The 56,109-nt window shown below is 59.9% G+C and carries 55 protein-coding genes (2 of these 55 cut by a window edge); 29 read left to right on the top strand and 26 right to left on the bottom strand.

The window, feature by feature from the left end:
• From pcaH to pcaR, 6 genes are all read right to left on the bottom strand, one after another.
• A protein-coding gene (gene pcaH / locus A7J50_RS07535; protein WP_064451230.1) for a protocatechuate 3,4-dioxygenase subunit beta crosses the window boundary here: on the bottom strand, window positions 1–650 show its 5' portion. The gene continues 55 nt to the left of window position 1, outside the view; only the first 650 of its 705 coding nucleotides appear in the window; it begins with the start codon at window positions 648–650; the stop codon falls past the left edge of the window.
• A 17-nt stretch (window positions 651–667) separates the two neighbouring features.
• Window positions 668–1,873 carry a 3-oxoadipyl-CoA thiolase gene (gene pcaF / locus A7J50_RS07530; RefSeq protein WP_208604464.1) on the bottom strand — a complete coding sequence of 402 codons (1,206 nt, stop codon included), beginning with the start codon at window positions 1,871–1,873 and terminating at the stop codon, window positions 668–670.
• Window positions 1,870–2,649, bottom strand: coding sequence for a CoA-transferase subunit beta (locus A7J50_RS07525; protein WP_064451228.1), 780 nt, complete (start codon window positions 2,647–2,649; stop codon window positions 1,870–1,872). The genes pcaF and A7J50_RS07525 overlap by 4 nt, the downstream gene beginning before the upstream one ends.
• Window positions 2,649–3,506, bottom strand: a complete 858-nt coding sequence (locus A7J50_RS07520) for a CoA transferase subunit A (RefSeq protein WP_064451227.1) — start codon at window positions 3,504–3,506, stop codon at window positions 2,649–2,651. Before A7J50_RS07520 ends, A7J50_RS07525 begins: the two co-directional genes overlap by 1 nt.
• 282 nt (window positions 3,507–3,788) lie before the next feature.
• Window positions 3,789–5,129 (bottom strand): MFS transporter, encoded by a 1,341-nt coding sequence (locus A7J50_RS07515; RefSeq protein ID WP_064451226.1) that lies wholly within the window; start codon window positions 5,127–5,129, stop codon window positions 3,789–3,791.
• Window positions 5,130–5,275: 146 nt separating this feature from the next.
• Window positions 5,276–6,118, bottom strand: a complete 843-nt coding sequence (gene pcaR / locus A7J50_RS07510) for a pca regulon transcriptional regulator PcaR (protein ID WP_064451225.1) — start codon at window positions 6,116–6,118, stop codon at window positions 5,276–5,278.
• Window positions 6,119–6,688: 570 nt separating this feature from the next.
• Here pcaR and A7J50_RS07505 point away from each other — a divergent pair.
• Window positions 6,689–6,889 carry a hypothetical protein gene (locus A7J50_RS07505; RefSeq protein WP_003172389.1) on the top strand — a complete coding sequence of 67 codons (201 nt, stop codon included), beginning with the start codon at window positions 6,689–6,691 and terminating at the stop codon, window positions 6,887–6,889.
• A gap of 334 nt (window positions 6,890–7,223) precedes the next feature.
• Window positions 7,224–8,699, top strand: coding sequence for an inorganic phosphate transporter (locus A7J50_RS07500; protein WP_064451224.1), 1,476 nt, complete (start codon window positions 7,224–7,226; stop codon window positions 8,697–8,699).
• Between the two features lie 151 nt (window positions 8,700–8,850).
• Here the strand turns inward: A7J50_RS07500 and ccoM are convergent, their stop codons facing one another.
• The 3 genes from ccoM to A7J50_RS07495 all read right to left on the bottom strand — a co-directional run bounded on the left by ccoM (window position 8,851) and on the right by A7J50_RS07495 (window position 9,860).
• Window positions 8,851–8,967: a cytochrome c oxidase subunit CcoM gene (ccoM, locus tag A7J50_RS32150; RefSeq protein ID WP_301280094.1), complete on the bottom strand. Its 117-nt coding sequence runs from the start codon at window positions 8,965–8,967 to the stop codon at window positions 8,851–8,853.
• Window positions 8,968–9,110: 143 nt separating this feature from the next.
• On the bottom strand, window positions 9,111–9,272 hold the full coding sequence (locus tag A7J50_RS31565; RefSeq protein ID WP_017137225.1) for a hypothetical protein: 162 nt from the start codon (window positions 9,270–9,272) through the stop codon (window positions 9,111–9,113).
• A 102-nt stretch (window positions 9,273–9,374) separates the two neighbouring features.
• Window positions 9,375–9,860 (bottom strand): lipocalin-like domain-containing protein, encoded by a 486-nt coding sequence (locus A7J50_RS07495; RefSeq protein WP_064451223.1) that lies wholly within the window; start codon window positions 9,858–9,860, stop codon window positions 9,375–9,377.
• Between the two features lie 159 nt (window positions 9,861–10,019).
• On the opposite strand from A7J50_RS07495, the gene A7J50_RS07490 reads away from it, so the two are divergent.
• From A7J50_RS07490 to A7J50_RS07480, 3 genes are all read left to right on the top strand, one after another.
• Entirely contained in the window at window positions 10,020–10,892 is an 873-nt protein-coding gene (locus A7J50_RS07490) for a LysR substrate-binding domain-containing protein (RefSeq protein ID WP_064451222.1), read from the top strand.
• Window positions 10,893–10,982: 90 nt separating this feature from the next.
• Entirely contained in the window at window positions 10,983–11,453 is a 471-nt protein-coding gene (locus tag A7J50_RS07485; RefSeq protein ID WP_064451221.1) for a RidA family protein, read from the top strand.
• A complete protein-coding gene (locus tag A7J50_RS07480) occupies window positions 11,450–12,631 on the top strand; it encodes an aminotransferase class V-fold PLP-dependent enzyme (RefSeq protein WP_064451220.1) in 1,182 nt (393 codons plus the stop codon). The genes A7J50_RS07485 and A7J50_RS07480 overlap by 4 nt, the downstream gene beginning before the upstream one ends.
• Here the strand turns inward: A7J50_RS07480 and A7J50_RS07475 are convergent.
• Window positions 12,628–12,969: a hypothetical protein gene (locus A7J50_RS07475; RefSeq protein WP_064451219.1), complete on the bottom strand. Its 342-nt coding sequence runs from the start codon at window positions 12,967–12,969 to the stop codon at window positions 12,628–12,630. The two genes, A7J50_RS07480 and A7J50_RS07475, sit on opposite strands and share 4 nt — an antisense overlap.
• A 217-nt stretch (window positions 12,970–13,186) precedes the next feature.
• Here A7J50_RS07475 and rapA point away from each other — a divergent pair, with 217 nt between their 5' ends.
• Window positions 13,187–16,033: an RNA polymerase-associated protein RapA gene (gene rapA / locus A7J50_RS07470; protein WP_064451218.1), complete on the top strand. Its 2,847-nt coding sequence runs from the start codon at window positions 13,187–13,189 to the stop codon at window positions 16,031–16,033.
• Between the two features lie 149 nt (window positions 16,034–16,182).
• Here rapA and A7J50_RS07465 read toward each other — a convergent pair whose 3' ends face one another.
• The gene (locus tag A7J50_RS07465) at window positions 16,183–17,529 is read right to left on the bottom strand and encodes a spinster family MFS transporter (protein ID WP_064451217.1); all 1,347 of its coding nucleotides are present in this window, start codon (window positions 17,527–17,529) and stop codon (window positions 16,183–16,185) included.
• A 264-nt stretch (window positions 17,530–17,793) separates the two neighbouring features.
• On the opposite strand from A7J50_RS07465, the gene A7J50_RS07460 reads away from it, so the two are divergent.
• The 3 genes from A7J50_RS07460 (at window position 17,794) to A7J50_RS07450 (ending at window position 22,944) form a co-directional block, all read left to right on the top strand.
• Window positions 17,794–18,159 carry a YkgJ family cysteine cluster protein gene (locus A7J50_RS07460; protein ID WP_064451216.1) on the top strand — a complete coding sequence of 122 codons (366 nt, stop codon included), beginning with the start codon at window positions 17,794–17,796 and terminating at the stop codon, window positions 18,157–18,159.
• A 139-nt stretch (window positions 18,160–18,298) separates the two neighbouring features.
• Window positions 18,299–20,563, top strand: coding sequence for a putative bifunctional diguanylate cyclase/phosphodiesterase (locus A7J50_RS07455; protein WP_064451215.1), 2,265 nt, complete (start codon window positions 18,299–18,301; stop codon window positions 20,561–20,563).
• Between the two features lie 203 nt (window positions 20,564–20,766).
• The gene (locus A7J50_RS07450; RefSeq protein WP_064451214.1) at window positions 20,767–22,944 is read left to right on the top strand and encodes a hypothetical protein; all 2,178 of its coding nucleotides are present in this window, start codon (window positions 20,767–20,769) and stop codon (window positions 22,942–22,944) included.
• Between the two features lie 311 nt (window positions 22,945–23,255).
• Here the strand turns inward: A7J50_RS07450 and A7J50_RS07445 are convergent, their stop codons facing one another.
• On the bottom strand, window positions 23,256–23,558 hold the full coding sequence (locus A7J50_RS07445) for a DUF2288 domain-containing protein (RefSeq protein ID WP_064451213.1): 303 nt from the start codon (window positions 23,556–23,558) through the stop codon (window positions 23,256–23,258).
• A 341-nt stretch (window positions 23,559–23,899) separates the two neighbouring features.
• Between A7J50_RS07445 and A7J50_RS07440 the strand changes: the two genes are divergently transcribed.
• The 5 genes from A7J50_RS07440 (at window position 23,900) to A7J50_RS07420 (ending at window position 28,894) form a co-directional block, all read left to right on the top strand.
• Complete coding sequence (locus tag A7J50_RS07440) at window positions 23,900–25,027, top strand: branched-chain amino acid ABC transporter substrate-binding protein (RefSeq protein WP_064451212.1); 1,128 nt, start codon at window positions 23,900–23,902, stop codon at window positions 25,025–25,027.
• Between the two features lie 226 nt (window positions 25,028–25,253).
• Window positions 25,254–26,177, top strand: a complete 924-nt coding sequence (gene livH / locus A7J50_RS07435) for a high-affinity branched-chain amino acid ABC transporter permease LivH (RefSeq protein WP_064451211.1) — start codon at window positions 25,254–25,256, stop codon at window positions 26,175–26,177.
• Entirely contained in the window at window positions 26,174–27,427 is a 1,254-nt protein-coding gene (locus A7J50_RS07430) for a high-affinity branched-chain amino acid ABC transporter permease LivM (RefSeq protein ID WP_064451210.1), read from the top strand. The genes livH and A7J50_RS07430 overlap by 4 nt, the downstream gene beginning before the upstream one ends.
• Entirely contained in the window at window positions 27,424–28,191 is a 768-nt protein-coding gene (gene livG, locus A7J50_RS07425) for a high-affinity branched-chain amino acid ABC transporter ATP-binding protein LivG (protein ID WP_064451209.1), read from the top strand. The genes A7J50_RS07430 and livG overlap by 4 nt, the downstream gene beginning before the upstream one ends.
• Before the next feature lies 1 nt (window position 28,192).
• Entirely contained in the window at window positions 28,193–28,894 is a 702-nt protein-coding gene (locus A7J50_RS07420; protein WP_017137209.1) for an ABC transporter ATP-binding protein, read from the top strand.
• A gap of 49 nt (window positions 28,895–28,943) precedes the next feature.
• On the opposite strand, the gene A7J50_RS07415 is transcribed toward A7J50_RS07420, so the two are convergent.
• The 3 genes from A7J50_RS07415 to A7J50_RS07405 are packed head-to-tail and all read right to left on the bottom strand — an operon-like array spanning window position 28,944 to window position 31,624.
• Window positions 28,944–30,236: an MFS transporter gene (locus A7J50_RS07415; protein WP_064451208.1), complete on the bottom strand. Its 1,293-nt coding sequence runs from the start codon at window positions 30,234–30,236 to the stop codon at window positions 28,944–28,946.
• Between the two features lie 12 nt (window positions 30,237–30,248).
• Window positions 30,249–31,226 (bottom strand): hypothetical protein, encoded by a 978-nt coding sequence (locus tag A7J50_RS07410; protein ID WP_064451207.1) that lies wholly within the window; start codon window positions 31,224–31,226, stop codon window positions 30,249–30,251.
• A gap of 23 nt (window positions 31,227–31,249) precedes the next feature.
• Window positions 31,250–31,624 carry a hypothetical protein gene (locus tag A7J50_RS07405; protein ID WP_064451206.1) on the bottom strand — a complete coding sequence of 125 codons (375 nt, stop codon included), beginning with the start codon at window positions 31,622–31,624 and terminating at the stop codon, window positions 31,250–31,252.
• 43 nt (window positions 31,625–31,667) lie between these two features.
• On the opposite strand from A7J50_RS07405, the gene A7J50_RS07400 reads away from it, so the two are divergent.
• The 4 genes from A7J50_RS07400 to A7J50_RS07385 are packed head-to-tail and all read left to right on the top strand — an operon-like array spanning window position 31,668 to window position 34,133.
• Window positions 31,668–31,973, top strand: coding sequence for a DUF2282 domain-containing protein (locus A7J50_RS07400; RefSeq protein ID WP_064451205.1), 306 nt, complete (start codon window positions 31,668–31,670; stop codon window positions 31,971–31,973).
• A gap of 23 nt (window positions 31,974–31,996) precedes the next feature.
• Window positions 31,997–32,878: a DUF692 domain-containing protein gene (locus A7J50_RS07395; RefSeq protein WP_064451204.1), complete on the top strand. Its 882-nt coding sequence runs from the start codon at window positions 31,997–31,999 to the stop codon at window positions 32,876–32,878.
• Entirely contained in the window at window positions 32,875–33,651 is a 777-nt protein-coding gene (locus A7J50_RS07390) for a DNA-binding domain-containing protein (RefSeq protein ID WP_064451203.1), read from the top strand. Before A7J50_RS07395 ends, A7J50_RS07390 begins: the two co-directional genes overlap by 4 nt.
• Entirely contained in the window at window positions 33,648–34,133 is a 486-nt protein-coding gene (locus tag A7J50_RS07385; protein ID WP_064451202.1) for a DoxX family protein, read from the top strand. The genes A7J50_RS07390 and A7J50_RS07385 overlap by 4 nt, the downstream gene beginning before the upstream one ends.
• Here the strand turns inward: A7J50_RS07385 and A7J50_RS07380 are convergent.
• Entirely contained in the window at window positions 34,130–35,038 is a 909-nt protein-coding gene (locus A7J50_RS07380; protein WP_064451201.1) for a LysR family transcriptional regulator, read from the bottom strand. The genes A7J50_RS07385 and A7J50_RS07380 overlap by 4 nt on opposite strands.
• Window positions 35,039–35,141: 103 nt before the next feature.
• Here A7J50_RS07380 and A7J50_RS07375 point away from each other — a divergent pair, with 103 nt between their 5' ends.
• The 3 genes from A7J50_RS07375 (at window position 35,142) to A7J50_RS07365 (ending at window position 38,230) form a co-directional block, all read left to right on the top strand.
• A complete protein-coding gene (locus A7J50_RS07375; RefSeq protein WP_064451200.1) occupies window positions 35,142–35,741 on the top strand; it encodes a short chain dehydrogenase in 600 nt (199 codons plus the stop codon).
• Between the two features lie 97 nt (window positions 35,742–35,838).
• Window positions 35,839–36,510: a COG3650 family protein gene (locus A7J50_RS07370; protein WP_064451199.1), complete on the top strand. Its 672-nt coding sequence runs from the start codon at window positions 35,839–35,841 to the stop codon at window positions 36,508–36,510.
• A 106-nt stretch (window positions 36,511–36,616) separates the two neighbouring features.
• A complete protein-coding gene (locus tag A7J50_RS07365) occupies window positions 36,617–38,230 on the top strand; it encodes an NAD(P)/FAD-dependent oxidoreductase (RefSeq protein ID WP_064451198.1) in 1,614 nt (537 codons plus the stop codon).
• 136 nt (window positions 38,231–38,366) lie between these two features.
• Here A7J50_RS07365 and A7J50_RS07360 read toward each other — a convergent pair whose 3' ends face one another.
• The gene (locus tag A7J50_RS07360; protein WP_064451197.1) at window positions 38,367–39,461 is read right to left on the bottom strand and encodes a PLP-dependent cysteine synthase family protein; all 1,095 of its coding nucleotides are present in this window, start codon (window positions 39,459–39,461) and stop codon (window positions 38,367–38,369) included.
• Window positions 39,462–39,677: 216 nt separating this feature from the next.
• Between A7J50_RS07360 and nhaA the strand changes: the two genes are divergently transcribed.
• The 3 genes from nhaA to A7J50_RS32215 all read left to right on the top strand — a co-directional run bounded on the left by nhaA (window position 39,678) and on the right by A7J50_RS32215 (window position 43,165).
• Window positions 39,678–40,853, top strand: a complete 1,176-nt coding sequence (gene nhaA / locus A7J50_RS07355) for a Na+/H+ antiporter NhaA (protein ID WP_064451196.1) — start codon at window positions 39,678–39,680, stop codon at window positions 40,851–40,853.
• 208 nt (window positions 40,854–41,061) lie between these two features.
• The gene (locus A7J50_RS07350; RefSeq protein WP_064451195.1) at window positions 41,062–42,684 is read left to right on the top strand and encodes a methyl-accepting chemotaxis protein; all 1,623 of its coding nucleotides are present in this window, start codon (window positions 41,062–41,064) and stop codon (window positions 42,682–42,684) included.
• A 61-nt stretch (window positions 42,685–42,745) separates the two neighbouring features.
• Window positions 42,746–43,165, top strand: coding sequence for a DUF6124 family protein (locus tag A7J50_RS32215; RefSeq protein WP_237140913.1), 420 nt, complete (start codon window positions 42,746–42,748; stop codon window positions 43,163–43,165).
• A 105-nt stretch (window positions 43,166–43,270) separates the two neighbouring features.
• Here the strand turns inward: A7J50_RS32215 and A7J50_RS07345 are convergent, their stop codons facing one another.
• From A7J50_RS07345 to dinG, 6 genes are all read right to left on the bottom strand, one after another.
• Complete coding sequence (locus A7J50_RS07345) at window positions 43,271–43,735, bottom strand: glycine zipper 2TM domain-containing protein (RefSeq protein WP_010176704.1); 465 nt, start codon at window positions 43,733–43,735, stop codon at window positions 43,271–43,273.
• Between the two features lie 264 nt (window positions 43,736–43,999).
• Window positions 44,000–44,647 carry a pyridoxamine 5'-phosphate oxidase gene (gene pdxH / locus A7J50_RS07340; protein WP_064451194.1) on the bottom strand — a complete coding sequence of 216 codons (648 nt, stop codon included), beginning with the start codon at window positions 44,645–44,647 and terminating at the stop codon, window positions 44,000–44,002.
• Window positions 44,648–44,674: 27 nt separating this feature from the next.
• Window positions 44,675–45,853: an OmpA family protein gene (locus tag A7J50_RS07335; RefSeq protein WP_064451193.1), complete on the bottom strand. Its 1,179-nt coding sequence runs from the start codon at window positions 45,851–45,853 to the stop codon at window positions 44,675–44,677.
• A gap of 143 nt (window positions 45,854–45,996) precedes the next feature.
• Complete coding sequence (locus tag A7J50_RS07330) at window positions 45,997–47,142, bottom strand: serine hydrolase domain-containing protein (RefSeq protein ID WP_064451192.1); 1,146 nt, start codon at window positions 47,140–47,142, stop codon at window positions 45,997–45,999.
• 82 nt (window positions 47,143–47,224) lie between these two features.
• Window positions 47,225–49,522, bottom strand: a complete 2,298-nt coding sequence (locus A7J50_RS07325) for a beta-galactosidase (protein WP_064451191.1) — start codon at window positions 49,520–49,522, stop codon at window positions 47,225–47,227.
• Window positions 49,523–49,620: 98 nt separating this feature from the next.
• Window positions 49,621–51,765, bottom strand: a complete 2,145-nt coding sequence (dinG, locus tag A7J50_RS07320) for an ATP-dependent DNA helicase DinG (protein WP_064451190.1) — start codon at window positions 51,763–51,765, stop codon at window positions 49,621–49,623.
• Between the two features lie 99 nt (window positions 51,766–51,864).
• On the opposite strand from dinG, the gene A7J50_RS07315 reads away from it, so the two are divergent.
• Window positions 51,865–52,329 carry a CopD family protein gene (locus tag A7J50_RS07315; RefSeq protein WP_064451189.1) on the top strand — a complete coding sequence of 155 codons (465 nt, stop codon included), beginning with the start codon at window positions 51,865–51,867 and terminating at the stop codon, window positions 52,327–52,329.
• Window positions 52,330–52,431: 102 nt separating this feature from the next.
• Here A7J50_RS07315 and A7J50_RS07310 read toward each other — a convergent pair whose 3' ends face one another.
• From A7J50_RS07310 to A7J50_RS07300, 3 genes are all read right to left on the bottom strand, one after another.
• Window positions 52,432–53,190 (bottom strand): hypothetical protein, encoded by a 759-nt coding sequence (locus A7J50_RS07310; protein WP_064451188.1) that lies wholly within the window; start codon window positions 53,188–53,190, stop codon window positions 52,432–52,434.
• Complete coding sequence (locus A7J50_RS07305; protein ID WP_064451187.1) at window positions 53,183–53,476, bottom strand: DUF1145 domain-containing protein; 294 nt, start codon at window positions 53,474–53,476, stop codon at window positions 53,183–53,185. Before A7J50_RS07305 ends, A7J50_RS07310 begins: the two co-directional genes overlap by 8 nt.
• A gap of 132 nt (window positions 53,477–53,608) precedes the next feature.
• A complete protein-coding gene (locus A7J50_RS07300; protein ID WP_064451186.1) occupies window positions 53,609–54,307 on the bottom strand; it encodes an OmpA family protein in 699 nt (232 codons plus the stop codon).
• 190 nt (window positions 54,308–54,497) lie between these two features.
• On the opposite strand from A7J50_RS07300, the gene A7J50_RS07295 reads away from it, so the two are divergent.
• The 4 genes in view from A7J50_RS07295 to A7J50_RS07280 are tightly spaced (at most 19 nt apart) and all read left to right on the top strand, a layout consistent with a single transcriptional unit that may run on beyond the window.
• A complete protein-coding gene (locus A7J50_RS07295) occupies window positions 54,498–54,995 on the top strand; it encodes a DUF6231 family protein (RefSeq protein ID WP_064451185.1) in 498 nt (165 codons plus the stop codon).
• 2 nt (window positions 54,996–54,997) lie between these two features.
• On the top strand, window positions 54,998–55,468 hold the full coding sequence (locus tag A7J50_RS07290) for a YchJ family protein (RefSeq protein WP_064451184.1): 471 nt from the start codon (window positions 54,998–55,000) through the stop codon (window positions 55,466–55,468).
• A 19-nt stretch (window positions 55,469–55,487) separates the two neighbouring features.
• The gene (locus A7J50_RS07285) at window positions 55,488–55,970 is read left to right on the top strand and encodes an LEA type 2 family protein (protein ID WP_064451183.1); all 483 of its coding nucleotides are present in this window, start codon (window positions 55,488–55,490) and stop codon (window positions 55,968–55,970) included.
• On the top strand, window positions 55,967–56,109 hold the 5' portion of the coding sequence (locus A7J50_RS07280) for an SEC-C metal-binding domain-containing protein (RefSeq protein ID WP_034137262.1). 64 nt of this gene lie beyond the right edge of the window; 143 of the gene's 207 nt are visible here — the first part of the coding sequence; the start codon lies at window positions 55,967–55,969; the stop codon falls past the right edge of the window. The genes A7J50_RS07285 and A7J50_RS07280 overlap by 4 nt, the downstream gene beginning before the upstream one ends.

Raw genomic sequence — 56,109 nt, 5'->3', positions numbered from 1 at the left:
CCGAGGGCATAGGAAGGAATGGTTTTTTCCAGGTCGAAGCGGGCGATCAAGCGCTGCTTGGCCGAGGTGTCCGGCACACAGTTATAGATCGGGTCATATTCAAGCAAAGGGTCGCCGGGGAAGTACATCTGCGTCACCAGACGCGTCAGCACACTCGGGCCGAACAGCGAAAAGTGGATATGCGCCGGGCGCCACGCGTTGTGGTGGTTGCCCCACGGGTAGGCGCCGGGCTTGATGGTCTGGAACTGATACCAACCTTCGGCATCGGTGACGGTGCGCCCGGTGCCGGTGAAGTTCGGGTCCAGCGGCGCGTCGTGCAGGTCACGCTGGTGGTTGTAGCGACCGGCGGCATTGGCCTGCCAGATCTCCACCAGAATGCCCGGTACCGGCAGGCCGTTTTCATCCAGCACGCGGCCATGGATGATGATGCGTTCGCCCTGGGGCTCGCCGTCGTGCTGGGCGGTGAGGTCGTTATCCTTCTCGTTAATCCGCTCGGCGCCGATGGTTGGGCCGGTGATTTCCGACAAGGAATGGGGCAGGAACACCAACGGTTTGGACGGCGAACGCAGGTTCGTCGACTGGTAGGCCGGGTGCAGGTAATCCGGTTGAGTGCCCGCTTGCGGGCGCCGATATCCAGGCTTGTCACTCATGGAGCATTCCTCTCTTGTTAGATGCGTTCAATCGCCAGGGCCAGGCCTTGGCCGACGCCCACACACATGGTCGCCAGGCCTTTGCGGCCGCCGGTTTTTTCCAGCTGGTGCAGCGCCGTCAAGACCAAACGCGCGCCGCTCATGCCCAAGGGATGGCCAAGGGCGATGGCGCCGCCGTTCGGGTTCACCTGCGGCGCGTCATCTGCAATACCCAACTCACGCAGTACCGCCAGGCCCTGGCTGGCAAAGGCTTCGTTGAGTTCGATCACGTCAAAGTCGGTGACCGCCAGCCCGAGGCGCTCCACCAGTTTGCGTACCGCCGGCACCGGGCCGATGCCCATCACGCGCGGCGCGACACCGGCACTGGCCATGCCCAATACCCGAGCGCGGGCGGTGAGGCCGTGTTTCTTCACCGCTTCGGCCGAGGCCAAAATCAGCGCCGCCGCGCCATCGTTCACGCCGGAAGCATTGCCGGCAGTGACGGTTTTGTCCGGACCATTCACCGGTTTGAGTTTGGCCAGGGCCTCAAGCGTGGTGTCCGCGCGCGGGTGTTCATCCTGCTCAACAACGGTTTCGCCTTTTTTATGGGCGACGCGCACCGGCACGATTTCTTCAGCGAAGAACCCGGCGGCTTGCGCGACGGCGGTACGTTGCTGGCTGCGCAGGGCAAAGGCGTCCTGGTCGGCGCGTGACACCTTATAGTCGTCCGCCACGTTATCACCGGTCTGCGGCATGGCATCCACGCCGTATTGGGCCTTCATCAGCGGGTTGATAAAACGCCAGCCGATGGTGGTGTCTTCCAGTTTCATGGCGCGTGAAAAGGCCGCGTCGGCTTTACCCATCACGAACGGTGCGCGCGACATCGACTCGACGCCACCGGCAATCGCCAGCTCCATTTCACCGCTGGCAATGGCGCGAAACGCTGTGCCTATGGCGTCCATGCCCGAAGCGCACAGGCGGTTGAGGGTCACACCCGGAATGCTCTCCGGCAGGCCTGCCAGCAACAGCGCCATGCGCGCGATGTTGCGGTTGTCTTCCCCGGCCTGGTTGGCGCAGCCGAGAAACACCTCATCAACGGCAGTCCAATCCACCGAGGGGTTGCGCTCGACGAGTGCCTTGATCGGCAACGCGGCCAAGTCATCGGCGCGTACCGTGGACAAACCACCGCCAAACCGGCCGATGGGCGTGCGGATGGCGTCACAGATAAATACGTCGCGCATCAGGCTTCTCCAGGCGCTTGGCCATGGGCGGCGGCGGTGCGTGCTTCGAGGTCACGCAAGGCGGTGAGTTCTACGTCGGTCGGTTCGGCGGTGGTGCTCACCTGGTCGGCAAACCGAATCGCCCAACCGGTGGCCGCGATCACTTGCTCACGGGTCACGCCCGGGTGCAACGCGGTCACCACAAACTCGTGGCTGCCCTCCTCCGGTTCCATGATGCACAGGTCGGTAATAATCCCGACAGGACCGGCACCCGGCAGGCCCAGGCGTTTGCGCGAATCGCCCCCTTCGCCGTGGCCGACCGACGTGATGAAGTCCAGCTTGTCGACAAACGAACGGGCCGACTGCTTGAGGATGATCAGCACGCTCTTGGCCGAGCCGGCAATCTCCGGCGCGCCACCGGCACCTGGCAGGCGCACTTTGGGATGGTGATAATCGCCGACCACGGTGGTGTTGATATTGCCGAAGCGGTCGACCTGGGCGGCGCCGAGGAAGCCGACGTCAATGCGCCCGCCTTGCAGCCAATAGCGAAAAATCTCACCGGTCGGTACCACGGTGTCAGCGGTTTCCGCCAGTTCGCCATCGCCAATAGACAGGGGCAATACAGACGGTTTGGCACCGATCGGGCCGGATTCATAGATCAACACCACATCCGGCGACGAGGTCAGGCGCGCCAGGTTGGCGGCCTTGGAGGGCAAGCCAATGCCGACGAAGCACACCGAGCCGTTTTTGAGGCGGCGCGCGGCGGCGACGGTCATCATTTCATTGGTCGAGTAAGCCATTACTTGGCCTCCTGCGCGGCGGCCAGCTTGGCCTGGAATTCACTGAAGTCGGCGGTGCCGTGGATGTATTCGTCGATCCAGGCGGTAAAGGTCCCACGGTCGCGGGCGATCGGGTCCCACGCCTGATAGAAACGGTTGTCACGCTCGTTGTAACCGTGGGCGTAGGACGGGTGCGCACCGCCGGGCACGTGGCACACCGCAGTCAGGGCCCAGGTCGGCAGCACACAGCTGTTCATCGGTGCGTTCAAGTCATCGACGATTTCTTCCACCGTGACGATGCAACGCTTGGCCGCCAACGCCGCTTCCTTTTGCACGCCGAGAATGCCCCAGAGCAACACGTTGCCCTTGCGGTCGGCCTTTTGGGCGTGGATCACGGTGATGTCCGGACGTACCGACGGCACCGCCGCCAGCACTTCGCCGGTGAACGGGCAGGTCACGGTTTTGATCAACGGGTTGACCTTGGGCAGATCAGAACCGGCGTAGGCGCGCAGCACCGCGAACGGCAGGCCCGAGGCACCGGCGACGTAGGCATTGGCCAGGTCGGCATGGCTGTGTTCTTCGATCTCCAACGGTTGCGGCCATTGCTTCTCGACGGCGTCGCGCAGGCGATGCAGGGAACCCACACCCGGGTTACCGCCCCAGGAGAAAATCAACTTGCGAGCGCAGCCGGCGCCGATCAACTGGTCGTAGATCAGGTCAGGCGTCATACGCACCAGCGTCAGGTCTTTCTTGCCCTGACGAATGATTTCATGACCCGCTGCGGTAGGGATCAGGTGAGTAAAGCCTTCGAGTGCGACGGTATCGCCGTCGTTCACGAATTGCTTCACGGCGTCACGCAGCGCGAGAATTTCAGCCATGGGGTTGGGCTCCCGGTGTGGATCGAAAAAGGCGCTGAGGTGGCGCCGAAGTGCCTGAAGGTTAAGCCGGGGCAATGGGCCGAACAATCCGATAATCGACTCAGTGTTCGATTATCGAACGGATTGTTGTCTAGCTAATCTTTTCTGAAAAACAGCCCTTCGCCCGTCGGTGCGGTCTATGTGGGAGCTGGCTTGCCCGCGATTGCATCGATTCGGCTCACCTGTTGGACCGTGTCGTTTGCATCGCCGGCAAGCCAGCTCCCACAAGAATGGCGACCATCCTTATGTGGCATCCGCGTGGCTGACCATGCCTTTGATCACCACTGCCGCAGTCGCCAACGCGGCCGGGATCACCAGTGCCGTCAGCACTTGCTCGAAGTTCCAGCCCAGGCCCAGCAACGTGGCGCCCATCCACGCGCCGAGGATCGCGCCGAAGCGACCGATGCCGAGCATCCACGATACGCCCGTGGCGCGGCCCTGGGTCGGGTAGAAGCGTGCGGCCAGGGATGGCATTGCCGATTGCGCACCGTTGACACACATCCCGGCAATCAGCACCAAGGTCGCCAGCAGTGTGATATTGCCCAGGCTCTGCCCTACCGCGTAGGCAAACACCCCGGCAAGCAGATAGAAAATACCGATGACTTTGTGCGGATTGAACCGGTCCATTGCCCAGCCCACACCCACCGCACTCAGTACCCCTCCGAACTGGAACAATGCACCGATAAACGCGGCCTGTTCCATGCTGGCGCCACTGTCGCGCATCAAGGTTGGCAGCCAACTGGTCAACAGGTAAACAATCACCAGGCCCATGAAGTAGGTAAGCCACAGCAACAAGGTGCCGGCGCTGTAGGTGCCGGAGAAGATCACCGCGAACACGTTGCGGGCCTTGACGGTTTTTTGCTCGGGCACGCTGAAACTACTGGCCTGGGCGACAAGGCTGGGCTCAATGGGTGACAAGGCCTTGCGCACTCGGTCGGTGCCGCGATTGCGCACCACCAGGTAGCGCGCCGATTCCGGCAGCCACACCAGCAGCACCACCGCCAGGATCAATGGCAGGATGCCGCCGATCAGCAGCAAACTATGCCAGCCGAACGCCGGGATCAGCTTGGCCGAGATAAACCCGCCACCGGCCATGCCCAGGTTGAATCCACAGAACATGCTGGTCACCAGCAGCGATTTATGGCGCTCGGGAGTGTATTCGGAGAGCAACGTAGTGGCGTTCGGCATACCCGCGCCCAGGCCCAGGCCGGTCAGGAAGCGCAACACCAGCAACTGATCGACATTAGCGCTGTAGGCCGAAGCCAAACTGAACGCGCCAAATACCAGGACCGCGCTTACCAACACGACTTTGCGGCCGAAACGGTCAGCCAGCGGGCCGGAACCCAGTGCGCCGAACACCATGCCGATCAACGCAGCACTCATCACCGGGCCGAGGCTGGCGCGGTCGATGCCCCAGTCCTGGGACAGCGCGGGCGCAATAAACCCCATGGCGGCGGTGTCGAGGCCATCAAGGAACACAATCAGGAAACACAGGATCACCACGCGCCATTGATAGCGCGACAGCGGCTGGGCATTGATAAAGGACTGCACGTCCAGGTTAATACCGACAGAAGGCTGATTCATTATTGTTATTTCCACACCGATGGCGGGCTGACGACCTGGGGCCGTCATTATTATTGGGGCGACGCTGATAGCGCTGCCGCACATTAATAAGCCTTGGGAAACACCGTCAATTGATCAAGCCTGGATCTGTGCGGTCACCGAACACCTTAGGCAAACAGTTGCGCACTTAACTCGCGGCTGGCACTGAGCATACTCGGCAGGAAACGCTGCTCCAGCTCACTGCGGCTGACCCGCCCGGCGTGAGTGCTGACATTGAGCGCGGCCAACACCTGGCCAGAGGCGTCATACACCGGCACGGCGATGGAGCGCAGGCCCTGCTCCAGTTCCTGGTCAACGATGCACCAGCCTTGCTGACGCACTTGTTGCAGGCACTCGAACAACGCTTCGGGGGTGGTCAGGGTACGGCTGGTCTTGGTGTGCAACTCGGCGTGGTCGAGGTAGTCCTGCAGCGAGGCGTCATCCAGCGCCGCGAGCAGGATTCGGCCCATGGAGGTGCAATAGGCCGGCAAGCGCCCGCCCACCGACAGGTCCACGGAAATCAGGCGCTGAGTGGTGGCGGAACGCGCGATATAAAGGATGTCGTCGCCTTCCAGTGTCGCCATGTTGCAGGCTTCATGCAGTTGCTCGCTCATGCGGTCCAGATACGGCTGGGCCGACACGGCCAGTGGCGTGGACGACAAATAGGCATGGCCCAGGGTCAAGACTTTGGGCAACAGCGAATAGGTGCGCCCATCGGTGGTGGCATAACCGAGCTTGATCAAGGTGTGCAGGCAACGACGCACTGCGGCACGGGGGATTTCGGTACGGTGGCTGATCTGGGCAATGGTCAGGTGGCGCTTGCGCTCCTGAAACGCCTGGACCACGGCCAGGCCACGGGCCAGGGAGGTCATGAAGTCCGGATCACCGGTAAACGCCTGGATGCGCTTGGCCGGTGAAGCCACGATCGGCGGCGCCGCTGACGCGAAGGAGTTGCGCAATTGATCGTTCATTTCAGGGTCCTTCTCTTATTTTCAACCGCTGGGAGGGTTGGCCGCTATTACAAGCCGCGCCAGCCGGGATGTACAAGGCGCCACCGGCAACATTGGGCGATTATCGGACGATCATGCGATTATCGCAATTTGATGGGCTCGCGCGGGTAAGCCCATACACCCCAAGTTTAGGGTTTGTCTGATAGCGCCATAAAGTTCGAGTATTCATGCTGACATTTAGACACGTGCACATTGATGACGGCGTTTTTTGCAAATACCGACGCTCGCATGTAACAAAACCCTCACACAACATTGACGCTTTTTAACTTCTTGATGATAGTGTTATTCAAATGCGCCGCTATAATGCAACCTGTGCAGAGGTCAGCCCGGTATCACAATCGGGATTGGAGCTCACCAGGCGATGCCCGTCGCATGCATCACAGGTCACACGTACTCGCTTAAAAGATCTGCCCTTTGGCCGCCTTTCAAACTTGAATGGTTCTACCGTTCAATTTGAAACACCCCGAGGACGCCTTTCAGGCATGACACTGCACAATCAATAAACTCAACTCATCTCAATTAGGTAGCACTGTGACGAAAGACGAACTGCGCGCGGAACTTGAGCGCCAGGAACAACGTTACAAGGACGTTTACGGCGGGGAAGTCACCACCTACGCCGCGCAGCCTGAGCCGGAGCGCAAACCATGGCGCAAGCGCGCCAGTTTGCTGGATCAGGCATTTGCCCAGGAAATCCAAAAGATTGAACAGGAACTCAAAGCCGAAGAGCCCTAAGCACTTCGATCAGAGTCTCCAGGGTCTTGCTGTCTCTGCCGGCCTACCACCGGCGGAGGGCACCTCGCATTGACACGAGACTGGTCAGCGTCCTGCTGCGATCAGCGAAATTTCATACAAATGTTTCAGACATGACGTTTGCATGACAAAACGCCGTCTTTTCGACCCGGCACTTTATAAATCAAAGACTTGCCAAACCCCCGAAAACCCTGGGATGCGCCGCTTTCGCCGATATTTTTTCAATGAAGATTGTTACCGATGAGCAGCTAATGCATCGATTACTGAGGTTTTCTGGCATAATCGCGCCCCCTTACGACCGGGTCAGAAAACCTTCATGATCGATTTATTCAGCGGACTGGATGCTTGGGTTCTAGTGAGCCTGTTGCTCGCCCTTGCCTTTGTCCTCGCCTTCGAGTTCATCAATGGCTTTCATGACACCGCTAACGCGGTGGCCACAGTCATCTATACCAAAGCCATGCCGCCGCACCTGGCCGTGTTCTTCTCCGGGGTGTTCAACTTCCTCGGCGTGTTGCTCGGTGGTGTCGGTGTCGCCTACGCCATCGTGCACTTGCTGCCGGTGGAGTTGCTGATCAATGTGAATACCGGCCATGGCCTGGCCATGGTCTTCTCGTTATTGGCAGCGGCGATCACCTGGAACCTGGGCACCTGGTACTTCGGTATCCCGGCCTCCAGCTCCCACACCCTGATCGGCTCGATCCTCGGTGTCGGCCTGGCCAATGCCCTGATCAACGATATCCCCCTGGCTGACGGTGTGAACTGGCAGAAAGCGGTCGATATCGGTGCCTCCCTGGTGTTCTCGCCGATGGCTGGCTTCCTCGTCGCGGCCCTGGTGCTGCTCGGCCTGAAGTGGTGGCGCCCGCTGTCGAAAATGCACAAGACCCCGGACCAGCGCCGCAAGCTTGACGACAAGAAGCACCCGCCGTTCTGGAACCGCCTGGTGCTGGTGATTTCCGCAATGGCCGTGAGCTTCGTGCACGGTTCCAACGATGGTCAGAAAGGGATCGGCCTGATCATGCTGGTGTTGATCGGTATCGTGCCGGCGCAGTTCGTACTCGACCTGGGCAGCACCACCTACCAGATCGAACGGACTCGCGACGCCACCGTGCATTTGAGCCAGTTCTACCAGCGTAACAACGCCACGCTCGGCGAGTTCCTGGCACTGGGTAAAAGTGTGAAGGACGACCTGCCGGGCAAGTTTCAGTGCAACCCGCAACAGACTGAGCCAACCATCAGCGCGCTGATGGAGACGCTAAAAGGTGTGTCCGACTACCATTCGTTGACCTCCGACCACCGGATTGAAGTGCGCCGCTACCTGCTGTGCCTCGACGACACCGCGAAGAAAGTCGGCAAGCTGCCGGGCCTGGATGCGCGTGAGAAGTCCGACCTCGACAAGCTGCGCAAAGACCTGACCGCCACCACCGAGTACGCGCCGTTCTGGGTGATCCTTGCGGTGGCACTGGCCTTGGGCCTGGGCACCATGGTGGGCTGGAAACGTGTGGTGCTGACCATCGGTGAGAAGATCGGCAAGCAGGGCATGACCTATGCCCAGGGCATGTCGGCGCAGATCACCACGGCGAGCATGATTGGCCTGGCCAACATCTTCAGCCTGCCGGTTTCCACGACTCACGTACTGTCTTCCGGCGTTGCCGGCACCATGGTTGCCAATAAAAGCGGCCTGCAAGGCGGCACGGTGAAGACCATTCTGATGGCTTGGGTGTTGACCTTGCCGGCAACCGTAGGCCTGTCAGCCGGGTTGTTCTGGCTAGCGTCAAAGGCGCTGGGTAGTTGATAGCGAACCGTTGAAAAAGAAGGTGCGACCTCAATGAGGACCGCACCTTTTTTTATGCCGTCTATTAATGAGTACGACTAAATTCGACGCAAAAAAAAGGGCGACCGAAGTCGCCCAAAATGCCTTGCGTGCTCATGTAATCCGGAAAGACTTAGGGTTCTTTACGCTTATTCGCGTCTTTCCAGATAAAAATTCCAAACCCTACAAAAAACAGCACCATGAGGCCGACAGTCAGCACCCCGGCAAACACCACATTATCGAAAAACATGACCGGCCTCCTGCTCATGCCCTGTTGCGATAGGGCTAAGTTAATAGAGAAGGCGGATTGGAAAATTGACCGGGATCAATGTCGCCCGCGACGGGGCTTAAAGAAGGGTAATAACTGACCTGCATCAACAGATGCAGGTTGTTTCAACGCTTTTTCGGCTTGTTCTTGGGCTTTTTCTTAACTTTGCCAAGCGGCATCGCCTGCTCAAATGCCTGGCGAACTTCATTCAGGCGCTTGTCATTCAAGTCATGCACACGTTTGGCGCGTTCGGCATTCAGGTCGATCAGTTTGTCGTCTTCACTCATGGCGGGGCTTACGTCGTGGCGGGAAGGGCTCAATAATGCGGCCTCTCCCGCTCGACGGCAAATGCCAGGGTAAAAATCCTCGTACTTCCCCTCTGCTGGCGCTTATTTATCACGCTCAAACGTAATGATGGAACGTGTAGTCCCCGGCCAATTCGGCATTTGGCGCCACGGCGTCAGCACTTCCAACGTGTCGCCCCGGACCTGAAAATCGCGGCATTGCACCGTCCCCACCCATTCCGGATTCCAGGCAGAATCAACCTCTGTGCACCATTGATTGCCCTCGACCCGCTCAATACCGGTATAAGCCACCAGCGTGTTCAACAGCACTGATTTTTCTGCGTCCGTAGAGCCGGCTTTTCTTCCCTCACCGGTCAACACGAAAGCCACTCGATGATCTGCGGTAAAAATAACGCGCCCGGAAGGACGGCTGCCCATCGCCGGGATTTTCTCACGGGTATCCTGGGACTCGACCTGATAGCCGACCAGCTTCCAGGCCCCAACCAGCGGTGACTCATTCGCTGCTGCGGCCGCGCAAAGGCCCATTGAAATAGCCAACCCGATCACATTTGCCTTTATAGGGTTTTTCATCGCTCTACCGTCTCAAAAAAAGACACAGAGCTTTGCGCACAGCTGCCCGGGGGGATGTAAGACATATCCCCAAACTACGACAGATGAATCTGCGGGCGACAAAAGGAAGCACATCGCCCAAAATCGACACTTTCCCCACTTACCTGTAGGCGCACTCAGTTGGCACTGCACAATGACCTTCCGCCGCTGCTGGCCCTGCGCGCTTTTGAGGCGGTGGCGCGGCACTTGAGTTTTATCAAGGCCGCGAATGAGTTGTCGGTAACCCAGAGCGCACTCAGCCACCAAGTGCAAAAGCTCGAACAGCACCTGGGCAAACCGCTGTTTATCCGACGCACCCGTGCGATCGATCTGACCGCCGATGGCCAACGTTACTACGACGTAATCCGCCCCGCCCTCGACGCCATTGCCGCCGCCACCCGCACCCAACGAGTGGCGCCCCGCGCCACGGTGTTGCGTGTCGGCCTGCTGGCATCATTCGCCACCCTGTGGCTGGCACCGCGCCTGGCCGGGTTTTTCAACCGCTACCCGCATATCCAGGTGGAGTTGCTGCCGGCGATTCAATTAGCCAACGTCGCCGCCGCCGAGGTCGACCTGGCCATCCGTTATGGCAAGGGCGATTGGCCTGATGTGCAAACCACCCGGCTGATGCCTGAAGTGATCTCACCCGTGTGCAGCCCGGCCTTCAAGGCCAACCAGCTGGCCAACGGCGCGCTGTTGATGGCCACCTCGCACCGCCCCTTCGAGTGGACGGATTGGTCCGCGCATTTCCAAGTCGACCTCAAGCACCATCCGCGCGTGATGTTGCACGACTACAACATCGTGGTCGAAGCCGCCGTGGCCGGCCAGGGCATCGCCATGGGCCGTCACCGCCTGATCGAGCGCAAGCTGGCGGACGGCAGCCTGGTGGAAGCCTTTGAATGGCCGCCCTATCACAGCGAAATCGGCTACTGGCTGATAACCCCCCAAGGCCCCACCAGCGAAGCGGCCGAGTGCTTCAGCCAATGGCTGAAGGAAACCTGCGCCGACGCGTGAGTTATTTCGATACGTCGAGTGAGATCTATCCGTTTGTCGCCCATCGCCACAGCCAACATGCTGAAACCTCCCACCCCAAGAGGATTCAACATGACCGACTCCATCCGTCAACGCGTGCAAGCCCTTGGCCTGACGCTGCCAACGCCCAGCCAGCCGGCGGCCAATTACATCAATCATGTGGTCAGCCAGAATCAGCTGTTCATTTCCGGGCAAATCCCCATGATCGATGGCAAACCCGCCTACGTCGGTCGGCTGGGCGAATCCCTCAGCGATGAAGAAGGCGCCCAGGCGGCAGAACTGGCGGCGCTGGGCCTGTTGGGCCAACTGAGCGATGCGCTGGGTGATGACCTTTCGCGCACGGTGCGTATCTTGCGCCTGGGGGTGTTCATTGCGAGCAGCGGCGACTTCCTGCGCCAAAGCGTGGTGGCCAACGGCGCCTCGAACCTGCTGGTCAACGCCCTCGGCGACAAGGGCCGGCATGTGCGTACTGCCGTAGGTGTTTCCAGCCTGCCGGCGGGCGTGGCGGTGGAGGTTGATGCGATCTTCGAGCTGCAACCGTGAGCCCGCTCGAAGTCCAGCAACTGCGCGACGACACGCCCGGCTGCCAGTCGGGCATTGTGCATTTCAACCACGCCGGTGCCTCGCTGCCCAGCCAGGCCACCCTCGACGCGATCATCGACCAATTACAGCGCGAAGCCCGCGACGGCCCGATGGAGGCCGGCGAGCATGGCGCCGTCCTGATCGAAAAAGCCCGGCGTGCGGCCGGGCAACTGCTCAATGCGCCCACGGCCTCGATTGCCTTTGCCAGCAGTGGCTCGACCGCCTGGAGCATGGCGTTCCAGGCCTTGGGCCCCTGGAAACCAGGCGAACGCATTCTGGTCGGCCGCCATGAATGGGGCGGCAACCTGGCGAGTATGCAACGGGCAGTGCAGTCCGGCGCCCAGGTGGACGTCATTCCTTGCGATGCAACCGGCGCGGTCTGCCCGGTGGCGCTGGAGTCGATGATCGATGCCAGCGTCAAGCTGATCGATTTGACCTGGCTACCGGCTAACGGCGGCCTGATCAACCCCGCCCAGGCGATCGGGGAAGTGGCCAAGCGCCACGGCATCGCCTATTTCATCGACGCCGGCCAAGCCGTGGGGCAACTGCCGGTAGACGTGCAGGCGCTGCATTGCGATGTGCTCAAGTCAGCCGGGCGCAAACACCTGCGCGGGCCACGCGGTACGGCGCTGATGTATGTACGGCCGGACTTCCTACAGCGCCTGAATCCGGCCCAGCGCGATGTGTTTTCAGCCCCCTGGACCGTCGACGGTTTCCACCTGCGCAACGACGCCCGGCGCTTTGAAACCAGCGAAGTGTCCTACGCCTTACTGGCGGGTTTAGGCAATGCATTACAGGAGGTCAATCGACTGGGCGTAGAGAGGACGTGGGAAACGGTCTTGCAGATCAGCGGGCAAATCCGGGAAGCCTTGCGTCAGATTCCGGGAATTTCCCTGCACGACTTGGGCGTCAACCACTCAGGACTGATCGCCTTTAACCTGGCTGGCTGGGATGCCTTCGAACTCAAACGACGCTTGGGGCTGAAGCGCATCAATATCGGCGCCAATGGCGTGGCCTACACCCCACTGGACATGCAGGCACGTGGCCTGACCAGTATCGCGAGGGTGTCCGTCAGCCCGCTCAACACCGAGCACGACATCGAACGACTGCTCGCGGCGCTGTATGAGTTGCGCGATTAAACCTCGACGTCCACCCACAAACCCTGGCGCGGCGCATCTTCGATCAGCGGCACCACCGGCACGGTATTGTCGGCATTCAATACATCGCCGGGGATCGCCAGGTGCTCCTCAGGGTCTTCGTCGGCTTCACGCCGACGCTTCTGCTGTTCCTGCTGGCGGCGTTGTTCTTCACGCAACAACAGCGTCGACTGCTCGGCGTCGCCCTTCTTCAGGTCGATCGTGCTTTCATTGGAGCCCGGCTGTACTGGCACCACAGGCGGGATATCCGGCTTCTGGCGCACCGGGTCAAGTTGCGATGTGACCGGCACAACACTCAAAGGCAGCATGGGTGGCAGCATGGGTTTTAGTCTCCTGTTCAGCAGACTGTCGGCTGCGAGGGTGGCGACTTGAGCCCCAAGCCGCCAACTTGTGAACCAATCGTCATCTATAGGGCCAACCTAACACCCTTTTTCTTGCCGCTTGTAGCTTAAAGCTCGAAGCTGCACCTAATCCTTTTGGTCTGGAAGCCGTGTTCCGTTAGAATAGTCGGCTTTTTCACGGCGGGAGTCAGGCAGCATGGCGCAGCAGTATCAACCGGGGCAACGCTGGATTAGTGACAGCGAAGCAGAGCTGGGGTTAGGCACCGTTCTGGCACAGGACGGCCGCTTGTTGACCGTGCTCTATCCGGCCACTGGCGACACTCGTCAGTATGCGCTACGGAATGCGCCCCTCACTCGTGTGAGGTTTTCGCCGGGTGACTCCATCACCCATTTCGAAGGCTGGAAAATGACCGTACAGGAAGTCGACGACGTCGACGGCCTGCTGGTCTACCACGGCCTCAATGGGCAGAACGAGCAGGTCACCCTGCCGGAAACCCAACTGTCCAACTTCATCCAGTTCCGCCTGGCCAGCGACCGTCTGTTCGCCGGGCAGATCGACCCGTTGGCCTGGTTCTCGCTGCGCTACCACACGCTGGAACACACCAGCCGCCAGTTGCAATCCTCGCTGTGGGGCCTGGGCGGCGTGCGTGCGCAACCTATTGCTCACCAACTGCACATCGCCCGTGAAGTCGCCGACCGTATCGCGCCACGGGTATTGCTGGCGGACGAAGTGGGCCTGGGTAAAACCATCGAAGCCGGCCTGGTGATTCATCGCCAGTTGCTGTCGGGCCGCGCCAACCGCGTGCTGATCCTGGTCCCGGAAAACCTGCAGCATCAGTGGCTGGTGGAAATGCGCCGCCGCTTCAACCTGCAGGTTGCACTGTTCGACGAAGAACGCTTTATCGAAAGCGATGCCGCCAACCCGTTCGAAGACACCCAGCTTGCGCTGGTGGCGCTGGAGTGGCTGGTTGACGACGAGAAGGCCCAGGACGCGCTGTTCGCGGCCGGCTGGGACTTGCTGGTGGTCGACGAAGCGCACCACCTGGTGTGGCACGAAGAGAAAGCCAGCCCTGAGTACTCGCTGGTCGAGCAACTGGCCGAAGTCATTCCCGGCGTTCTGCTGCTGACCGCCACCCCGGAGCAACTGGGCCAGGACAGCCACTTCGCGCGCCTGCGCCTGCTGGACCCGAACCGCTTCCACGACCTGCACGCCTTCCGCGCCGAAAGCGAGAACTATCGCCCGGTGGCCGAGGCCGTGCAGGAGCTGCTGGACAAGGGCCGCCTGTCGCCGACCGCACACAAGACTATCCAGGGTTTCCTCGGTGACGAAGGTGAAGCGCTGCTCACCGCCGTCAACGATGGCGACACCGAAGCCAGCGCACGCCTGGTGCGTGAGTTGCTCGACCGCCACGGCACCGGCCGCGTGCTGTTCCGTAATACCCGTGCCGCCGTGCAAGGGTTCCCGGAGCGCAAGCTGCACGCCTACCCGCTGCCGAACCCGGACGAATACCTCGAGTTGCCGCTGGGCGAACACGCCGAGTTGTACCCGGAAGTCAGCTTCCAGTCGCAGCCGGACGTTGAGGAAGAAAACCGCTGGTGGCGCTTCGACCCGCGCGTCGAGTGGCTGATCGACCAGCTGAAAATGCTCAAACGCACCAAAGTGCTGGTGATCTGCGCCCACGCCGAAACCGCCATGGACCTGGAAGACGCCCTGCGCGTGCGTTCCGGCATCCCGGCCACGGTGTTCCACGAGGGCATGAACATCCTCGAACGTGACCGCGCTGCCGCTTACTTTGCCGATGAAGAATTTGGCGCCCAGGTGCTGATCTGCTCCGAAATCGGCAGTGAAGGCCGCAACTTCCAGTTCTCCCACCACCTGGTGCTGTTCGACCTGCCGTCCCACCCTGACCTGCTGGAACAGCGGATCGGCCGTCTGGACCGAATCGGCCAGAAGCATGTGATCGAACTGCACGTGCCATACCTGGAAACCAGCCCGCAAGAGCGTCTGTTCCAGTGGTACCACGAGGCGCTGAACGCGTTCCTCAATACCTGCCCGACCGGTAACGCCTTGCAGCATCAGTTCGGCCCACGCCTGCTGCCGCTGCTGGAAAACGCCGACGACGGCGAGTGGCAAGCCCTGATCGACGAAGCCCGTGCCGAACGCGAGCGCCTGGAGCAAGAGCTGCACACCGGTCGCGACCGCTTGCTGGAGCTCAACTCCGGCGGTGCGGGTGAAGGCGATGCACTGGTGGAAGACATCCTTGAGCAAGACGATCAGTTCGCCCTGCCGATCTACATGGAAACCCTGTTCGACGCGTTCGGCATCGACAGCGAAGACCATTCGGAAAACGCACTGATCCTCAAGCCCAGCGAAAAAATGCTCGACGCCAGCTTCCCGCTGGGTGACGACGAAGGTGTGACCATCACCTACGACCGCAACCAGGCGCTGTCGCGCGAAGACATGCAGTTCATCACCTGGGAACACCCAATGGTGCAGGGCGGCATGGACCTGGTGCTGTCCGGTTCCATGGGCAACACCGCCGTGGCGCTGATCAAGAACAAGGCGCTCAAGCCGGGCACCGTGTTGCTGGAACTGCTCTACGTCAGTGAAGTGGTTGCGCCGCGCTCGCTGCAACTGGGCCGCTACCTGCCACCAGCCGCCTTGCGCAGCCTGCTGGATGCCAATGGCAATGACTTGTCCGGCCGCGTGTCGTTTGAAACCCTGAACGACCAACTGGAAAGCGTGCCACGCGCCAGCGCCAACAAGTTCGTGCAGGCCCAGCGCGATCAGCTGACGCCGCGCATCAACGCCGGCGAAGAAAAGATCACCCCGCGCCACGCCGAGCGTGTGGCCGAGGCGAAGCGCCGCCTGGCAGCGGATACCGACGAAGAGCTGGCGCGCCTGACCGCGCTGCAAGCGGTCAACCCGACCGTACGCGACAGCGAACTGGTTGCCCTGCGCCAGCAACGCGAGCAAGGCCTGGCCATGCTCGACAAAGCGGCGCTGCGACTGGAAGCGATTCGGGTGTTGGTGGCGGGTTGATGACCGCCCTGCCCTGCTAAAAAGAAGGCCCGCGCAATGCGGGCCTTTTTTGTTTGTTTTGAGGGCCTCATCGCAGGCAAGCCAGCTCCCACATTTGGAATGCATTCCCCTGTGGGAGCTGGCTTGCCTGCGATAGAGTCACCTCGGTCTCACGCCGTAGCCGCAGCAGCCGGCACCTCCACCGCCCCCAGCCCATCCTTCATCCGCTTGGCATCACGCACAAAACTGCGCGACGCCTGGAACAGAAACAGCATGGTCAAGAACAGCGCCACCGGAATCAGGTACATGGCGTCGTGCAAGCCCACAGCCTTATAAGCCTCAGTCATCTGCGCAGCCCCATCGGCATACATCGCCGAATGAGCAAAGTGATCAGAAAGCCCGCCCACCACCACCGGCCCCATGCCACCACCCAGCAAATACAACCCGGCAAAGAACAACGCCATCGCCGTGGCGCGCAGGCGCGGTTCGACCACGTCCTGAATCGCCGTGTACACGCAGGTGTAGAAGTTATAAGCGAACAACCAGCCCACACTGAACAGCGCCACAAACACACCAATCTCGATGCGCCCGGCATGCAAGGCCCAGGCGGTGGTGACGGTGGAGATGATCAGGCTGCACGCCGCGAACAGCAGTCGGCCATTGGCCACGCGCTGATGGATCTTGTCGGCAATCCAGCCGCCCAGCGTCAGGCCCACCAAGCCGGTCAAGCCGACGATCACCCCGGTGGCAACCGCGGCGTCCTGCAATGGCATCAGGAAGTAGCGCTGCAGCATTGGCACCAGGAACGAGTTGCACGCATAGGTGGCGAAGTTGAAACACAGCCCGGCCAACACCAGCCAGAGGAAGGTCGGCACTGCCAGCACGCGGCGGATCGGACGGTCGACGCGTTCCTGGGAGACCTGCACGGTTTCTGCGGCGCCGCGTTTGGGCTCTTTGATATAGAACATGAATACCGCCAGGATCATTCCCGGCACGGCGGCGATAAAGAACGGCGCGCGCCAGCTGTCGAACGCCTTGACCATCGCGCCAATGGTGAAGAATGCCAGCAGCAGCCCTAAAGGCAGGCCCAGCATGAAAATGCCCATGGCCCGGGCGCGCCGGTGGGCGGGAAACAGGTCGCCAATCAGCGAGTTGGCCGCCGGTGCATAGCTGGCTTCGCCAATGCCGATGCCCATGCGCACCAGCAGGAAGGTCCAGAAACTGCCGACCATGCCGTTGATCGCCGTCAACCCGCTCCAGGCGAACAGGCCCCAGCCCATCAGTTTGCTGCGTGAGCCCGTATCGGCCATGCGTCCCAGCGGCAGGCCGGCGATGGCGTAGACAATGGTGAAGGCAGTGCCGATGATTCCGAGCTGAAAGTCGCTCAGGTGCCACTCCATGCGGATCGGCTCGATGATGATGGCGGGAATAGTGCGATCGAAGAAATTGAACAGGTTGGCGAGGAACAGCAGGAACAGAATGCGCCAGGCATTCGCCGCTTGGGTCGAGTTCTGCATGGGTCCGTCTCTTTTATTGTTATGAGAGCTGCGATGCCCGATGCATCCTGCTCAGGTATCTGCAACATAGTCAGGCAGGCGGCCGTTGTCTGTAATGATTCGTAAAGCTGATAGGGCGTAATTTCGCTCGGACCTTCACCCGGAACTGCGGGGGTTTTCCTACGAAAATATAAGTGCTCACCCCCCTTCCCAACCGCCATGGCAAGATTAGAATGGCGAGCCTTCCTGTAACACCCCATCCTACTTTTCTTATCGATGACGCCCATGTCCGAAGCCAGTCCGTGTCTGAGTTGCGGTGCCTGCTGTTCATACTTTCGTGTGTCTTTCTTCTGGGGAGAGTGCGCCTCATCGGGGGGCACGGTGCCCGATGATTTGGTGGTTCAGATCAATCCCACACGCGTGGCGATGATCGGTACCGACCAGAAACCCGCGCGTTGCTGCAGCCTTGAAGGGGAAGTCGGCAAAGGCACCCGCTGCACAATCTATGAGCAACGGTCGAGCCCCTGCCGCGAGTTCGACGCGTCGTGGAGCCAGGGCGAGCAAAACGTCGACTGCGATTCAGCACGTGCCGCCTTTGGCTTGCCGCCATTGGAAGCGCCTTTCGAGCTGGAACTGCCCATCAGCGCTTAGCAGCAAACGCTATGACCGGCATGCCAAAATCATTGTAGTCAAAGTGCCATTATCCCTGGCAATTCCCGCGAGGCTTCTATACTGGAGTTCATAGGCCATTGCTCAAGGCAATGACGTACTGACTTTGACGGGACATGCTATGGAATGGCTAGGTATGTATTTTTTTACCGACCTTCCAGAGAACGGGCACTTATTACTCAATTGCAGTCATAACCCCTTTCTGGTGTTGCTGGCCTACCTGGTCGCTTGCGCGGCCGGGTTCGGTACGTTGGACATGGCCGAACGTGTCGGCCATGTAGAAGACCCTACTGCCCGCCGCCATTGGCGCTGGCTCGGTGCAGGGTGCCTCGCGGGCGGTATCTGGTCGACTCACTTCATCAGCATGCTGGCTTTCCAGGCACCTATTGCCATTCATTACGAATTGATCATGACGTTCGCCTCGCTGGTGATCGCCTTGATTGCCTCGTTGTTTGCCATGCAAACCCTCAGTCATGCCCACCTGCGGTTTCAGCAGTATTTACTGGCGTCGGTGTGGATGGGGCTCGGTATCGCCTTGATGCACTATGTGGGCATGTCGGCCATGCGCTCTCAGGCCCAAGTGTATTTCGAGCCGGGGCTGTTCTTGGCATCGGTCGCCATTGCCATTGGGGCCAGCCTGACCGCATTGCTGCTGTCGTGCTACCTGCGCAACGGCGCCGGCGTTTTCCACCAATTGCTCAAATACGCCGCGAGTCTGGTGCTGGGCGCCGGGATCCTGAGCATGCACTTCACCGGCATGGCCGCTATGCAAATGCTGGTGCCCAGCGGGGCCGACCTCGCCTTACCGCTGGACAACAACCCCATTCAACTTGGCCTGTCAGTCGCAGTTATCACCCTGCTGGTGATCGGCAGCAGCGTCAGTGCCGCCCTGGCGGACAAAAAGCTGCAGCACAAGGAACGCGACCTGCGCCGGGTCAACGCCCTGCTCAGCGAACTCGACCAGGCCCGCGCCTCACTGCAACAGGTTGCCCATTACGACGCGTTGACCAGCCTGCTTAACCGCCGGGGGTTCAACCAGATTTTCGCTGAGAAAGTCGCCGAAAAAACGGCAAACAACGGCATGATGGCGGTGATATTCCTGGATATTGACCACTTCAAGCGTATCAATGACAGCCTGGGTCATGACGCCGGCGATCAGCTGTTGACGGTATTGGCCGGGCATATCAAAGGCTCGGTACGCAGCCACGAAGACGTGGTCGCACGGTTTGGTGGGGACGAATTTTGCATTTTGATCAACATTCATCATCGCGACGAAGCGCGGCACATGGCGCAGCGGATCATGCAGAAGATGAAGGAGCCGGTCGAACTCGCCGGTCGGCGCATGGTAATGACCACCAGCATCGGCATCAGCCTGTTTCCCGAAGACGGCCTGACCTGCGAAGAGCTGCTGAAAACCGCCGACCTGGCGCTGTACCAGTCCAAGGACGCCGGGCGCAACAACCTCAACTTCTTCAGCTCCAACCTTAAGACCCGTGCTTTCCTTGAGCTGCAACTGGAAGAGGAATTGCGCGCAGCCCTGCGTAGCCGCAACGAGTTGGTGCTGTTTTATCAACCGATCTTCGACATGAAACTCGGCAAGGTCACCCGCCTGGAAGCCCTGGTGCGCTGGCAACATCCGCAACACGGGTTGCTGGCCCCGGACCGGTTTATCGACATCGCCGAAAGCAATGGGTTGATCGCCGAACTGGACCACTGGGTGTTGCGTCAGGCCTGCCATGATTTAAGCCTGCTGACCGACCGGGGCTACAGCGAACTGACCATGGCCGTGAACTGCTCGGCCCTCAACCTGACCCGTGACGAGTTGGCAGATGAAATCGAAGCAGCCCTGCGCTTCGCCGGAATTGCCGCCAACCGCCTGGAACTGGAAGTCACCGAAAACGCGCTGATGGGCAATATCAGCAGCACGCTCGCGCTGTTGCGGCAAATTCGTGCCTTGGGGGTTTCGCTCGCCATCGATGATTTTGGCACCGGCTACTCATCGCTGGCTTACCTCAAGCGCCTACCGATCAATACCTTGAAGATCGACCGTTCATTTATCCAGGACATTCCCAAGTCCACCGCCGATATCGAGATCGTCCAGGCGATTATCGGCATGGCCCACACCCTGCACCTGCAGGTGGTCACCGAAGGCGTGGAAACCCAGGCACAGTTCGAACTGCTGCTCAAACATGGCGGTGATTTCATTCAGGGCTACCTGCTGAGTCCGGCGGTCCCCTTCAGCGACATCGTCGGCGTGATCCAGGGCATCCAGATGAACAACCCGCTCTACCCTTTCAGCGTGGAAGGCAACAAAGAGGCCCCTGTGCCGAAAGCCCCCGCCCCAACCCGTATCAGCCCCACGTCGACGGTAAGGCCAATTCGCTGACGCCGATTCTTTGGCATTTCGCCATCATTTGACTAAAGAACGCCGACGAACGGCCGATTCATCAGAGTCCGGCCACGATTCCCCTTGAAAAACCAGGGTTAAACCCGACGGTCCCGGACTCAGACGCACTGTAAAGTCGCGAACTCTCATTCAATGATGGCTCCTTGATTTTTTAAGCCATCTGTCCAGGTACATGGCGCCCAATGACTTCCAAAAATAACTCTGCCACCGAGATCCTCGACGTGTTGCCGACAGCTCCTGCGGAAAAATCCTCAGGTTCCAAGTCATTGAGCAGCGCCCGCCCGCTGGCCACCCAGCAGTACTTGTACTTCACCGAAACCAATACCGACCGCATCCTCGATAACCTCGACGGCCTGCGCGACATGGTGTTCCCGCGCCCGCCCCAGCAAGAAGGTGATGGCGACCCGCGCGACGAGCAGGAATTTCCCTCGGTGTGCCTGATCGGCCTGGGCCGCTGCGGTTCGAACATCGCGCTGGACGTGGCGGAGTTGGTGTACAACGCGCGCAAGTTCTACCTGAACGAATTCAGCACGGAAGACAAATCGGCGGACAAGGGCTATAGCCCGGCCCAATGGATCCGAAACAACCTGCGCCTGGGCGGCGGCAAGGCCACCAAGCCGGTGTTCCTGGTGGAACCGCTGGTGATGCTGGGTGACCTGGACAAGGACATCGCCGGGCGCATCCGTTTTTCGCGCAAGGGCGAAAAAAGCGGTTTCCTGCGCGACTACAGCAAAATGAAAATAATGGACCTCTCGGAAGTCCATGCCGGTGGCGCCGGTAACGCGCCGATCCTGGGCCAGTACCTGGCCAAGATCATCCTCAATAAAGACACCCAGCGTTTTTCCAGCCCTGACTGGAAGATGATTCACTCGTACCTGATCGACTCCTGCGGCATCAAGGCCAACCAGTCGCGCCTGTACTTCTCGATCTTCAGCGCCGGCGGCGGTACGGGTTCGGGCATGGCCTCGGAGTTTGGCCTGGCCCAGCAGCACTCGTACATGAACAAGACATTCGACACCAAACCCGCCGACGAGCACGACAGCAAGAGCGGCCACGCGTTTGTCTTCGAGCCGATCTTCACCAGCGGCATCTGTGTGCTGCCGAATATCTCCGATCACCGCAGCGAAATGTCCGAGGCCCTGCACATCAACGCCGGGCGGTTGCTGTGCAAATACCTGTCGGAAGAATGGGACTTCTCTTACAACTTCGACAATGAAGACAGCAGCGAAGCCAGTGTGAAGGGGCGTATCCGGCCATGGAACGCAATGATGCTGATCTCCAACGACATCATGCGTTACGCCGAAGAGAGCGATGACGGCAATATCCAGAACATTGACGTCAATGCCATGGAAAAACACGCCAACCAGTACATCTCCCAGCAGATCTTCAACATCCTCACTGCGCAGGCGGTGACGACCGATTACGACCAGAACTACTTCCGGCGTGCCGGTATCGACATTGGCGAAACCATCCGCCTGGATGCCAACGACCTGTTTATGAGCCTGGCAGGACCGGTAGCGATTGCCTATGCCGAGTCCGTGGTGCCGGAAACCCCGGTGCCGTCGAATGACAAGTTCAAGGTGTTCGATAAAGAGCCACAGCGGCTGAATATCGATGACTTGTTTTTCCGCTCCATCGACCTGCCGCACTTCAACAAAGTGACCCAGGCCATCGAAGGCATCAGCCTGTTGCCGATCGAGTCAAAGCGCTACAAGGCGTCACTGGAGCAATACAAGAATTCCGGCTACGACGCAGCCGCCCTGCATGACCTGCACTTCTTCAAGAACTGCTCGTCGGTGGTGTCGATTGTGTCCTTGCCCAAGGACTACAAGCTGTCCTACATGGACTTGAACCGGCTCAAGACGCACCTCAATAGCCTGTTTCCCAACACCACGCTCAAGCGTTATGCGCTGGTGATCGGGGCGTCGGCCAACTTGTCGCTGACAACGCTGATCGCCAAGAGCCCGTGCCTGTCGGATGACTTCCTGACGTTGATCGTGGCCTTTATCAAGCGTTGCTTTGCGCGTAACCCCTACCGGTTTGATGACACGCTGGATAATTCGATCCTGGACTTCATCATCCATGAGGACTTCGATGAAGACCGGATTGATGAGCTGCTCAACGAGTTCGAAAACCCGGCGAAGATTCTGGACACCAACTGGTACGCGATCAAACCGATGTATGAGAAGAAGTATCGGGAGTTGATCAACGACAAGGATAAGTTTGTGTCGATCAATGACATTCGCCTGTCACGAGATTGTGTGAAGAAGGCGATCAAGTATTTGCGTGAGATTTATCGTCACCGGATTGGCAAGACCAAGGTGATTTCGTTGAACAACCATACTGGCAAGACTGCCTAGACCGAGTCGCGCCCTTCGCGAGCAAGCCCGCTCCCACATTTTGACCGTATTCCAACAGGAAATACCCGGTACAAATGTGGGACCCGGCTTGCTCGCGAAAGCGCTCTGCCAGCCACCGCAAACCTGCAACTTTGCCACACCCGGAAACAATTCCCCCGGCCTTGCGCCACTCACAAAACTGTTCTCGTGACGCGCACGTCACCCTTACCTGTGACCTTTCTCTACGGCAAGATGCCATCACGGCGCTTGCGGTTACTCCGCTACACACTTCCACAGGCTGAAACCGCGCACCTTTTTCGTGCAGAGCCTTCTTACACTGCCCTTTCCTGGATCAAAATCCACGGCGAAACCACCACTGCCCATAAGCCCGGATCCCGCTCCACCAAGTCCAATGCCCGCGTCGCAGACACTTCGCCAAGGCTCCCCGCAGCCAGCCACGCAGCGACTTTCTCACGGTTATCCTCGGCCATTCCCTCGGCCGCTTCGATCAAATCCAGGTCGGCGTCGACCCACAATAGGGCACCCTTGGCAAAGAACGGTTCAAGCTCCTTCCAGGAAATTTCGGCGGTTTCGCCGAGCAGCTTGGCATAGAGGGTGCTAGGTTCTTGCGTCATGGGAATTCACCTGAAGTAAAAATCGGCGCAATCATAACGTCCGGGCTCAGGCAGAAAAACCCAGTTGCAAATGAGGCATCGATAGAAAGTGTCAGAAAAGCCAAGGATTGCCCGAGACTCTGGCATAACCCCGCCGCAATTCTGTCTTTTTCTTTCATTTAAGCGACATACCCGGGTTTTGCCCCCAGCAGCCAGCTTTTCAAGCGATCAACCGGCGCTCTACACTGTACCGGTACAGTTGCCAGGGCAATGCCGGGGGGATATCCGAGATATCTGATCCGGTTCTGCAGCTCACAAGGCCGCTAGAACTATAAAAAATACAACAGTAAGAGTGGAGCACTATGAATAAGGCTACTAAGCAGATTTCCAAACTGTTTGCCGCTATGGTCCTGGCTGGGGTTGCCGGCCATTCGTTCGCAGCTGACACCATCAAGATCGGCATCGCCGGCCCTAAAACCGGTCCTGTAACGCAATATGGCGACATGCAGTTCATGGGTGCCAAGCAGGCGATTGCCGACATCAACGCCAAGGGCGGCGTCGATGGCAAAATGCTCGAAGCCAAAGAATACGACGACGCTTGCGATCCTAAACAAGCCGTGGCCGTAGCCAACAAAGTGGTCAACGACGGCGTCAAGTTCGTAGTCGGTCACCTCTGCTCCAGCTCCACTCAGCCAGCGTCCGACATTTATGAAGACGAAGGCGTGATCATGATTACCCCGGCTGCCACCAGCCCGGAAATCACTTCCCGTGGCTACAAGCTGATTTTCCGCACCATCGGCCTGGACAGCGCCCAGGGTCCTGCAGCCGGCAACTACATCGCCGACCACGTGAAGCCGAAAGTGGTTGCGGTCATTCACGACAAGCAGCAGTACGGTGAAGGCATCGCCACCGCCGTTAAACAGACCCTCGAAAAGAAAGGCGTGAAAGTTGCTCTCTTCGAAGGCATCAACGCTGGCGACAAAGACTTCGGCTCGCTCATCCAGAAGCTCAAGCAAGCCAACGTCGACTTCGTCTACTACGGCGGCTACCACCCTGAACTGGGCCTGATCCTGCGCCAAGCCAAGGAAAAAGGCGTGAACGCCAAGTTCATGGGCCCTGAAGGCGTCGGCAACGACTCCATCTCGCAAATCGCCCAGGGCGCTTCCGAAGGCCTGCTGGTGACCCTGCCGAAGTCTTTCGACACTGATCCTGCCAACAAGGCAATCGTTGAAGAGTTCACCAAGAACAAGCAGGACCCAACCGGTCCGTTCGTGTTCCCAGCGTACTCGGCTGTTGAAGTGATCGCCGGTGGTATCGCCGCCGCTAAGAGCGAAGACACCGCCAAAGTGGCTGCTGCCATCCACGCCGGTACTTTCAAGACCCCAACGGGCGACCTGAGCTTTGACGCCAAGGGCGACCTGAAGGACTTTAAGTTCGTGGTCTACGAATGGCACTTCGGCAAACCAAAAACCGAAGTTTCCCCTCAGTAAGCCAGGCGTTACTGGTCAACAAGCCCACTGTGCAAGCAGTGGGCTTTGTTTTACGAGGTTTATGGGCCTGACACCCGCGATCCGGGCGCTGGCTCACCTGAAAATCTTAAAACCGTCACCAGCGGTTCGCTGGCAAACGCTTCGTGCAACCTGCTCATAGAACAGGGCACCGAGCCGGAAATGACTCCACCAGTGAAATGCGTATCGGGTTTTTAGGAGCGCTGTAATGCCTGAGATCTATCATTTTTTCCAAACGCTGGTTAACGGCATGACCGTTGGCAGCACCTATGCCTTGATAGCCATTGGCTACACAATGGTTTACGGCATCATTGGAATGATTAACTTCGCCCATGGCGAGGTGTACATGATTGGTTCCTACGTGGCCTTCATCGCCCTTGCCGGGCTGGCCATGATGGGTATCCATTCCCTGCCGCTGTTGATGACCGCTGCGTTCCTTGCATCGATCATCGTGACCAGTGCCTATGGCTACAGTATCGAGCGTGTTGCCTACCGTCCCTTGCGTGGCAGCAACCGTTTGATCCCGCTGATTTCCGCCATCGGCATGTCGATTTTCCTGCAGAACACCGTATTGCTGTCCCAGGACTCCAAGGATAAGTCCATTCCCAACCTGATCCCGGGGAGCTTCTCCTTCGGCCCAGGTGGCGCACAAGAAGTGCTGATTTCGTACATGCAGATCCTGGTCTTCGTCGTCACCCTGGTGGCCATGCTGGGCCTGACCCTGTTCATCTCCCGCTCCCGTCTGGGGCGCGCCTGCCGGGCTTGCGCCGAAGACATCAAGATGGCCAACCTGCTGGGCATCAACACCAACAACATCATCGCCCTGACCTTCGTGATAGGCGCCGCGCTGGCGGCCGTCGCGGCTGTGCTGCTGAGCATGCAGTACGGCGTGATCAACCCCAACGCCGGTTTCCTGGTAGGCCTCAAGGCCTTTACCGCGGCGGTCCTGGGCGGCATCGGCAGTATCCCGGGCGCGATGCTCGGCGGGCTGGTGCTGGGTGTGGCTGAAGCCTTTGGTGCCGATATCTTCGGCGACCAATACAAGGACGTCGTGGCGTTCGGCCTCTTGGTTCTGGTGCTGTTGTTCCGTCCGACCGGCATTCTGGGCCGTCCGGAGGTTGAGAAAGTATGAGCAGATATCTTAAATCGGCGTTTTTCAGCGCCTTGCTGGTATGGGCCGTGGCCTTTCCGGTACTCGGGCTCAAGCTGAGCATCGTCGGCATCAACCTGGAAGTGCATGGCACCGGTCCCGTGACCCTGACCATCATTGCCCTGTGCTCGGTGCTGATGTTCCTGCGCGTGCTGTTCACCCAGCAGGTCGGTGCTTTGTTCAAGGGCAACCGTGGCCCGTTGGTGTCGCCCAAGGTCAGTCAATTCCTGACACTGCCGCGCACCCAGCGCTACATCATCATCGGCCTGATCGTGGCTGCGTTGATCTGGCCGTTCTTCGGTTCCCGTGGTGCGGTGGATATCGCAACGCTGATCCTGATCTACGTGTTGCTGGGCCTGGGCCTGAACATCGTAGTCGGCCTGGCCGGCCTGCTCGACCTAGGCTACGTGGGCTTCTACGCCGTGGGTGCCTATACCTACGCGTTGCTGTCGCACTACCTGGGCTGGGGCTTCTGGATCTGCCTGCCACTGGCCGGTATGGCGGCGGCCACGTTTGGCTTCCTGCTGGGCTTTCCGGTGTTGCGCTTGCGCGGTGACTATTTGGCGATCGTGACCCTGGGCTTCGGTGAAATCATCCGACTGTTCCTGCGCAACCTCACCGACATCACTGGCGGCCCCAACGGTATCAGCAGCATCCCCAAGCCGACGTTCTTCGGATTGTCCTTCGACCGCACCGCAGCCGAAGGCATGCAGACCTTCCACGAGTACTTCGGGATCGACTACAACCCGGTGAGCAAAGTGGTGTTCCTGTACCTGGTGGCGTTGTTGCTGGCGCTGGCGGCACTGTTCGTGATCAACCGTTTGCTGCGCATGCCGATTGGCCGTGCGTGGGAAGCGCTGCGCGAAGATGAAATCGCCTGCCGTGCGTTAGGCATGAACCCCACCGTCATCAAACTCTCGGCATTCACCCTCGGGGCAACATTCGCCGGTTTCGCTGGCAGCTTCTTCGCCGCTCGCCAAGGTTTGGTGACCCCGGAGTCGTTCACCTTTATCGAGTCGGCGATCATCCTCGCCATCGTGGTACTGGGTGGCATGGGCTCGCAACTGGGTGTGATCCTGGCGGCGATCGTGATGATCCTGCTGCCGGAAATGATGCGTGAGTTCAGCGAATACCGCATGTTGATGTTCGGCGCCATGATGGTGCTGATGATGATCTGGCGTCCTCAAGGCCTGCTGCCCATGCAACGTCCACACATGGAGCTGCGCAAATGAGCCGCGATATCCTGAAAGTCGAAAACTTGAGCATGCGCTTCGGCGGCTTGCTGGCGGTCAACGGCGTGGCCCTGACCGTAAAAGAGAAACAAGTGGTGGCGCTGATCGGCCCGAACGGCGCCGGCAAGACCACAGTGTTCAACTGCCTCACCGGCTTCTACAAGCCGAGCGGTGGCAGCATCCTGCTGGACGGCCAGCCGATCCAGGGCCTGGCCGGTCACGAGATCGCCCGCAAGGGTGTGGTGCGCACCTTCCAGAACGTACGGTTGTTCAAGGACATGACGGCGGTCGAGAACCTGCTGATTGCCCAACACCGTCACTTGAACACCAACTTCTTTGCAGGCCTGTTCAAGACCCCGGCGTTCCGCAAAAGCGAGCGCGAAGCCATGGAGTACGCCGAGTACTGGCTGGACAAGGTCAACCTCACCGAGTTTGCCAACCGTCCTGCTGGCACCCTGGCCTATGGTCAACAACGTCGTCTGGAAATCGCCCGCTGCATGATGACCCGCCCGCGGATCCTCATGCTCGACGAACCGGCCGCTGGCCTGAACCCCAAGGAAACCGAAGACCTCAAGGCGCTGATCAGTGTGTTGCGTGAAGAAAACAACGCCACGGTGCTGTTGATCGAACACGACATGAAACTGGTCATGAGCATTTCCGACCACATCGTGGTGATCAACCAGGGCACGCCGCTGGCCAACGGGACACCGGAGCAGATCCGCGACAACCCGGAAGTGATCAAAGCCTATTTGGGGGAAGCGTAAAATGCTGCAATTCGAAAACGTTTCCACTTTCTACGGCAAGATCCAGGCGCTGCACAGCGTCAACGTGGAAGTGCGCCAAGGTGAAATCGTCACGCTGATCGGCGCCAACGGTGCCGGCAAGTCGACCTTGCTGATGACCCTGTGCGGTTCGCCGCAGGCCCACAGCGGCAGCATCCGCTACATGGGTGAAGAACTGGTGGGCCAGGCCTCCTCCGAGATCATGCGCAAGAGCATTGCCGTGGTGCCCGAAGGCCGCCGTGTGTTCTCGCGCCTGACGGTGGAAGAGAACCTGGCCATGGGCGGGTTCTTTACCGACAAGGGCGACTACCAAGAGCAGATGGACAAGGTGCTGCACCTGTTCCCCAGGCTCAAGGAACGCTTCAGCCAGCGCGGCGGCACCATGTCCGGCGGCGAGCAGCAAATGCTCGCCATCGGCCGGGCGCTGATGAGCAAGCCCAAGCTATTGCTGCTGGACGAGCCTTCACTGGGACTGGCACCGATCATCATCCAGCAGATCTTCGATATCATCGAACAACTGCGCAAGGACGGTGTGACGGTATTCCTGGTGGAGCAGAACGCCAACCAGGCGCTGAAAATCGCCGACCGCGCCTACGTGCTGGAAAACGGCCGGGTGGTGATGCAGGGCACCGGGGAGCAATTGCTGACGGATCCGAAGGTGCGTGAAGCCTATCTCGGCGGCTGAGCCATTGAGGTAACAAAAAACGGCCTTCGGGCCGTTTTTTTATCGCGGTTCAAAGCGTCGCGACCAACTCCCCCTTACTCGCGCGCTGAGCTGCCAGCATCAATGCCCCGCCCAATAGCAACAAGCCCGCCGCCAGGAAGATATACGCGCCGTACACATCCAGCGGCGCGTCGAAATAGGCTATGACACGCTGCGCCACATTTAACGTCTGAGAGCACACCAGCGTACCGGTTAATGAGGCGATGGCCAGCACCGGCGTGACCGTTGCGGACACACGCCCCATGTAACCTTCCGGCACGGCTTCCTGGAGCATCGGCCCTTGCACAATCGCAAACACCGAGAAGAACAACCCACAGCTGAACATCAGCGCCCAGGCCAAGTAAAACGGCGGATGCAGCGAATATGCCAGGTAGCTGAACCCCATGCACAGCAACGCAAGGGTAAAGGCCTGGCGCGTGCTCAATGACTTCAACACCGGCCGGACCAGCACGGCAGCAATCAACCCGCCGACAGGGAACGCCGCGAGAATCAGGCCGTATTCATAAGGGCTCAAGCCCAAGGTTTTGAATGCATACAAGGACAATGCGACGTTATTGACCCCCAAGGAAAACCCGTATAACGCCACACCGATCAACAACGTCCTAATCGAGGCATGCCCCCAGGAAAACCGTAGCCCTGCGAGCACTCCATGCCAGAAGGGCAGCCGTTGTTGCTCGGCCAGCAAGGTCCGGCGCAGGCCCTGGGTAGACGCTATGCACAGGGCCGAACAGGCAAAAGCCAGCACATTGATCAGCAGTGCCAGGGCGGGGCCCACCCACACAAATAATGCCGGCCCAAGGGACGCCGACAACACTGAAATGCCCGTCAGGGAAAACATCGCCTTGGCCGATGCCTCAACGCGTCGTGCCGAAGGGATGACCACTTGCATGATCGCCTGGCGTGACGGGTTGAAAAACTGTGCAGCCGTGCTGTTCACCAACAACAAGAGCAGAACGCCGACGAGCACTTGCATCGGGTCCAGCCCGGCCAGTGAATAGATCACGAAAAAGATCAGGAAGTTGAGCACCCGAATCCCATCCGCCGCGATCATCACGTACAGCGGGGCCATCCGATCGACCCAAGCCCCGGCCAGTGGGGCCACCAATACACGCGGAATAGCAGAGGCCGCCACCGCCAGGCCTACAGCCGTCGGCAAGAACGCACTGTCGTGAAACAAGTCAGTCACCAGCCACACAATGACGGTGCTCTCGAAAACGAACTCGCCAAACGATGAGAGGGCTTGCCCCAGCCACAAGAATGAGAAATTTCTGCTGATGAAAAAATCTGCAAAGCGGTTCTTCACAGCCACATTACCTTATTGGTCGTAAATACGTTCAAAGGACTCGAGCAACCCCTGGGCACAGGACTTGACGGGTTCGGACATACCGAATCTGGCAGCGATTTCGAGGGCCGCCATCGCATTCTTGTTACCTTTAACCGCTTCCCCAATAGCGGTCAGATCCCGCCAATGCTCCCAGGATGGATCAAAGGGAATAAGCGGCGGATGCCTGTCCCGCCAGTAAAACCCCCAGGTCCGCCACCCTTCGTAGAACGTTTGCCAATCCTGGGTCAACAGCGGCTTGGCAAAATTACTGAGTGCCAAAGGCTCAGCGAGCGGCTGAAACCGTGCCTCGATACTGCAACGCCAACCTTTGCCGGTATTGGTCGCCCCCCCGTGCGGGGTAAACGTATTGAACAGCAGTACATCACCCGGACGTAATGCGAAGACGTTTTTTGCGCCCAGCACGTCGGGGCAGACTTGCCATCCTGATGGGTTGAGTGCCAGCTCGAGCGGTAACAGGGTTTCACCAGGTTTTTTGTTGTAAACCGGCAGCGATCCCGACCGCTCATCGACATTAAAAAAGGGTGCCCACAGGGTGATCTGCTGGCCACTGCCCTGCAATTCCGGAAAGTCCTGGTGAACGCCCGGTGAGGAGTGCATGGAAGAATCCAAGGGTGCCAAACCGCGCACCCATTTGATCGGATGAACGAACACCTCATCGGTGTCCAAGAGCAGCTTCATCACCTCAATCACCTTGGGCGCTTGAAAGAGTTCTTCGGTCAATTCGCTGCGCATGACGTCGACAAACTTCAGAAAGTCCGGATCAGCTTGCTCGGGTTCCTTGAAGCGCGGCTGGCCAATCTCGGTGAAACCATCGGTTATTCGATGCTTGCGCAATTGCTGGATTACTTTTTCAGCGAGCAGTGCCAATTTCTGGCGATCGAGTAACTCGCGAACAACGACATAACCCTCTCGCTCGTAGGCGTCCTTCAGCGGCGAAAGTCCGTTCATTTTTGCAACTCCTTGCAACGCACTCAGCCTGGAAAAACCAGCCGGATGGCATAAAGAACATCCCTTTCTTCCGTCAGGCGCAGCATATTTGACGCTGTTTCTTCGTGTACAGCCGGCGTCATTCTCGCCGCCAGCCCTTGATGCTGCCCCTCCAACAACAGGGCATGCCCTACACGCCCTACATCCAGCAACGCTTTGGCGTAGGCAATATCAGGATCGCCGAATGCTGCAACAGCAAACTGCCAATTGATCCCAAGTAACACCGTAATGCCTTTGCCCCCGGCCCATCCTTGGCCCTGAATGATCTTGGCGACCACCTCGCTGTCACTGGCGAACTGAAATTTTTTTGTCAGCCGCTGTAACGCATGGCGGTGCCCCAACTCTAGAGGGGTAAGCAAGCAAAAACGCTTCCTTACCCAACCTCACTGCTGGAGTTACACCATGACTACTAAATCCCGTTCGCTGTCCGCCGCCACCCTCGTTCTGGCCCTGGGTTCGGCCCTGAGCCTGTCCGCCCTTACAAGCACCGCGCACGCCGCCGATGACATGCAGAAATGCTTTGGTGTCGCCGAAGCCGGCAAGAACGATTGTGCTGCAGGCGCCGGCACCTCCTGCGCGGGTACTTCCAAAGTCAAAGACCAGGCCAACGCCTGGAAACTGGTCCCAGCCGGCACCTGTACCAAAACCCCAAGCGCCACCTCGCCGACCGGTTTCGGCCAGGAAGCTGCCTTCACCGCCAAGTCCTGAAACAGCCCTCAGCCTGAGTAATGATGATGACGCTTTCCCCCCAACACACGGTCTCACCTGCTCAGGCGCCCGGCCTCCCTTACAGGGCCGGGCTGGGGTTGAAGAACGAGCACTTCATCGAAGTGCTCGAGACCTCACCCGACATCGGCTTTTTTGAAGTGCACGCCGAAAACTACATGGTGGCCGGCGGCCCGTTCCATCACTACCTGGGTTTGATCCGCGAGCAGTACCCACTGTCGTTGCACGGCGTGGGCCTGTCCATCGGCGGCGAAGGCCCGTTGAACCGTGAGCACCTGGCACGGTTGGCCACGCTGATCGAACGCTATCAACCCCACTCTTTTTCCGAACACCTGGCCTGGTCCAGCCATGGCCCGGTGTTTCTCAACGACTTGCTGCCCCTGGCTTACGATGCCGCCACCCTGAAACGGGTGTGCGAACACATCGATCAGGTGCAAAGCACCCTCAAGCAGCCGATGCTGCTGGAGAATCCGTCGACCTATCTGCAATTCCAACGCTCGACCCTGGACGAGACAGACTTCATCAGCGAGATCATCCGCCGCACCGGTTGCGGCCTGCTGCTGGACGTCAACAACGTCTATGTGACGTGCATCAATCACCAGCGAGATCCACTTTCCTACATTGACGCACTGCCTTTGCGCGCCGTGGGAGAGATTCATCTGGCCGGGTTTGCCGAAGACACAGACAGCCTGGGCGATCGCCTGCTGATCGATGACCATGGCGCGCCCATCGATAACGCCGTGTGGCAGTTATACGAACAGGTACTCGCGCGTACCGGCCCGGTGGCCACGCTGATTGAGCGCGATAACCAAGTGCCGGCCTTCAGCGTACTGCACGCCGAAGCCCAACACGCCGACTGGCATCTGTCGCAGGTGAACAACCCATGAGCCATCAAGCAGCATTTGCCAGTGCCCTGCTCGCACCCGACCCGATCTGCCCCGATGGCCTGTTCAGCAGCAATGGCGCCGATCCGGCCAGCCGCTTTGCGGTGTATCGCAACAATGTCCACAGCGCGTTAATCAATGCGCTGGTGACGGCCTATCCCGTCACGTTGCAATTGGTCGGCGAGGCATTCTTTCGCGCCACGGCCACCCTGTATGTGCAGGCCTGCCCGCCCAACAGCCCACTGATCAGTGAATACGGCAGCAGCTTTGCCGACTTTATCCAGGGCTTCGAGCCGGCTGCCAGCGTGCCCTACCTCGCCGATGTCGCGCGCCTGGAACGCTTGCGGGTGTGCGCTTACCACGCGGCGGACATTGAGCCACTGCAACAACAGACCTTGTTGCAGGCACTGCAAGCCCAAACCCACTTGGGCGAACTACGCCTGCAACTGCACCCCTCCCTCGCCACCTTGAACTCCGCCTACGCGATTGTCGCCATCTGGGCCGCGCACCAGACCGAGGGTGCCATTGCCAGCTTGAATGCCTGGCACGCCCAAAGTGCCTTGGTGTTACGCCAGGGGCTGGCCGTCAAGGTATTCGCCATAGACGCGGGTTCGGTCGCGTTCATCAACAGCCTCAACCACGGCGCGGGCCTGGAAATGGCCGTGACCCAGGCCCTGGAAGCCTCAAGCGAATTCGACCTGAACCAGTGCCTGACCCTGCTGATCAGCTACGACGCCATCACTCATTTGCACACAGAACAAAAGGTATCGCCATGAACACATCACCTTCGTGCCTGGTAAAACGGGTCATCGCGCTTTTCGAGAAAATCCCCTACAGCCTGATCGCCTTTCTCGCGCGGTTTTCGATTGCAGCGGTTTTCTGGAAGTCCGGGCAGACCAAAGTCGAAGGCTTTGCCATCGACCTGATCAGCGGCACTTTCCAACTGGGCGAACCACGACTCGCCGCCTCCACCCTGCCGCTGTTTCGCAGTGAATATCACGTGCCTCTGCTGTCGCCGGAAGTGGCCGCGCACATGGCCGCCTTCGCCGAGCACTTTTTTCCGGTGTTGATTCTGGTGGGGTTTGCCACACGCTTCTCGGCCCTGGCCCTGATCGGCATGACCCTGACCATTCAACTCTTTGTCTACCCGGACGCCTACCCGACCCACGGCACCTGGATCGCCTTGCTGCTACTGCTCGTCGCCAAAGGCCCGGGGCGCCTGTCGATCGATCACCTGATAGCACGTCGCTACCGTTAAAGCCGGTCCAACGCTTCACCGCTGCGTTTGAACCAATCCACCAGGTAATCGGCGAGCACCTGAGTGCGGCGCGGCAAGCCACCCTGATACGGGTGAACCAGATACATCGGCATGCTGCGCGTCTGATAATCGCGCAGGAGCCAGCGCAATCGGCCGTCAGCCAGTTCCGCAGGTAAAACGTAGGACGGCAGGCGGGCGATACCGGCGCCCACCAGTGCGGCTTTTTTCAACAGGTTGTAGTGGTTGGAAGCAAATGTGCCGCTGACCCGCACACGCAGCAGTTCGTGTTGCTGGTGGTACAGCCATTCTTCACGCCCGCTGTAGTGACTGTTCAGCAGGCAGGTATGGGCTGCCAGGTCCGCCGGGGTCAGCGGCTCGCCGTGCTGTTCCAGATAAGCCGGGCTGGCGCACGTCATCTCATGCCAGGCCAGCAATGGCTTGGCCACCAGGCGGTCGTTTTCGATGGCCCCCATGCGCACGCCCAAATCAAAGCCATCCCGCGCCAGATCCCGGTAGCTGTTGCTCAATTCCAGTTCGATCTGCACCTGCGGGTACTGCTTGGAAAACTCCAGCAGCAAACCATCGAAAAAGGTTTCCCCCAACGACACCGGAACCGTCATACGCACCGGCCCGGCCAGATCGTCCTTGAGCCGTGCCAATGCCTGTCGGGCGCGCTCCACTTGTACCACCAGCGCCTGGGCCTGGGGCAACAACGCCGCACCGGCTGCGGTCAGGCTGAGCTTGCGAGTGGTGCGGTGCAGCAACACCACGCAAAACCGCGCTTCCAGTTGGCTGATGCGCTTGGACAGCTGGCCCTTGCTGCACCCCAACTGCTCGGCCGCCACGGTGAAACTGCCGGCTTCGATCAGCACGGCAAACGCCGCCAGGTCATCCATATCGCTCATGGATTGTTTCCATTTGAAAACCAAAGGTTGCCTATTAGCACGTTTATCCACCCGAAAAGCCACACTAGACTGAAACCTCACTTACCCCTGGAGGAACAGCACGATGAAAATCCTATTGATTGGTGCCAGCGGCACGGTCGGCTCGGCCGTCAAGGCAGAACTCGCCCAGCGTCACGACGTGATCAGCATCGGTCGCACCCATGGCGACTTCCAGGTGGACATCAGCGACAGCGCTTCAATCCGCAAGCTATTCGAACAGACCGGCAAGTTCGATGCCCTGGTCTGCGCGGCCGGCAGTGTGAATTTCGTGCCGTTGGGTGACATGAGCGAAACCGATTTTGAACTGGGCCTGCGCGACAAGCTGATGGGCCAGGTCAACCTGCTGTTGATCGGCCGCGAATACGCCAACGACGGCGCCTCGTTCACCTTCACCAGCGGCATTCTCAACCGTGACCCGATCCGCACCGGTGCATCTGCCGCACTGGTCAACGGCGCACTGGATGCATTCGTCAAAGCCGCCGCGATCGAACTGCCACGGGGCTTGCGCGTCAACTCCGTGAGCCCGACCGTCCTGCTGGAAGCCATGGGCAGCTACGCCCCCTACTTCCGTGGCTACAAACCTGCACCCGGTGCTGATGTGGCGTTGGCCTACGCGAAAAGTGTCGAGGGCTTGCAAACCGGCCAGACCTTTATCGTCGGCTGAACTTTGTGTCTGTCAGAAATTCCTGAAGCCGGCCGACGGGCTTGTGGTGCGGCGTCAGCCTGCGTAACGTGGCGGCACTTGTTTGGAGACCCGATAAATGCGCGCCGCCCGTACCCTTGCTCTGTTTGCCCTGCTGCCCCTGTTCACCGCTTGCCAGATGTTCGAGAGCGAGCCGGCCAAACCGTCGACTGCGGGGCTGACCCGCATGCAGGGTGAATTGACGGCGGTGGCCGGCAAACTGTTGTTCCAACCTTGCGGCGACAAACGCAACTACGTGGTCAACGACACCGGCGGCACCAGCATCCTGCAGGAGGCCGCCTCCCTTGCCGGCCAACAGGGTGTGCTGTTTGCCGACTTGCGCGGCAAGTTCTCCGGTGTCGCCAGCGGCACACAGGGTTCGGTAGACCTTCAGCAGCTGTATCGAGTAGAGCGCTCGACCTCGGCCTGCAATGACCCGGACTTCAAGCGCATGACCCTGCGTGCCAACGGTCACAAACCCGCCTGGGCCATGAACGTCACCGCCAAGGGCATGGTGCTCGAGCGTGAAGGCCAGCCACCACTGGCGGTGCCCTATGTAGAAGAGCAAATGGGCGACGGCCGCTTTAACCTGATGACGGAAGCCAACAACCAACACATCGAACTGTGGGTGGCGCCGCAACGCTGCATCGACAGCGTCAGCGGCAGCTTGCAACACATGACCGCCGAGTTGCGAGTCAACGGCCAGGTACAACGGGGTTGCGCATCGTTCGGCGGCTCTCGGGACGACTGAATCAGCCCAGCGCTGTTTTAACATGACGAAATACCGCCATTGGGGCTTATAATCGCCGGTTTGCAAAACAGCCGGCCTCTTTTCCCGCCGCCTACCGGATCCCGTCATGTTACGAATCACCGAACTCAAGCTGCCCATCGACCATCCCGAAGAAGACCTGCGGCCTGCCATCGTGCAGCGCCTGGGCATCGCCAGTGATGACCTGCTCGATTTCACCCTGTTCAAACGCAGCTACGACGCCCGTAAAAAATCGTCGGAGCTGTGCTTCATCTACACCATCGACCTGAACGTGAAGGGCGAAGCCGCACTGCTGCTCAAGTTCGCCGATGATCGCAACGTCAACCCGGCACCGGATGTCAGCTATAAGGTGGTGGGCCAGGCGCCGCAAGGCCTGGTTGAACGGCCGATCGTCGTGGGTTTTGGTCCGTGCGGGATCTTCGCCGGGCTGCTGCTGGCGCAGATGGGCTTCAAGCCGATCATCCTCGAACGCGGCAAGGAAGTGCGCCAGCGCACCAAGGACACCTGGGGCCTGTGGCGCAAAAACGTGCTCAACCCGGAGTCCAACGTGCAGTTCGGCGAAGGCGGCGCCGGGACCTTTTCCGACGGCAAGCTCTACAGCCAGATCAAGGACCCGAAATTCCACGGTCGCAAAGTGCTGCACGAGTTCGTCAAAGCCGGTGCGCCGGAAGAAATCCTCTACGTCAGCAAGCCGCACATCGGTACATTCCGCCTGACCGGCGTGGTGGAAAACATGCGCGAGCAGATCATCGCCCTGGGCGGTGAAGTGCGTTTCGAACAGCGGGTCACCGACGTGCTGATCGAAGATGGCCAGTTGAACGGCGTTGTGGTGGATGGCGGTGAGCAGATCCTCTCCAAGCACGTGATCCTCGCCCTCGGCCACAGCGCCCGCGACACGTTCCGCATGCTCCACGGCCGTGGCGTGTACATGGAGGCCAAGCCGTTTTCCGTGGGTTTCCGTATTGAACACCCGCAGTCGCTGATCGACGCTGCGCGCCTGGGCAAATACGCCGGGCACCCAAAGCTCGGCGCTGCCGACTACAAGCTGGTGCACCACGCCAAGAACGGCCGCTCGGTCTACAGCTTCTGCATGTGCCCGGGCGGTACGGTGGTGGCGGCCACTTCCGAGCCCAATCGTGTCGTCACCAACGGCATGAGCCAGTATTCGCGTAACGAACGCAATGCCAACTCCGGCATCGTGGTCGGCATCACACCGGAAGTGGACTACCCAGGTGGCCCGCTGGCCGGCATCGAGTTGCAGGAGCGCCTGGAGTCCCACGCCTACATCCTCGGTGGCAGCAACTACGAGGCACCGGCGCAACTGGTGGGTGATTTCATCGCTGGCAAGCCGTCCACCGCCATCGGCAGCGTGGAGCCGTCCTACAAACCGGGTGTGGCACTCGGTGACCTGGCCCTGGCATTGCCGGACTTCGCCATTGAAGCGATTCGTGAAGCATTGCCGGCGTTCGAGAAACAGATCAAAGGCTACTCGCTGCACGACGCCGTGTTGACCGGTATCGAGACGCGCACCTCGTCACCGCTGCGGATTACTCGCGACGAGTCGATGCAAAGCTTGAACGTGAAAGGCCTGTTCCCGGCGGGTGAAGGCGCTGGTTACGCCGGTGGGATTCTGTCGGCGGGTGTTGACGGAATTCGGATTGCCGAGGCATTGGCGCGGGATATGCTCGGTATAGAGGCCTGACGCAGAATCTGAACAGACTGCAGTTCCAATGTGGGAGCTGGCTTGCCTGCGATGACGGTGGTTCAGTCGATAAATTCGGCGACTGAGACTCTGCGATCGCAGGCAAGCCAGCTCCCACATTGGGTTTTGCGTCGTATCAGATGTTTGCGCGCAGGACGCTCTCCGGCAGCGGCTCGCCCCGTTCGACACTCGCCGCAACGGCCGCGATCAAACCGTCAAGTGCATAGCCCTGCCCCGCCAGCCACGCCTGATCATAGTAAGTGGTGGCATAGCGCTCACCCCCATCACACAAAATCGCCACGATCGACCCCGACTCCCCCGCCGCTTTCATCTGCTGCGCGGCCATCAAGGCGCCGATCAGGTTAGTCCCGCTGGACCCGCCAACCCGCCGACCCAGCCGTTCGGCCAGGTAATGCATGGCGGCCAGTGACAGCGCGTCCGGCACCTTGACCATCGCATCAATCACCCTGGGGAGAAACGACGCCTCAACCCGTGGCCGGCCGATCCCTTCGATGCGCGAACCGCAATCCAGGCGCAGGCTGGCGTCGCCTGTCTGGTAGTAATCAAAGAACACCGAACGTTCGGCATCGGCACACAAGACGCGGGTGCAATGCTGGCGATAACGCACATAGCGTCCCAGGGTGGCGGTCGTGCCGCCGGTGCCAGGGCTGGAAATCAACCAGCTTGGTTCGGGGTAATGCTCAAAGCGCATCTGCTGGAAGATCGACTCGGCGATGTTGTTGTTCGCCCGCCAGTCCGTGGCCCGCTCGGCGTAGGTGAATTGGTCCATGAAGTGACCGCCACTTTCCTTCGCCAACCGTTCGGACTCAGCGTATATCTGCGTCGGATCATTCACCAGATGGCTCTTGCCACCGTAGAAGGCGATCTGCGCGATCTTCTCCTTCGACGTAGTGGCCGGCATCACCGCAATAAACGGCAGGCCGAGCAAGCGTGCAAAGTACGCTTCGGAGATCGCCGTCGAACCGCTGGACGCCTCGATCACCGGCGCACCCGGCTTGAGCCAGCCGTTACACAAGGCATACAGGAACAGCGAACGCGCCAGCCGATGCTTGAGGCTGCCGGTGGGGTGGCTGGACTCATCCTTGAAGTACAACTCGATACCCGGCAACCCCGGCAATGGCAAAGGGATCAGGTGTGTGTCGGCGCTGCGCTGAAAGTCCGCCTCAATGATGCGAATGGCTTCACGGGCCCAGTTACGGTGGTCGCTCATAGGGTGCGTCTCTAAAGATTTCAGCCCCAATTTTAGGGGGTTTCCTACACTGCACACAGATACAGTGACGTCTCAATTAGACACACAATTGCTAGGCTTCGGCGCATCACCGATCCTGACCGTTGCTTATAACAAATAAGAATATAACTTTTGTTTTAACAACTAACGGTACGGGTTAGGGTACCCACCTATTGAACCTGGATTGGAGAGCATCCCTTGCCTCTGCGTAGCACTTTCACCCGTTTCTTCCAGCTGGAAGCCGCCAGCGGTCTGTTGTTGATCGCCGCTGCCGCCTTGGCGCTGATCATTAATAACTCACCGTTGTCGCACCTCTACGGCGCCTTCCTCGACACCCCCGTAGTGGCTCAGATTGGCGCACTCAAAATCGCCAAGCCCGCCTTGCTATGGATCAACGATGGCCTGATGGCCCTGTTCTTCCTGTTGATCGGCCTGGAGGTGAAGCGCGAGCTGCTCGACGGCCACCTGTCCAAGCCCTCGCAAGTGGTCTTGCCCGGTGCGGCGGCCATTGGCGGCATGGTGGTGCCCGCGCTGATCTACTGGGCGATCAACAAGGATTACCCTGCCGCGCTCGCAGGCTGGGCGATCCCCATGGCCACCGACATCGCTTTTGCACTCGGCGTTCTGGCGCTGCTGGGCAAGCGCGTGCCGGTGTCGCTGAAACTGTTCCTGATGACGCTGGCCATCATCGACGATCTCGGTGCAATCATTGTCATCGCCGTGTTCTATTCAGCCGACCTGTCGGGCGCCGCCCTGGCAGGTGCGGGCGCCTGCTTGGTTGCCTTGATCGCGATGAACCGCCTGGGCGTGATCAAACTCGGGCCCTATATGATCATAGGGCTGATCCTGTGGGTCTGTGTGCTCAAGAGCGGCGTCCACGCCACCCTGGCCGGTGTGACCTTGGCGTTCTGCATTCCGCTGCGCACCAAAAACGCCGAACCTTCGCCATTGCTGACCCTGGAGCACGCGTTGCACCCGTGGGTGGCCTACGCCATCCTGCCGTTGTTCGCGTTCGCCAATGCGGGCGTATCCCTCACCGGCGTGAGCATGGAAAGCTTCACCCATCACGTGCCCCTGGGCATCGCCGCCGGCCTGTTGATCGGCAAGACCGTTGGTGTGTTCGGCCTCACCTGGCTGGCCATCAAGACCGGCCTTGCCGCCCTGCCCAGTGGCGCGAACTGGGGCCAGGTGTTCGGCGTGGCGATCCTGTGCGGTATCGGCTTTACCATGAGCCTGTTTGTCGGCTCCCTGGCCTTTGTGCCGGGCGCCAGCGAATTCGCCGGCGAGGATCGAATGGGGATTCTGACCGGGTCGATCCTGGCGGCGTGTATTGGCTATGCAGTGACGGCGATGGCGAGTCGCAAGAAAGCCTGACCCCAACCTGAAACACCCAAAAACCCCAGCCGGTCACCCGGTTGGGGTTTTTCTTTTTGCGCCGCCAACGTTTAGCCAGTAATCCGGCCGCCACGCCTAAAGACTTTCGGTTAGCCGCCGACTAGTGGGTATGGCGATCTCACCGTCCGCGCCTGGGACACCCGCCCGACACTGCCTCCAACGCGTTTCCAGCCCGAGCGACATTCCCATGTTCCTGAGAAATATAAGAATCGCTGCCAGAGCCTTCATCGGCTTCGCCGCTATTGCATCACTGAGTGTGTTTCTCGGCCTGTTTGCGCTCAAACAGATTGGTGAAGTTCAGTCACAGGCTGCCGACATTCAGAACAACTGGATGCAGCGTGTCAGGATCCTGGCCTTGGCCAATGCTTCGCTCGACCGTTATCGCCTGGGAGAGATGGCGCACATCCTGTCGTCCAGCGATGCCGACATGCAGACCTACGAGGACAAATCCGCCGGCCGCCTGAAAAGCGTCAAGGAGCAGCTTGCCCAATATGCAGCGCTGCTGCGCACCTCTGAGGAAAAATCACGCCTCGATGTGTTCAACCAAAGCCTCGATGCGTACGCGAAGAATCACGCCGAGATGCTCAAACGCTCGCGCTCGGGCGACAAGGCCGGCGCCCGCGACTTTCTCAACAGTATTCGAGAAAGTTATGAGCAGATGACCAAGAACTTCGACCAACTGATAGACCTGGCCAACAAAGGCGCAGAACAAGCTGGCCAGACCTCCGTAGCGGCCTACCAGCATGCCGTGAATGGCATCTCAATCGTGATTCTGCTGGTGAGTGGCGGCACCGTATTGGTGGCCTGGTTGCTGACCCGAAGCATTACCGGCCCCATCATTGAAGCGGTACACGTAGCCGAAACCATCGCCAGGGGCGATCTCACCCAGCCCATCAACCCTACGGGCAACGACGAAGCCACCCGCCTGCTCCGGGCACAAGAGACCATGCGCAACAACCTGGTGCAGACCCTGCGACAAATAACCGGCTCATCCAGCCAATTGGCCGCAGCGGCCGAAGAACTGAATGCCGTCACCGCCGAAGGCAGCCGGGACTTGCAACAGCAACATGGCGAGATCGAACAGGCGGCCACTGCCGTCACCCAGATGACCACCGCCATTGAAGAGGTCGCCAGGAACGCGGCCTCGACCTCCGACCTGTCCCAGGAGTCGCGAAGCATTGCCTTGAAAGGCCAGCAGCGCATGGTCGAGGCACTGAACGCCATCCAGGCCTTGACCCGTGGCGTGGAGGTCAGCTCCGGGCAAGTGGGCGGTCTGGCTGAGCAGGCCAAGGGTATCGGCAAAGTGCTGGATGTTATCCGCACCATTGCCGAGCAAACCAACCTGCTGGCACTGAACGCGGCCATCGAAGCTGCGCGTGCCGGTGAGGCCGGCCGTGGTTTTGCCGTAGTCGCCGACGAAGTGCGCGCCCTGGCTCACCGCACTGCCCAATCGACCCAGGAAATCGAACAAATGATTGGCAGTATCCAGACCAACACGGCCAGTACCGTCAACACCATGCTCGACAGTAGCACCATGACCCAGCAAACCCTTGGCTTGGCCGAACTGGCACAGCAAGCGCTGGCGGATATTCTTGCCGCCAACAATGAGATCAATGACCGAAACCTGGTGATTACCACGGCGGCTGCGGAGCAAGCCGACGTTGCCCGGGCGGTTGATCGCAATTTGCTGAATATTCAACAACTGTCGATTCAGTCCGCCGAAGGCTCGACCCAAACAACCGCCGCCTCGCAATCCCTCGCCAGCCTGGCGCATGAATTGAACACGATGGTGAAGCACTTCCAGATTTGAAATGACAGGGTAAAAAACCAAAAGGCCGCTTCGGTTTTAGCCGAAGCGGCCTGTTAACTTGATGCATCATTGCCATCGTTTTTCGTCAGCTACTCCTGTGGCTGGCGCCTCGTGTTATGGCAGCTGTGCGCGGGATACCTTCGGGTATGCCGAGTTTCAAGTTCTCGGTCCGCGAACCTGCGTACAGCTGCCACCTTCCATCGCGTCGCGGCGATCAGGGGCGGCTCCAGCCAATCATTTCGAGCCCGACACCGCCTTGTCAAATGGTTACGAGCCACTGTTTTCGATCAACTCAGCCGCCAACACAGAGGCCTTGTTGGTAAATGCATACGCAACCCTGATAGGCGCCAGCGGGCTGACCTCTGAGTTGGCAGACACCGTGGACGGAAAAACACGCAGCCAATTGTTAGCCATTGGGCAGTTACTGGAACTGGCGGGGCTTTTAGTCGACCGAGCAATGGAGCAGCAGTGCCCTGTCTAATGAAGCTAAAAGCGCTTGGCTTCAATTTGTAGACATCCTGCCCCCTAAAACAAAAACCCCAACCGGTCACCCGGTTGGGGTTTTTTGTGTTTCTACCGCCGGCGCTTAGCGAGTAACGCGGCTGGTGCCGTTAACGGTCATGATGCGCACACGGTCGCCGATGCGGAAGACTTCGTTGGGATCAACGGCCTGAACGTAGGCGCGCATGCTGCCATCGTCTTCACGAACGGTGACTTCAACGCCCTGGGTACGGGTCAGGCCTTCTTCAGCGGCGGAACCCAGCAGACCACCGGCAACAGCACCGATAACGCCAGTGACGATACTGCCACGGCCACCGCCAATAGCACTGCCGCCAACGCCGCCAACCACTGCACCGGCAACACCGCCGATTGGGGTTTTGGTGCCTTCGATTTTCACCGGACGCAGGGATTCAATGGTGCCCATGCGAACGGTCTGTACACGACGCGCTTCGTCACGGGAGTACGAGTCGCCGGTCAGACTCGAGGCGCAGCCACCCAACAGCAACGACAGGGTGGTAAAGCAGGCAACTAGTAAAACGGACTTACGCATAGCATCAACTCCAAAGGACAGGTATTCATTAGACGCCGCAGCTTGGCGCCTGTCACGGCAAGCACGCCAGAAAATTGCTTTCATTCAGCCCTAGTACAGACTGCCAGTACCAGAAAAATCGACGAACGGTAGCACTTGCCTTATTCCGAAGATCGTCATGAAAGCGTTCTTCATTGTAGTCGCGCAAGCGAACACGCCGAAGCCTCCTGTGTGGAGACTTCGGTGTGAGGGTCAGCATTCAGAGGGAATGAAGAAAGATGAAACTCAGGGCGCCAGGCGCTCGCGCGTCCATTCGCCGTCTTGCAGGCGATAGTTCAGACGGTCATGCAGGCGGCTGGCGCGGCCTTGCCAGAACTCGATGCGCTCGGGCAACAAACGGTAGCCACCCCAATGCTCGGGGCAGTCGGGCTGGGTATCGCTGAAACGCTGTTCGGTCGCCTTGAGCAGGTCCTGCAGCTGTTCACGGTCACGTATGACTTTGCTTTGCGGCGACGCCCAGGCGCCAAGACGGCTGCCCAAAGGCCGAACCTGATAATAAGCATCCGACTCTTCAGGCGTAACCTTGACCACCCGCCCTTCGATGCGCACCTGGCGCTCCAGAGTGGGCCAGAAGAAAGTCATGGCCGCAAACGGTCGCGCCGCGAGTTGTTCACCCTTGGCGCTCTGATAGTTGGTGAAGAAGGTAAAGCCCTGCGCGTCCAGGCCCTTGAGCAACAGGATGCGGCAGTGCGGGCGACCGTCCTGATCAACCGTTGCCAACGTCATGGCATTGGCCTCCACCGGTGGCTGCTCGGTTTTTACCGCCTCGCCAAACCATTGGTGGAACAACGCAAACGGCTCGCCCGGTGCCTGGGCCTCGCTCAAACCGTCACGTGTGTAGTCACGGCGCATATCGGCCAGTGCCTGGGTCATGCGGCTTTATCCTTCTGTTTCAACGGATCAGTTTTTCGCCTGGTCATTTGCAGCCGGGGCGTCAGCCTTCGGTGCTGCTTTCTTCGCGGCAGGCTTGGCAGCGGCTTTTTTCGCAGCTGGCTTGGCGGCGGCTTTCTTGGCCGGGGCCTTTTTCGCCGGAGCCGCTTTTTTCGCAGCCGGAGCCGGTGCAGGGGCTGGCGCAGTTTGCACAGCGACCATGTCAGCGACCGGTGGTTTGCCCGAGTTGTACTTGCTCAGCAACGCCAACATAGTTGTACGCTGAGTGAACAGGATTTCCATGCGACGATTCAGCGCACGGCCCTGGTTGCTGTCGTTGGCGGCACGCGGCATAAGGTCACCCATGCCACGCATCATCAGGCGATCCTGCTTCAAACCGCTGAGGCTGAAAATCGAAGCGATGGACTGCGCGCGCTCGCGGGTCAACGCCTGGCTAACCGGTTCGGCACCATTGGTGTCGACGTGGCCGAGCACCAGCACAGCGGTCTTCGGATCGCCTTCAACCGCCTTGGCAACGCGAGTGAACGGGCCGAGGGTAACCGGCAGCAACATGGCTGGACGTTTCGGGTTGTAGGAGCCATCAACCGGCGCGATCACAACGAGTACGTTCTCGCGACGCTCCAGTTGCAGGTTGCTGTCCTTGATGGCGGCGCGCAGGCGCGGCTCATAGTCGTCCAGCCAGGCTTGGGTGATTTTCGGGTCCGGCATCGGCACGTTGGTCACATCGACCTTGGCCAGTGGCTTCGGCTTGCTTTCGAAAGGCCACCACCATTTGGTCTCGGTGTCGGTCTTGGCGACAGCCGGCGCAGCGTCCGGGGTAGAAGCCGGGGTTGCAGCCTTGAGGTCGGCTTTCAAGTCGGCCTTGGCATCCGCGGCCTTTTCATCAGCGCTCTTTGAGAAGAATGGCCACCAGCTGGAACCGGTGTCAGCCTTGGCGACCGGAGCAGGTGCGGCGGCAGCGGCAGGCGCTGGAGCGGCAGCTGCGGCAGCAACCGGCGCGACAGGCTTGGCGCCCGCAGCAGGTTTGGCATCTGGTTTGGCGTCGTTTTGGGTCACTGCGTCCTTGGTAGCAGCCTTATCAGATCCAAATGACCACCAATGCCCACCTTCGGCATCATTTTGTGGAGTTTGTGCGCAGCCAGTAATAGTGAGGCACAGCGCCAGTGCCAAGGACTTGTTCGATAACATGAGATATCCACAAAATGAGAAAAAACCAGGGGGTCTGGGTGACCCGTTAAACAGACGCTTACAGAACATTAAAGTTACAAAATTTCGTTCAGCGCCTTCTTATACTTGCCTTTGTAACAAAAAAACGTGAAACAGCAAGCTCTTTACAGACAACCGGCCAATATTCCGACCAACTTCTGTGCACGCGGGTCCATAAGTACATAAGGCCCCAGTGTATTAGTCACGAAACCAAACGCTACATCATGTTCAGGGTCGGCAAACCCCACCGAACCACCGGCGCCCGGGTGCCCAAACGCACGTGGGCCAAGGCCGAACGTGGCGTTGGGCAATTGCGGCTGATCCAACATGCAGCCCAACCCGAAACGGGTTTGGGTCAATAAGGTTTTATCCGGCCCGATACTGTGTTCGCGGGTCAATTGTTCGAGCATGTCCGCTTCGAGCAAACTACCGTCCAACAATCCGCTATAAAAACCCGCCAGGCTGCGCGCATTACCGTGACCATTTGCCGCTGGCTGCTGCATGCGCCGCCATTCGGGCTTATTAGTGCTGGTCAGAATAGACGGTGGATTGGCAAATGCACGCGTAGTCATGGCGTTCGGTTCGCGCATCATTACTTGAAGTAACCGTTGCGCGGCTTCATCGCCCATATTGCCTTTGCTGCGCGCTATATGTGCAACACGATAAAACTCTTCGTCCGCCAACCCGACATGGAAGTCCAGGCCCAGGGGCCGCGCAACCCGCGCCACAATCGACTCACCCGGCCCGCGCCCATCGGCACGGCGCAGCAATTCGCCGACCAGCCAGCCGTAAGTGATGGCCTCGTAGCCATGCCCTTGGCCCGGCGTCCACCACGGGGCCTCGGCCGCGAGGGTGTCGACCATCAATTGCCAGTCATACAGGGCTTCGGTGGGCAGCATCTCGCGAATCGCCGGCAGCCCGGCCTGGTGGCAGAGCAACTGGCGCAAGGTGATGGTTTCTTTACCGGCCGCCGCAAACTCGGGCCAGTAGTTGGCGACAGGGGCGTCGAGTTGCAACTTGCCCTCGGCCACCAATTGCAGGGCCGTAACGGCGGTGAAGGTCTTGGTGCAGGAAAACAGGTTGACGATGGTGTCGCTGTGCCAGGCCTCAGCGCCATCCTTGTCGGCGGTACCCGCCCACAGGTCGACGACGGTTTCGCCGCCGATCTGGATACACAGCCCGGCACCACGCTCCTGCGGGTCATCGAACAACGCGGCGAACGCTTCACGTACCGCTTCGAACTGGAGCTCGTAATGACCCTGAATCTGCACCTAAGCCGCCTTGGAAAACACCGTAAGAATTGGCCGACATTGTTCCAGTCCTTGGGGGTTTTGTGAACCCGTCAACGATGAATCAATGGCCATTTCCAGCGTGCCCGCCAGCATGCCCGGCGCCCTGCCCCGGGCCTTTGCCTTCATGCCCCGACTTCCCGCCTTCATGCTCACGCACCGCGCTGGCCGCCTTGGCCTTTTCAGCCTCTTTGCCCAGTTGATCCACCGCTGCCAGGTTGCTTTTACGCACGCTGTCGACAAAGCCCTGGAACGGCACATCGGTGATGCCCACCAGCCCGAAGTGGCCGTTCTCGCCGTCGAGCAGACGGCCGGTCACCGGCTGGTCCAGATACTGGAACCAGTGCACACCGACAATCGACGGCTCGGCCATGGCCTGTTTGAGGAAGTTGCTGTACGCCGCGCCGCGGTCTTCTTCCCGGGCCAGTTGAGTGACGCCGCCCCAGAACGGGCCACGGTCTGCCGAGCCAAAGTTGAACTCGGTGATCAGCACCGGTTTGTCCAGCGCGTGCAAGGCGGCGAAGTCATAACCGTCCTGGGGCTTGAGGGTGTACATATTGAAGCTCAGTACATCGCAATACTGGGCGCAGGACGCCACGGATTCAGGCGTGCTGACGGCATACCGGCCACCCAGCAACAAATGGTTGGGCGCGTGCCATTTCAGCGAGTCGGAGATGGTCTTGAAGTAGGCATCGGCGAAGGTCTTCTGGAAGTATTTAAAGTCAGCTTCGATTTCCGGATGCTCGGGACTCGGCATCGGCGGCTCGAACCCAGGGTCTTCCATCAGCTCCCAGCCGGACAGATGGATACCCCAGGCTTTCGACAGGCCATCTTCGTTGCGGTACTTGTCGCGCAGTTGCTTGAGGAACGCGCGCTTGGCCGGTACGTCGGTGGTCATGCGCAGGGTGCCGTAGGCCAAGGCGTAACGGGATTTCGGATCATCACCCGGACCGGCCCAGGCAAGCTCGTTGTCGGCAAAAAAGCCGATCAGCCAGGGATCATCGCGGTGATCGCGGGCCGCAATGGCCACGGCGCGCTCGGTGGCCATGGCAAACCGCGGGTCGAACGGGTCGGGCATGCCGCCCCACCAGTCGGTGCCGGTGCTGATGCTGGCGTAGTCACCGACAATCGACAGCGGCAAGGTGTACGGCACGCGGTCGGCGGTGGCCAACGCTTCGTCGCTCCAGTTGCCTACGGTGTTGAAACCCCAGGCTTGCAGACGGTCGAGGGTGTGGGTGACCCAGCGCTTCTGGTCGAACCCATCAGTCCCGTAGGCACGCTGCAAATTGGCGCCGTAAAAATCGTACCAACGCCCTACATTGAAGCCACGGCCCTGGTCGGCGCCGTTGCCGCCACGGTTATCGCCGCTTCCGTAATACTTGTCGAACGGCTCGCCGACCTTGGGCAACGCGGCAAACATCCACTCGCGCCCGGCCACGTAGGTCTGGTTGTTGTCCGGGGCCACGGTGTTGACGCCCAGGGAGTAGAACGGATGGCCTTGCGGCGTCACCAGGTACCAACGACCGTCACGCTTCTCGGTGCGGAAAAACCCGCTCGCTTCAAACGCCGGGCCTTTGTTCCAGCCACCATATTGATCAAGCGCTGATTTATCGCGCTCGGCCAACCAACCCTTGAGCTGTTGTTGCTCTTTGGCGGCGGCGGCCTTGAGTTGCTCGTCACTGCTGACTTTTTCCGGCCAGCGCGTGCGAGTGGACTGGCCATAGGCATCGACCAATTCGCTGTAGGCCGCCTTCAGCACCGGCTCGCTGTCCTGCACACCGAAGCGCTCCAGCAGGATGCTTTGGGCAGCATTGGGCTTGATCATCGACAACGTCACCGACGCCACCTGGCTGCGGTCAATCTCACCGGCACTGCCGGCCAGCAGTACGCGCTGGCCATCTACGGTGATTGGCATCGGCGGGCCGGCCTTCATGCCCTGGCTCAGCGGCGAGTTGGCTTGCAGCGGGATCAACAAGGTCTGCACCGGGCCGGCCGGCAGGTCGATGCGGCTGACCAGGGTCTTGCCGTCCGTGCTCTGCACCTTCACGTATAGGGTCAGCGCCCAGTCCATGGCGCTCTGGATACGCAGGCTCATGGCGCCGGATTGCGACCAGTCCCACACGCCGGTCTGCGGGCTAAGCACCAGGCTCGGTTCGGCCGCCGGGTTGAAGGTGATGCGGCGCAGCACTTCGCCTTCGGCGGTTTGCTCGGCATTGTATTGGGGCAAGCTGGCGTCCTGGGTCGCCACCTTGACCACATCGGCAGGCCGGACGAAGTTGAACAGCGTTTGTTGCCCGGCAGGCGCAGCCATCAAGGGCGCGGTGAACAACAAGGCAAACAGAGCGGGCAGCGTGCGAATCATACGAACAAGGTTCTCCCAAACGGCCGGTGACTGGCCTGATGACATAAAGCGTTGGCAGTGAGATAGACCACGAAGTGGGCGAGTTCGCCCACGGTGGCTTAAGAAATTTCGCGCCTGAACGGCGGCAAGGCATTGAGGATAGCTTTGCCGTAGCGCTGAGTGACCAAACGGCGGTCAAGCAAGGTGATGGTGCCCCGGTCCTCTTCGGTGCGCAGCAAGCGACCGCAGGCCTGGACCAGCTTCAAGGACGCATCAGGCACCGAGATTTCCATGAACGGGTTACCGCCCCGCGCTTCGATCCATTCGGCCAGGGCCGCCTCGACCGGATCATCCGGCACCGAAAACGGGATTTTGGCGATCACTACGTGCTCACAGTAGGCGCCGGGCAAGTCCACGCCTTCGGCGAAGCTGGCCAGGCCGAACAACACGCTGGAATCCCCACCGTCGACCCGCGCCTTGTGCTTGTTCAGGGTCTCCTGTTTGGACAGGTTGCCCTGAATAAACACTTGCTTGCGCCAGTCGCGGTCGAGGCCATCGAACACGTCCTGCATCTGTTTACGCGAGGAAAACAGCACCAGCGTGCCGCGCGAACCTTCGACCAGCTCCGGCAGGTCGCGGATGATCGCCGCCGTGTGGGCCGGCGCGTCGCGCGGGTCTGCTTTGAGGTCCGGCACCCGTAGCACGCCCGCGTCGGCGTGATGAAACGGGCTCGGCACCACGGCGGTGACGGCTTTTTTCGGCAGGCCGGCACGCATGCGGAATCGATCGAAAGTGCCCAGGGCCGTCAGTGTGGCCGACGTTACCAGGCAGCCGTAGGCCACGTTCCACAGGTTGCGGCGCAGCATTTCAGCGGCAAGGATCGGGCTGGCGTTGACCTCGATATCAAACAGCGCGCCGCTTTCCGACAAGGTCAGCCAGCGCGCCATCGGCGGGTTGTCTTCCGGGTCTTCAACGGTGAAGGCGGTCCACAGCTCCCAGTTACCTTGGGAACGCGACAGCAGGCTGCCGAACAACGGGTACCATTCTTCGGCCTGGTTGCTGGCGATGCCGATGTTGACCTCGCCGTCCATGCCTTCCTTGAGCAGGTCAGTCAAACGCGTGAACAGGTCGGTCAGGCGCGAAAAGCCCTTTTTCAGCTCGATGCCCATTTCGCGCATGTGCTCGGGGATCAGCCCGCCGACAAAGCGGTGACGTGGCCGCTCACGGCCTTCCACATCCTCACCGGGCTTGAAGTCGGCAACCTGCTCGCAGGCGCTGAACATGAATTGCTGCTGGGTCTTGATCTCCCGCGCCAGCTCCGGCACTTGCTCGATCAGCTTGCCCAGGTCGCCGGGCAGCGGGTGCTGGGCCAGCAGTTTGGTGAGGTTCTTGGCGGTGGTTTCCAGCCAATCGGCGGTGGAGCGCAGGCGTGTGTAGTGGGCGAAGTGGCCGATGGCTTTATCCGGCAGGTGGTGACCTTCGTCGAATACGTAAAGGGTGTCGCGCGGGTCCGGCAATACGGCGCCACCGCCCAGGGCCAGGTCAGCCAGGACCATGTCGTGGTTGGTAACGATCACATCGACCTTGCCCATGCCTTCGCGGGCCTTGTAGAAGGCGCACTGCCCGAAGTTGGGGCAATGGCGGTTGGTGCATTGGCTGTGATCGGTCGTCAGGCGCGCCCAGTCGGCATCTTCCAAAGCAGTGGGCCAGCTGTCGCGGTCGCCGTCCCATTTATTGCCGGCGAGCTTCTCGATCATGCTGGTAAACAGCTTCTGGCTGACTTCATCAACCTCGATCTTGAAACCTTCTTCTTCGAACAGCGAAGCCGTGGCGGTTTGTGCGTGACCTTCCTGCAACAATACGTCGAGCTTGGACAGGCACATGTAGCGGCCACGGCCCTTGGCCAGGGCGAAGGTGAAGTTCAGGCCGCTGTTGCGCATCAGGTCGGGCAGGTCTTTGTAGACGATCTGCTCTTGCAGGGCGACAGTGGCGGTAGCGATCACCAGGCGCTTGCCGGCAGCCTTGGCGGTAGGGATCGCGGCCAGGCTGTAGGCCACGGTCTTGCCGGTACCGGTGCCGGCCTCGACGGCCACGACCGCGGGGTCGCCACTGCGCCGACCTTCGTCGTCGGTGTCGATATCCCCGAGGACTTTGGCCACTTCGGCGATCATCAGGCGTTGGCCGTAGCGCGGTTTCAAGCTCTTGGCTTCGAGAAAACGCGAATAGGCGCCCTGGATCGTGGTTTTGAGTTCAGTGCTGATCATGGATTGTCGGGCGCAAAAAACGCTGGATAAATTTTCAGTGGTTCGGATCGGCCGCTATCATACCCCGCTAATTAATCCCGCGCAGAACGGAGTACCACAATGACCGCGTTTAGCCTCGCTTACACCCTGCATGTACTGGCCGCCCTGATCTGGGTCGGCGGTATGTTTTTCGCCTGGATGATCCTGCGCCCCGCCGCCATGGCGGCACTTGAGGGCCCTGCCCGGCTCAAGCTGTGGGCGAATGTGTTTCAACGTTTTTTCGTATGGGTCTGGGTCGCGGTGCTGGTTTTGCCGATCAGCGGCATCGGCCTGTTGCAATTGCGCTTCAGCGGTTTTGAAACCGCGCCGCGTTATGTGCAGGTGATGATGGGCTTATATCTAGTGATGACGGCGCTGTTTATCCGCATCCAGGCGTTGAAGTTCCCGGAACTGCGGACAGCGGTGGCGGCTGAGGATTGGCCGGCGGGTGCGGCTGCGCTGGGGCAGATTCGCAAGCTGGTGGGGATCAATTTGATTGTGGGGCTGGTGGTGGTAGCAATTGCTTCGGCTCGCCCGATGTTCTGAGGCGACCTTGAGTCCGCCATCGCGGGCAAGCCCGGCTCCCACATTGAAATACAATCACCTGTGGGAGCCGGGCTTGCCCGCGATAGCGTCAGACCCGTCGACTCAGAGCCGCTGAATAGTCACAGCACCTGCAGGCCCAGCCGGCCCCGGTTGCCCTTCCAGCCCTGGCCGCCCCTTATCGCCGCCATCGGCGCGATACACCACACAACCTTTGGACTGCCCACCTTTGCCGGGCTTACCCGCTGTCCCCGCCAAACCGCCCGCTCCGCCATCGACCCAGACCTTGATCTGCTCAGCCGGGAAGCTCTGCGGCAACTCGACCCGCACTTGCGCCCCTGCCGCGCCTGGCAGGCCATCGCCGCCGTTATCACCATTGGCGCCACGCCCGGCCGAACCCCAGGTGCAACCCGGGTCCACACCGTTGGCGCCATCCAGGCCGGCATACCCTTGGGCGCCGGCGCCGCCTCGGGCATCCACCGACAATTCGTCGGCGGTCAGGGCATTGATGCGCAGGACCAGATCCCGCCCGGCCTTGGCCGGCCGTTCATGGGTGCCCGGGGCGCCGCGCGAGGTGATCTGGCTGCCATGCTCCAGTTGCGCATTGCGCACCTGCAATTGCAGCGCGGTATTGCCGGGGGCGATGGTGATACGCGCTTCGCGGCCCAGGTGCAGCTCATCCACGCTGACCTGGCTGATCGTAGCCGGGACCAACAATGTGCCGTAGTCCGCCACATCCAGGCGTTCAAGCTGCAAAACGCTGGTGCTGCTGGGCAAACGCATCAGCGAGTTGGTTTCAACACTGACACTCTGGGCCAGGGCGATAGGGCTGACCAACAGGGCCAACAGAAAAACCTTACGCATGATTGGCCTCCTTGTTCGTTTCATTAAACGCTGCAGGCGCCGACAGGCCCCGCACATGGAACATCCCCACCAGCAGAATCTGCAAGCGGTCACGCCAGGGGTGGGCACGGTGCTTCACGCTGCTGTTGAACAACAGCAGCTCCAACAGGTGGGTAAGAAACAACAGACTGCCGGCCAGGCTGACCAACAGGTGGAACGGATTAGTCAGCGGCCGGAACAGATTGACCAGCACCACGCCCCAGAACAGCAACGTCAGACATTTTCCCAGTCCCCAAAACACTTTCATCCCGCATGCCCCTGCCTATTATTCTTTGGGCGCACAGTACCGACTTCTGCAGGCGATTTGCCAGTGAAGGATGAAAAAACTTGATGGGGATCGCCGGCAATGCCCCTGTGGCTCGCACAGGGGCAAGGATGGTCAGCGGTTGATCTGGATTTCCACGCGGCGGTTCAATGCACGCCCCTCAGCGGTTTTGTTGTCTGCTACCGGGTGGCTTTCGCCCGCACCGGTCACCGACACAAAGTTACTGCGCGGTACACCGGAACTGATCAAGTAGTCCGTGACCGAGTGGGCGCGTTTTTCCGAGAGTTTCTGGTTGTAGGCGTCTTTACCGACGCTGTCGGTATGCCCACTGACCCGCAGTTGCGCGCTCGGGGCTTCTTTTTTCAGGCGAGTGGCAATAACGTCGAGTTTGGTTTTATCCGCCGTCGTCAGCTTGGCCGAGTCGAACTGGAAGTGCACATCGCGAATCACGATGGTCTCTTCCTTGACCACGACGACTTCCTCAACCACTGCTGCCTGCACGGGCGCGGGCGGGCAACCGTTGGCATCGACCTGCACGCCTTTCGGCGTGCCTGGGCACTTGTCGCGGCTATCAGGTACACCGTCGCCGTCTTCGTCGCCGTCACCATGTACCCAGCAATAGGCGCCGGCCATGCCGCCGACCAGCAATGCGCCATAGCCCGCGTACGCAGAACTTTTTGTGGCGCCAATCGCGGCGCCGGTCACACCACCGACGGCTGCACAGGTAGGCCAATCGGTTTTTTGCAACCCTGCGCAACCTGTCAATACTCCGGTTAGCAGAACCAAGGGTAGAGCTGTCCGCATGATGCTCATGTGCTTTCTCCTGAGGGTATCGGCGGGGGCCGATGGGTGGAGTAAAGACCGCTCTTTTCATCTGCGCCAGTACGCCACACCCCCGGTTTCATTGAGGATCGCTGCACTTGCCGGACTTTTCGCCGCCGCCCGCTCTAGGCCCGCACGCTCAGCCGCGCTAGTCTCTAGGGTCCTGATGTGAGGATCTCTGATGACCGCTGGCATTTCTTCTCGTACACCCCAGCAAGCCCTGGCCGCCTTGCTCGATTTACACCAACCCAAACGCCTGTTGCTGTTGGGTGCCAGCCAGTTTCCCGCGCTGGAGGCCTTTCAAGCCGAGCATCCGCAGACCCAAGTGGCGATCGCGCCGCCCGGGCCGTTACCGGCGGAACTGGCGGCGCAGCGTTTTGACCTGGCGTTGGTGGTCGATTGCCTGGAGCACCTGTCAAAACCGCAAGGCTTGACCTTGCTGGGCGGCATTCGCAACCTCAACAGCAGCCGCATTGCCGTGCTGGTGGACCTGAGCGCCTGCGGCTGGAAGGACACCGACTTCTTCTCCCTGGCTCTGCAAGCCGGCGAGCGGTTCCAGCGCGATGAGCAGGTTCTGACGCTGTTCACCTATGATCTGCTTGACTATAAACAGGTGCCGGACTGGCTCAACGCCCGCTTCTGGGCCAACCCGGAAAACTTCGGAAAGTATTGGTGGTAACCATGAGTACATCCATATGCCCCTGCGGCAGTGGCAACCTGCTGGATGCCTGCTGCGGCCATTATCACGCCGGCCACCCCGCGCCCTGCGCCTCCGCGCTGATGCGTTCGCGCTACAGCGCCTATGTGCTGGGCCTGGTGGACTACCTGGTGGCCACCACCGTGCCTGCGCAGCAAGCCGGCCTGGACCGCGCCGCCATCGGCGCCTGGAGTGCCCAGAGCACTTGGCTGGGCCTTGAGGTGGAAAGCTCGGAGGTGTTCGGCGGCCAGCCGGAACATGCCTTCGTGACCTTTACCGCACGCTGGCACGACGGCAGCGGAGAACACAGCCACCGTGAGCAATCTTCTTTCGTACAGAATGATGGGCGCTGGTACTTCATTGACCCGACGGTTGAGGTGAAGGCCGGGCGCAATGATGTATGTTTGTGTGGCAGTGGGCAGAAATTCAAGAAGTGCTGTTCCAGCTACCTCTAATCAACTCAAGGATAACGCCATGCTCCGGATGTACAGCTTGATGCTGGCGTTGACCCTGAGTCTGACCGGCTGTGCGTCGTGGTTCGAAGACGACGCGCCCGCGCCTCACGTCTCGCTGGTGAAAGTCGAATTGGTACGCGCCAAGTTGCTGGAGCAGAAGTTCAAGCTGTACTTTCGCGTGGACAATCGCGACGACGCGGACCTCACCGTGCGCGGGTTGATCTACAAAGTCAGCCTGGGCGATTTTGTACTGACCGAAGGCGAGTCCAACGAATGGCTGACCATACCGCCGCGAAGCCATGGGTTTTTCCGGGTGTCGGTGCGTACCAACCTCTGGCCACAGATACGCGATGTGGTGCAGATGTTGAAAAACCCCACCAAGCCCGTCCCTTATCGCCTGGAGGGCGAGCTGAAAACCGGATTATTCATCGGTAATGACGTGCAGGTCGCCCACAATGGCGAGATAATCCCCGGCGATTTTATTCCGGAGCGACATCGATGACTCAGCAACCCCATGTCCATGGTCCTGACTGCAACCACGATCACGATCACGATCACCATGATCACGACCACGGCCATGTCCACGGCCCGAACTGCGGCCACGCTCACCAGGAGCCGGTGCGCAACGCCTTGAAAGACGT

It is taken from the genome of Pseudomonas antarctica (genome assembly GCF_001647715.1).
Taxonomy (GTDB): domain Bacteria; phylum Pseudomonadota; class Gammaproteobacteria; order Pseudomonadales; family Pseudomonadaceae; genus Aquipseudomonas; species Aquipseudomonas antarctica_A.
The sequence above is the reverse complement of the archived record's forward strand: the minus strand, read 5'-3'. Positions and strand labels throughout refer to the sequence as shown.

What these genes read in the sequence shown, in the direction of transcription:
- A7J50_RS07285 (WP_064451183.1), top strand. Translation starts at nt 55,488, where the DNA reads ATGCTCCGGATGTACAGCTTGATGCTGGCGTTGACCCTGAGTCTGACC.
- A7J50_RS07295 (WP_064451185.1), top strand. Translation starts at nt 54,498, where the DNA reads ATGACCGCTGGCATTTCTTCTCGTACACCCCAGCAAGCCCTGGCCGCC.
- A7J50_RS07520 (WP_064451227.1), bottom strand. Translation starts at nt 3,506, where the DNA reads ATGGCTGAAATTCTCGCGCTGCGTGACGCCGTGAAGCAATTCGTGAAC.
- A7J50_RS07365 (WP_064451198.1), top strand. Translation starts at nt 36,617, where the DNA reads ATGTTACGAATCACCGAACTCAAGCTGCCCATCGACCATCCCGAAGAA.
- A7J50_RS07380 (WP_064451201.1), bottom strand. Translation starts at nt 35,038, where the DNA reads ATGAGCGATATGGATGACCTGGCGGCGTTTGCCGTGCTGATCGAAGCC.
- A7J50_RS07345 (WP_010176704.1), bottom strand. Translation starts at nt 43,735, where the DNA reads ATGCGTAAGTCCGTTTTACTAGTTGCCTGCTTTACCACCCTGTCGTTG.
- pcaR (WP_064451225.1), bottom strand. Translation starts at nt 6,118, where the DNA reads ATGAACGATCAATTGCGCAACTCCTTCGCGTCAGCGGCGCCGCCGATC.
- A7J50_RS07300 (WP_064451186.1), bottom strand. Translation starts at nt 54,307, where the DNA reads ATGAGCATCATGCGGACAGCTCTACCCTTGGTTCTGCTAACCGGAGTA.
- A7J50_RS07465 (WP_064451217.1), bottom strand. Translation starts at nt 17,529, where the DNA reads ATGCAGAACTCGACCCAAGCGGCGAATGCCTGGCGCATTCTGTTCCTG.
- A7J50_RS07310 (WP_064451188.1), bottom strand. Translation starts at nt 53,190, where the DNA reads ATGCGTAAGGTTTTTCTGTTGGCCCTGTTGGTCAGCCCTATCGCCCTG.
- livG (WP_064451209.1), top strand. Translation starts at nt 27,424, where the DNA reads ATGAGCCGCGATATCCTGAAAGTCGAAAACTTGAGCATGCGCTTCGGC.
- A7J50_RS31565 (WP_017137225.1), bottom strand. Translation starts at nt 9,272, where the DNA reads ATGAGTGAAGACGACAAACTGATCGACCTGAATGCCGAACGCGCCAAA.
- A7J50_RS07495 (WP_064451223.1), bottom strand. Translation starts at nt 9,860, where the DNA reads ATGAAAAACCCTATAAAGGCAAATGTGATCGGGTTGGCTATTTCAATG.
- A7J50_RS07335 (WP_064451193.1), bottom strand. Translation starts at nt 45,853, where the DNA reads ATGTTATCGAACAAGTCCTTGGCACTGGCGCTGTGCCTCACTATTACT.
- A7J50_RS07485 (WP_064451221.1), top strand. Translation starts at nt 10,983, where the DNA reads ATGACCGACTCCATCCGTCAACGCGTGCAAGCCCTTGGCCTGACGCTG.
- rapA (WP_064451218.1), top strand. Translation starts at nt 13,187, where the DNA reads ATGGCGCAGCAGTATCAACCGGGGCAACGCTGGATTAGTGACAGCGAA.
- A7J50_RS07400 (WP_064451205.1), top strand. Translation starts at nt 31,668, where the DNA reads ATGACTACTAAATCCCGTTCGCTGTCCGCCGCCACCCTCGTTCTGGCC.
- A7J50_RS07350 (WP_064451195.1), top strand. Translation starts at nt 41,062, where the DNA reads ATGTTCCTGAGAAATATAAGAATCGCTGCCAGAGCCTTCATCGGCTTC.
- A7J50_RS07420 (WP_017137209.1), top strand. Translation starts at nt 28,193, where the DNA reads ATGCTGCAATTCGAAAACGTTTCCACTTTCTACGGCAAGATCCAGGCG.
- A7J50_RS07455 (WP_064451215.1), top strand. Translation starts at nt 18,299, where the DNA reads ATGGAATGGCTAGGTATGTATTTTTTTACCGACCTTCCAGAGAACGGG.
- A7J50_RS07515 (WP_064451226.1), bottom strand. Translation starts at nt 5,129, where the DNA reads ATGAATCAGCCTTCTGTCGGTATTAACCTGGACGTGCAGTCCTTTATC.
- A7J50_RS07500 (WP_064451224.1), top strand. Translation starts at nt 7,224, where the DNA reads ATGATCGATTTATTCAGCGGACTGGATGCTTGGGTTCTAGTGAGCCTG.
- A7J50_RS07410 (WP_064451207.1), bottom strand. Translation starts at nt 31,226, where the DNA reads ATGAACGGACTTTCGCCGCTGAAGGACGCCTACGAGCGAGAGGGTTAT.
- A7J50_RS07475 (WP_064451219.1), bottom strand. Translation starts at nt 12,969, where the DNA reads ATGCTGCCACCCATGCTGCCTTTGAGTGTTGTGCCGGTCACATCGCAA.
- A7J50_RS07315 (WP_064451189.1), top strand. Translation starts at nt 51,865, where the DNA reads ATGACCGCGTTTAGCCTCGCTTACACCCTGCATGTACTGGCCGCCCTG.
- A7J50_RS07450 (WP_064451214.1), top strand. Translation starts at nt 20,767, where the DNA reads ATGACTTCCAAAAATAACTCTGCCACCGAGATCCTCGACGTGTTGCCG.
- A7J50_RS07395 (WP_064451204.1), top strand. Translation starts at nt 31,997, where the DNA reads ATGATGACGCTTTCCCCCCAACACACGGTCTCACCTGCTCAGGCGCCC.
- A7J50_RS32215 (WP_237140913.1), top strand. Translation starts at nt 42,746, where the DNA reads ATGCATCATTGCCATCGTTTTTCGTCAGCTACTCCTGTGGCTGGCGCC.
- A7J50_RS07385 (WP_064451202.1), top strand. Translation starts at nt 33,648, where the DNA reads ATGAACACATCACCTTCGTGCCTGGTAAAACGGGTCATCGCGCTTTTC.
- dinG (WP_064451190.1), bottom strand. Translation starts at nt 51,765, where the DNA reads ATGATCAGCACTGAACTCAAAACCACGATCCAGGGCGCCTATTCGCGT.
- A7J50_RS07525 (WP_064451228.1), bottom strand. Translation starts at nt 2,649, where the DNA reads ATGGCTTACTCGACCAATGAAATGATGACCGTCGCCGCCGCGCGCCGC.
- livH (WP_064451211.1), top strand. Translation starts at nt 25,254, where the DNA reads ATGCCTGAGATCTATCATTTTTTCCAAACGCTGGTTAACGGCATGACC.
- A7J50_RS07305 (WP_064451187.1), bottom strand. Translation starts at nt 53,476, where the DNA reads ATGAAAGTGTTTTGGGGACTGGGAAAATGTCTGACGTTGCTGTTCTGG.
- A7J50_RS07440 (WP_064451212.1), top strand. Translation starts at nt 23,900, where the DNA reads ATGAATAAGGCTACTAAGCAGATTTCCAAACTGTTTGCCGCTATGGTC.
- A7J50_RS07390 (WP_064451203.1), top strand. Translation starts at nt 32,875, where the DNA reads ATGAGCCATCAAGCAGCATTTGCCAGTGCCCTGCTCGCACCCGACCCG.
- A7J50_RS07445 (WP_064451213.1), bottom strand. Translation starts at nt 23,558, where the DNA reads ATGACGCAAGAACCTAGCACCCTCTATGCCAAGCTGCTCGGCGAAACC.
- A7J50_RS07460 (WP_064451216.1), top strand. Translation starts at nt 17,794, where the DNA reads ATGTCCGAAGCCAGTCCGTGTCTGAGTTGCGGTGCCTGCTGTTCATAC.
- pdxH (WP_064451194.1), bottom strand. Translation starts at nt 44,647, where the DNA reads ATGACCCAGGCACTGGCCGATATGCGCCGTGACTACACACGTGACGGT.
- ccoM (WP_301280094.1), bottom strand. Translation starts at nt 8,967, where the DNA reads ATGTTTTTCGATAATGTGGTGTTTGCCGGGGTGCTGACTGTCGGCCTC.
- A7J50_RS07375 (WP_064451200.1), top strand. Translation starts at nt 35,142, where the DNA reads ATGAAAATCCTATTGATTGGTGCCAGCGGCACGGTCGGCTCGGCCGTC.
- A7J50_RS07360 (WP_064451197.1), bottom strand. Translation starts at nt 39,461, where the DNA reads ATGAGCGACCACCGTAACTGGGCCCGTGAAGCCATTCGCATCATTGAG.
- A7J50_RS07430 (WP_064451210.1), top strand. Translation starts at nt 26,174, where the DNA reads ATGAGCAGATATCTTAAATCGGCGTTTTTCAGCGCCTTGCTGGTATGG.
- A7J50_RS07290 (WP_064451184.1), top strand. Translation starts at nt 54,998, where the DNA reads ATGAGTACATCCATATGCCCCTGCGGCAGTGGCAACCTGCTGGATGCC.
- A7J50_RS07325 (WP_064451191.1), bottom strand. Translation starts at nt 49,522, where the DNA reads ATGATTCGCACGCTGCCCGCTCTGTTTGCCTTGTTGTTCACCGCGCCC.
- A7J50_RS07370 (WP_064451199.1), top strand. Translation starts at nt 35,839, where the DNA reads ATGCGCGCCGCCCGTACCCTTGCTCTGTTTGCCCTGCTGCCCCTGTTC.